At 72.0% G+C, this 57,671-nt stretch carries 44 protein-coding genes (2 of these 44 only partly in view); 14 read left to right on the top strand and 30 right to left on the bottom strand.

Features of this window, described 5'->3' with window-relative positions; genetic code table 11:
* Positions 1 to 1,045, bottom strand: partial view of a glycoside hydrolase family 43 protein gene (locus tag ACQVFL_RS13410; protein WP_431729505.1) — the 5' portion only. 407 nt of this gene lie to the left of the window's left edge; only the first 1,045 of its 1,452 coding nucleotides appear in the window; its start codon is at positions 1,043 to 1,045; its stop codon lies off the left edge, out of view.
* Between the two features lie 449 nt (positions 1,046 to 1,494).
* On the opposite strand from ACQVFL_RS13410, the gene ACQVFL_RS13405 reads away from it, so the two are divergent.
* A complete protein-coding gene (locus tag ACQVFL_RS13405; protein ID WP_431729504.1) occupies positions 1,495 to 2,676 on the top strand; it encodes a hypothetical protein in 1,182 nt (393 codons plus the stop codon).
* Positions 2,677 to 2,763: 87 nt separating this feature from the next.
* On the opposite strand, the gene ACQVFL_RS13400 is transcribed toward ACQVFL_RS13405, so the two are convergent.
* Complete coding sequence (locus tag ACQVFL_RS13400) at positions 2,764 to 3,261, bottom strand: VOC family protein (RefSeq protein WP_431729503.1); 498 nt, start codon at positions 3,259 to 3,261, stop codon at positions 2,764 to 2,766.
* Positions 3,262 to 3,523: 262 nt separating this feature from the next.
* Here ACQVFL_RS13400 and ACQVFL_RS13395 point away from each other — a divergent pair, with 262 nt between their 5' ends.
* The 3 genes from ACQVFL_RS13395 (at position 3,524) to ACQVFL_RS13385 (ending at position 6,854) form a co-directional block, all read left to right on the top strand.
* The gene (locus tag ACQVFL_RS13395) at positions 3,524 to 3,973 is read left to right on the top strand and encodes a helix-turn-helix transcriptional regulator (RefSeq protein ID WP_396693755.1); all 450 of its coding nucleotides are present in this window, start codon (positions 3,524 to 3,526) and stop codon (positions 3,971 to 3,973) included.
* 5 nt (positions 3,974 to 3,978) lie between these two features.
* Entirely contained in the window at positions 3,979 to 4,389 is a 411-nt protein-coding gene (locus ACQVFL_RS13390; RefSeq protein WP_431729502.1) for a VOC family protein, read from the top strand.
* Between the two features lie 74 nt (positions 4,390 to 4,463).
* Positions 4,464 to 6,854: an excinuclease ABC subunit UvrA gene (locus ACQVFL_RS13385; RefSeq protein WP_431729501.1), complete on the top strand. Its 2,391-nt coding sequence runs from the start codon at positions 4,464 to 4,466 to the stop codon at positions 6,852 to 6,854.
* 11 nt (positions 6,855 to 6,865) lie between these two features.
* Here the strand turns inward: ACQVFL_RS13385 and ACQVFL_RS13380 are convergent, their stop codons facing one another.
* The 6 genes from ACQVFL_RS13380 to ACQVFL_RS13355 form a co-directional block, all read right to left on the bottom strand.
* Positions 6,866 to 9,010: an APC family permease gene (locus ACQVFL_RS13380; RefSeq protein ID WP_431729500.1), complete on the bottom strand. Its 2,145-nt coding sequence runs from the start codon at positions 9,008 to 9,010 to the stop codon at positions 6,866 to 6,868.
* A 68-nt stretch (positions 9,011 to 9,078) separates the two neighbouring features.
* Positions 9,079 to 10,077, bottom strand: coding sequence for a VOC family protein (locus ACQVFL_RS13375; protein WP_431729499.1), 999 nt, complete (start codon positions 10,075 to 10,077; stop codon positions 9,079 to 9,081).
* A 29-nt stretch (positions 10,078 to 10,106) separates the two neighbouring features.
* Positions 10,107 to 10,784, bottom strand: coding sequence for a DUF305 domain-containing protein (locus tag ACQVFL_RS13370; RefSeq protein ID WP_396693764.1), 678 nt, complete (start codon positions 10,782 to 10,784; stop codon positions 10,107 to 10,109).
* Between the two features lie 9 nt (positions 10,785 to 10,793).
* The gene (locus tag ACQVFL_RS13365) at positions 10,794 to 11,540 is read right to left on the bottom strand and encodes a DUF3105 domain-containing protein (RefSeq protein WP_431729498.1); all 747 of its coding nucleotides are present in this window, start codon (positions 11,538 to 11,540) and stop codon (positions 10,794 to 10,796) included.
* A 301-nt stretch (positions 11,541 to 11,841) separates the two neighbouring features.
* Positions 11,842 to 12,261, bottom strand: coding sequence for a hypothetical protein (locus ACQVFL_RS13360; protein ID WP_431729497.1), 420 nt, complete (start codon positions 12,259 to 12,261; stop codon positions 11,842 to 11,844).
* Between the two features lie 36 nt (positions 12,262 to 12,297).
* Positions 12,298 to 13,290 carry an EamA family transporter gene (locus tag ACQVFL_RS13355; protein ID WP_396693770.1) on the bottom strand — a complete coding sequence of 331 codons (993 nt, stop codon included), beginning with the start codon at positions 13,288 to 13,290 and terminating at the stop codon, positions 12,298 to 12,300.
* Positions 13,291 to 13,358: 68 nt separating this feature from the next.
* Here ACQVFL_RS13355 and ACQVFL_RS13350 point away from each other — a divergent pair, with 68 nt between their 5' ends.
* Entirely contained in the window at positions 13,359 to 14,240 is an 882-nt protein-coding gene (locus ACQVFL_RS13350) for a LysR family transcriptional regulator (RefSeq protein ID WP_431729496.1), read from the top strand.
* Positions 14,241 to 14,243: 3 nt separating this feature from the next.
* On the opposite strand, the gene ACQVFL_RS13345 is transcribed toward ACQVFL_RS13350, so the two are convergent.
* The 9 genes from ACQVFL_RS13345 to ACQVFL_RS13305 all read right to left on the bottom strand — a co-directional run bounded on the left by ACQVFL_RS13345 (position 14,244) and on the right by ACQVFL_RS13305 (position 26,826).
* Positions 14,244 to 14,774, bottom strand: a complete 531-nt coding sequence (locus ACQVFL_RS13345) for a hypothetical protein (RefSeq protein WP_396693774.1) — start codon at positions 14,772 to 14,774, stop codon at positions 14,244 to 14,246.
* 288 nt (positions 14,775 to 15,062) lie between these two features.
* Complete coding sequence (locus tag ACQVFL_RS13340; RefSeq protein WP_431729495.1) at positions 15,063 to 16,658, bottom strand: diguanylate cyclase; 1,596 nt, start codon at positions 16,656 to 16,658, stop codon at positions 15,063 to 15,065.
* 122 nt (positions 16,659 to 16,780) lie between these two features.
* Positions 16,781 to 17,068: a hypothetical protein gene (locus tag ACQVFL_RS13335; RefSeq protein WP_431729494.1), complete on the bottom strand. Its 288-nt coding sequence runs from the start codon at positions 17,066 to 17,068 to the stop codon at positions 16,781 to 16,783.
* A 565-nt stretch (positions 17,069 to 17,633) separates the two neighbouring features.
* Positions 17,634 to 18,830 (bottom strand): helix-turn-helix domain-containing protein, encoded by a 1,197-nt coding sequence (locus ACQVFL_RS13330; RefSeq protein ID WP_431729493.1) that lies wholly within the window; start codon positions 18,828 to 18,830, stop codon positions 17,634 to 17,636.
* 663 nt (positions 18,831 to 19,493) lie between these two features.
* A complete protein-coding gene (locus ACQVFL_RS13325) occupies positions 19,494 to 20,690 on the bottom strand; it encodes a helix-turn-helix domain-containing protein (protein ID WP_431729492.1) in 1,197 nt (398 codons plus the stop codon).
* Between the two features lie 323 nt (positions 20,691 to 21,013).
* A complete protein-coding gene (locus tag ACQVFL_RS13320) occupies positions 21,014 to 21,805 on the bottom strand; it encodes a hypothetical protein (protein ID WP_431729491.1) in 792 nt (263 codons plus the stop codon).
* Between the two features lie 117 nt (positions 21,806 to 21,922).
* Positions 21,923 to 22,456 carry a DUF1772 domain-containing protein gene (locus ACQVFL_RS13315; RefSeq protein ID WP_431729490.1) on the bottom strand — a complete coding sequence of 178 codons (534 nt, stop codon included), beginning with the start codon at positions 22,454 to 22,456 and terminating at the stop codon, positions 21,923 to 21,925.
* A gap of 235 nt (positions 22,457 to 22,691) precedes the next feature.
* Positions 22,692 to 25,169 carry a M14 family zinc carboxypeptidase gene (locus ACQVFL_RS13310; RefSeq protein WP_396693785.1) on the bottom strand — a complete coding sequence of 826 codons (2,478 nt, stop codon included), beginning with the start codon at positions 25,167 to 25,169 and terminating at the stop codon, positions 22,692 to 22,694.
* Between the two features lie 211 nt (positions 25,170 to 25,380).
* Complete coding sequence (locus ACQVFL_RS13305; RefSeq protein WP_431729489.1) at positions 25,381 to 26,826, bottom strand: helix-turn-helix transcriptional regulator; 1,446 nt, start codon at positions 26,824 to 26,826, stop codon at positions 25,381 to 25,383.
* Positions 26,827 to 26,958: 132 nt separating this feature from the next.
* Between ACQVFL_RS13305 and ACQVFL_RS13300 the strand changes: the two genes are divergently transcribed.
* The 3 genes from ACQVFL_RS13300 to ACQVFL_RS13290 all read left to right on the top strand — a co-directional run bounded on the left by ACQVFL_RS13300 (position 26,959) and on the right by ACQVFL_RS13290 (position 31,468).
* Positions 26,959 to 28,398, top strand: a complete 1,440-nt coding sequence (locus ACQVFL_RS13300) for a thrombospondin type 3 repeat-containing protein (protein WP_431729488.1) — start codon at positions 26,959 to 26,961, stop codon at positions 28,396 to 28,398.
* Between the two features lie 110 nt (positions 28,399 to 28,508).
* The gene (locus tag ACQVFL_RS13295) at positions 28,509 to 29,552 is read left to right on the top strand and encodes a phosphatidylinositol-specific phospholipase C (RefSeq protein WP_431729487.1); all 1,044 of its coding nucleotides are present in this window, start codon (positions 28,509 to 28,511) and stop codon (positions 29,550 to 29,552) included.
* A gap of 182 nt (positions 29,553 to 29,734) precedes the next feature.
* On the top strand, positions 29,735 to 31,468 hold the full coding sequence (locus ACQVFL_RS13290) for a sugar ABC transporter permease (RefSeq protein WP_431729486.1): 1,734 nt from the start codon (positions 29,735 to 29,737) through the stop codon (positions 31,466 to 31,468).
* 61 nt (positions 31,469 to 31,529) lie between these two features.
* Here the strand turns inward: ACQVFL_RS13290 and ACQVFL_RS13285 are convergent, their stop codons facing one another.
* The 9 genes from ACQVFL_RS13285 to ACQVFL_RS13245 form a co-directional block, all read right to left on the bottom strand.
* Positions 31,530 to 35,465 (bottom strand): ThuA domain-containing protein, encoded by a 3,936-nt coding sequence (locus tag ACQVFL_RS13285; RefSeq protein WP_396693794.1) that lies wholly within the window; start codon positions 35,463 to 35,465, stop codon positions 31,530 to 31,532.
* Positions 35,466 to 35,870: 405 nt separating this feature from the next.
* Positions 35,871 to 36,794 (bottom strand): AEC family transporter, encoded by a 924-nt coding sequence (locus ACQVFL_RS13280; RefSeq protein ID WP_396693796.1) that lies wholly within the window; start codon positions 36,792 to 36,794, stop codon positions 35,871 to 35,873.
* A gap of 249 nt (positions 36,795 to 37,043) precedes the next feature.
* A complete protein-coding gene (locus ACQVFL_RS13275; protein ID WP_396693798.1) occupies positions 37,044 to 37,676 on the bottom strand; it encodes an HNH endonuclease family protein in 633 nt (210 codons plus the stop codon).
* A 140-nt stretch (positions 37,677 to 37,816) separates the two neighbouring features.
* Complete coding sequence (locus tag ACQVFL_RS13270; protein ID WP_396693800.1) at positions 37,817 to 38,482, bottom strand: YceI family protein; 666 nt, start codon at positions 38,480 to 38,482, stop codon at positions 37,817 to 37,819.
* Between the two features lie 280 nt (positions 38,483 to 38,762).
* Positions 38,763 to 39,794, bottom strand: coding sequence for a methyltransferase (locus ACQVFL_RS13265; protein WP_431729485.1), 1,032 nt, complete (start codon positions 39,792 to 39,794; stop codon positions 38,763 to 38,765).
* Entirely contained in the window at positions 39,791 to 40,969 is a 1,179-nt protein-coding gene (locus tag ACQVFL_RS13260) for an aminotransferase class V-fold PLP-dependent enzyme (RefSeq protein WP_431729484.1), read from the bottom strand. The genes ACQVFL_RS13265 and ACQVFL_RS13260 overlap by 4 nt, the downstream gene beginning before the upstream one ends.
* Positions 40,966 to 42,219: a tryptophan 2,3-dioxygenase family protein gene (locus ACQVFL_RS13255; RefSeq protein WP_431729483.1), complete on the bottom strand. Its 1,254-nt coding sequence runs from the start codon at positions 42,217 to 42,219 to the stop codon at positions 40,966 to 40,968. The genes ACQVFL_RS13260 and ACQVFL_RS13255 overlap by 4 nt, the downstream gene beginning before the upstream one ends.
* Positions 42,220 to 42,264: 45 nt before the next feature.
* Positions 42,265 to 42,966 carry a tryptophan 2,3-dioxygenase family protein gene (locus ACQVFL_RS13250; RefSeq protein WP_396693806.1) on the bottom strand — a complete coding sequence of 234 codons (702 nt, stop codon included), beginning with the start codon at positions 42,964 to 42,966 and terminating at the stop codon, positions 42,265 to 42,267.
* A 278-nt stretch (positions 42,967 to 43,244) separates the two neighbouring features.
* Positions 43,245 to 45,185, bottom strand: coding sequence for a DUF1996 domain-containing protein (locus ACQVFL_RS13245; protein WP_396693808.1), 1,941 nt, complete (start codon positions 45,183 to 45,185; stop codon positions 43,245 to 43,247).
* A 210-nt stretch (positions 45,186 to 45,395) separates the two neighbouring features.
* Between ACQVFL_RS13245 and ACQVFL_RS13240 the strand changes: the two genes are divergently transcribed.
* The 5 genes from ACQVFL_RS13240 (at position 45,396) to ACQVFL_RS13220 (ending at position 49,569) form a co-directional block, all read left to right on the top strand.
* Positions 45,396 to 46,172 carry a hypothetical protein gene (locus ACQVFL_RS13240; RefSeq protein WP_396693810.1) on the top strand — a complete coding sequence of 259 codons (777 nt, stop codon included), beginning with the start codon at positions 45,396 to 45,398 and terminating at the stop codon, positions 46,170 to 46,172.
* Positions 46,173 to 46,285: 113 nt separating this feature from the next.
* Entirely contained in the window at positions 46,286 to 47,086 is an 801-nt protein-coding gene (locus ACQVFL_RS13235) for a hypothetical protein (protein ID WP_431729482.1), read from the top strand.
* Between the two features lie 8 nt (positions 47,087 to 47,094).
* Positions 47,095 to 48,303, top strand: coding sequence for a sensor histidine kinase (locus ACQVFL_RS13230; protein ID WP_396693814.1), 1,209 nt, complete (start codon positions 47,095 to 47,097; stop codon positions 48,301 to 48,303).
* Positions 48,300 to 48,974: a LuxR C-terminal-related transcriptional regulator gene (locus tag ACQVFL_RS13225; RefSeq protein ID WP_396693816.1), complete on the top strand. Its 675-nt coding sequence runs from the start codon at positions 48,300 to 48,302 to the stop codon at positions 48,972 to 48,974. The genes ACQVFL_RS13230 and ACQVFL_RS13225 overlap by 4 nt, the downstream gene beginning before the upstream one ends.
* Positions 48,975 to 49,095: 121 nt before the next feature.
* A complete protein-coding gene (locus ACQVFL_RS13220; protein WP_396693818.1) occupies positions 49,096 to 49,569 on the top strand; it encodes a response regulator in 474 nt (157 codons plus the stop codon).
* Between the two features lie 55 nt (positions 49,570 to 49,624).
* Here ACQVFL_RS13220 and ACQVFL_RS13215 read toward each other — a convergent pair whose 3' ends face one another.
* From ACQVFL_RS13215 to ACQVFL_RS13200, 4 genes are all read right to left on the bottom strand, one after another.
* Complete coding sequence (locus ACQVFL_RS13215; protein ID WP_431729481.1) at positions 49,625 to 50,605, bottom strand: hypothetical protein; 981 nt, start codon at positions 50,603 to 50,605, stop codon at positions 49,625 to 49,627.
* A 321-nt stretch (positions 50,606 to 50,926) separates the two neighbouring features.
* Positions 50,927 to 53,380 (bottom strand): HAD-IC family P-type ATPase, encoded by a 2,454-nt coding sequence (locus tag ACQVFL_RS13210; RefSeq protein ID WP_431729480.1) that lies wholly within the window; start codon positions 53,378 to 53,380, stop codon positions 50,927 to 50,929.
* A 202-nt stretch (positions 53,381 to 53,582) separates the two neighbouring features.
* Complete coding sequence (locus ACQVFL_RS13205) at positions 53,583 to 54,617, bottom strand: hemolysin family protein (protein WP_396693824.1); 1,035 nt, start codon at positions 54,615 to 54,617, stop codon at positions 53,583 to 53,585.
* Positions 54,614 to 55,951, bottom strand: coding sequence for a hemolysin family protein (locus ACQVFL_RS13200; protein ID WP_396693826.1), 1,338 nt, complete (start codon positions 55,949 to 55,951; stop codon positions 54,614 to 54,616). The genes ACQVFL_RS13205 and ACQVFL_RS13200 overlap by 4 nt, the downstream gene beginning before the upstream one ends.
* 350 nt (positions 55,952 to 56,301) lie before the next feature.
* On the opposite strand from ACQVFL_RS13200, the gene ACQVFL_RS13195 reads away from it, so the two are divergent.
* On the top strand, positions 56,302 to 57,671 hold the 5' portion of the coding sequence (locus tag ACQVFL_RS13195) for a carboxyl transferase domain-containing protein (protein WP_431729479.1). Its footprint extends 4,093 nt past the window's final position; only the first 1,370 of its 5,463 coding nucleotides appear in the window; the start codon lies at positions 56,302 to 56,304; its stop codon lies beyond the right edge, outside the window.

Raw genomic sequence — 57,671 nt, 5'->3', positions numbered from 1 at the left:
CCGGCGTGCTGGTGCCCCAGCGGGCGAGCACCCGGCTCTCCTCGGCCGCGGTCAGGTTCAGGATCGAACCGTGCCGCTTGCGGGTGCCGCCCATGGCGTAGTCGGTGCGGGTCCGGAAGTTGCTGACGGCGCCCAGGTTCGTCGAGGTGATCGGCAGGTAGCCGCGCCCGGTGGCGTACTGGTCGAGCCAGAGCGCCCACTCGTTGCGGCCGTTGAACTGGGCCCACATCGGCCCCTCCACCACGTTGCCGCCGCCGGTGCCGTTGGAGATGCCGAGGTGCGACAGGTTGCCCAGGGTGGTCCACGAGCCGAGGATCGAGTTGCTGGCCTCGATGGTGATGTGCCCGTCGGCGGAGGCCCGGTAGTAGCGGTAGCCGCCGACGCTGTTCGCCACCTCGACGATCTGCGTGTCGATCAGCCCCTGGCTGCCAGGACGCTCGATGTAGAGCTGGGGTGCGGTGAAGCTGCGGAAGTCGGTGGTCCGCACGTACCAGATACGGTGTTTGGTGACGCCGTTGCGCGCGGAGTTGGTGGCCCAGTAGACGACGTAGTCGCCGGTGGCCTGGTTGTAGATCGCCTCGGGTGCCCAGGCGTTGCCGGCGCCGGGGATCGCCCCGGCGACGTTGATCAGCCACGGCGCGGACCAGTTCACCAGGTCGCGCGACTCCCACACGACCAGGTTGGTGCTGCCCCGGTTGGCCGCGTCGCTCCACGAGGTGCCGCTGGCGATGCGCAGGTCGGTGGCGACGATCCAGTAGCGGTCACCGGCGGGCGAGCGGACCAGGGCGGGGTCCCGGACGCCCCTCGTGCCGACGGTGGAGAGCAGGACGGGCGCGCCGTTGTTCAGGTCGCGCCAGGTCAGCCCGTCGCGGCTGTGGGCGAGGTAGAGCTGTTCCCCGTTCGCCGACTCCCCGATGAAGTGCGCCATCAGGTACCCGGTGAACGGGTCGAGTGCGGCGGCGTCGGCGCGCGGCGCGGGCGCGGCGGACACCATCAACAGGAAGGCGGTGAGCAGGGCGCTCACCCGGGCCAGGACTCTCGGCATCGGCGACTCTCCTCAAACACACCGGATCGAACGACTGTTAGCGCTAACAAGCCCCTCGAAACCGATCGGCGAGAATCACTGTTTCGGGCTTGTTTCGAAGTCTCGACGCCCCTCCGCCCAGTGTCAAGACGAGCGTCGATCCGTCGATCCGTGCGAGCCGTCGCGGCGGTGTGAACGTTCGCTACGACGGACCGCCGGAGCGGCTGCCGGTGGATGTAAGGAGGGGTCCCCTGCTATCGCCTGGTGTATAGCAGGGGACCCCTCCTTACATCCAAGCCCGGTGCCGACGAAGCCTTGCGTCAGAGCCCCATGCAGTCGCCGATTCCGTTGCGGTGGCGGGAGATCGGGGTGGACGGTGTCGGGAAGTCGATCGGGTCGCCTTACCGGCTGCGGTGATCCGAGCGGCGCTCATACTCCCTGCGGGAATGCTCCTGCCACGAGAGGACAGCATGCGAGGCAGCACCATCACGCGCCGGTTCCTGGCCGTCGCGACCACGATCGCGTTGGGGGTCGCGTCGGCGGCCACACCGGTGGCTGCGGCACCGGCCGCCGCCGACACGCCGCAGCTCACCGCAGCCGCCGCGAGCACGGCTCCGTCGACCCGGCAGATCGTCGGCGCGGTCGCGGTGGGCGACCGGTATCCGTACGTGTTCGTGATCGGGACCGACGGCAACCTCTGGATCAACTGGCAGGACCAGTCCGAGCAGTGGAACTGGTCGAACATGGGCACACCGCCGGGGGTCGGCCTGCGGATGCCGATCGGCGTGACCATCGTCGACGGCTTCAGCCGCCCGTACGCCTTCCTCCTCGGCACCGACCAGAACGTCTGGAGCCTGTGGCGCTCGGCGACGAGTTGGCAGTGGCGCAACCAGGGCGCTCCGCCGGGAGCCAACTTCGTGAGCTGGCCGAGCTTCGCGGCGGTCGCGGTGAACGACACCAGCCCGTACCTGTTCGTCCGCAGCGACGGCGACGAGACGGTGTGGGTGAACTGGTGGAACGGGGCCGTGTGGAACTGGACGAACATCGGCTCGCCGCTCGACGGCATCGCGTCCACCGGCCCGGTCGGCGTGCTGTTGGAGAACGGCACGCCGCAGGTCTACACCGTCAGCAACGTCGGCCGACTCTGGACCACCCGCTTCGCCGACACGGCCGCGCCCTGGGTCGACCTCGGCCAGCCGCCCGGCGTCTGGCTCACCGACGCGGGTACGCCCTTCGGCGCCCGCGGCGCGGTGCAGGTCGCACCGGACGCCCGCCCGTACCTGCTCGCCACCGGCAGCGACGACAACGCCTGGCTGCGCTGGTGGACCGGTACCCAGTGGGAGTGGCACAACCTGGGCTCACCGCCGGAGCAACTGGTCCCGGGCACGCTCGGCGCCCTCTCGGTGAACGGCACCTCGCCGTTCTCCTTCTTCGCCACCGACGGGGGCGGCCTGTGGATCAACTACTGGGACGGGTCCGACTGGTACTGGAGTGACCAGAGCCCGCCGTTCCGGCCCGCCCTGACCGGCACCGCGGTGCTCGCGCCGCAGAACTCCACCCGGCCGGCGATCTTCCTGCGGGACACCGCCGGCAACCTGTGGAGCCGATGGTGGAACGGCAGCTACTGGAGCTGGACGAACCGCAGCCTCTGAACGGCGGCCACGCCACCGGCCCGTGGGGCCGGTGGCACGGCCGACGGGTCAGCGGGTCGGTGACGCGGTTGGCGGGCCGGTACGGGGTCAGTGGGTCGGTGGCGGGCCGTCCGCGACCGGTGCCGGACCGGAGTCGGTGCCGAAGCCGTCGAGCGCGGCGCGCTCGTCGAGCGTGCGCAGCTCCTGGAAGACGGTGATGTGCAGGTCGGCGGGCGCGTCGAGGCGGGCGTTGACCGACTGCCAGGGCGTACGCGTCGGCGGGGCCACCTCGGCGGCGCCACCGGCGACCAGTTTGTCCGTGGTGGCCTGCGCGTCGTCGACCTCGAACGCGACCCGGATGCGCGGTGCGACCTGCCGGCCCACCTCGACGTCGTCGATCATCCGCTTCTGTGCCGGGTTGGCGATCTCCAAGGTGGCGCGTCCGGCGTCCAGGATCACCACCTCGGCACCGTCGCCGCCGGAGTACGCCGCCTGTTCGGGCAGGCCCAACACGTCACGGTAGAACCGGACGGCGGCCTCGTAGTCGTCAGCCTCGATCACCAGCCGCAACTGGCGTACCGGTGGCACCGCACCCGGACTCGTCACCGTCGTCCCCTTCCGCTTCGGCGCGACGCCCCAGGCCGCGACACCTGCCCGACCATACCGGCGGGGCCCACGGCCCAGATCCGGACCGCCAGCGCGCCGAGGGCCCGGCGCAACAGTGCGACGCAGGGTGGGCAGCACGCCGGGGCCCGGCGCAACAGCCCGGCGCAGGCACGAACCGACAGCGCGGCGCACCGGCCAGGTCGGCCGCCCCCGGGATCGTCGGTGTTGGGCAACGTCGGTGGGACGTGGCAGCATTCGGCGGGTGACCAGCAGCGCCGCCGAAGCGGCCCACCTGCGCGATCTCGCGCGACTGCGCCGCGTCCGGGACCGGATCGACCGTGAGTACGCGCAGCCGCTCGACGTCGAGGCGCTCGCCCGTGGCGTGAACATGTCCGCCGGGCACCTGAGCCGCCAGTTCCGCCTCGCCTACGGCGAATCACCGTACGGTTATCTGATGACCCGGCGCATCGAGCGCGCCATGGCGTTGCTGCGTCGCGGTGACCTCAGCGTCACCGATGTCTGTTTCGCGGTCGGATGTGCCTCGCTGGGCACCTTCAGCACCCGCTTCACCGAGTTGGTCGGTGTGCCGCCGAGCGTCTACCGCCGGGAGGCGGCCCAGGCGACGGCGGGCATCCCGGCGTGCCTGTCGAAGCAGGTGACCAGACCGATCAGGAATCGAGAAGCACAGGTCAGGCAGCCGCAACTAACGTGACCGGCATGGACGTCACCATTCACGCGAGTTTCCTTCCGCAGACCGACCCGGACGCCGCGTTGCGCTTCTATCGGGACACCCTCGGCTTCGAGGTCCGCAACGACGTCGGGTACGGCGGGATGCGCTGGATCACGGTCGGTCCACCCGACCAGCCCAGCACCTCCATCGTCCTGCACCCGCCGAACGCCGACCCGGGCGTCACCGACGACGAACGTCGCACCGTCGCCGAGATGATGGCGAAGGGTACGTACGCCGGCATCGTGCTGGCGACCAGGGACGTCGACGCCACGTTCGAGCAGTTGCAGGCCGGCGAGACCGACATCGTGCAGGAGCCGACCGACCAGCCGTACGGCATCCGCGACTGCGCCGTACGCGACCCCGCCGGCAACCTGATCCGCATCCAGCAGATCGTCTGATCCGCGCGCCGACACGCGACGAGCCGGAGCGGGACGCGTGACGGCCGCCGGCCGGTGAGACAGAGGGAGACACGATGAGCACGGTCCCGAAGAGCCGCTCGGAGGCGGGCGCGGCGCACGTCGCCGACAGCCACGACCTGATCCGGGTGCACGGCGCGCGGGAGAACAACCTGGCCGACGTCAGCATCGAGATCCCCAAGCGCCGACTGACGGTGTTCACCGGAGTCTCCGGGTCGGGCAAGAGCTCGCTGGTGTTCGACACCATCGCCGCCGAGTCGCAGCGGCTGATCAACGAGACCTACAGCACCTTCGTGCAGGGCTTCATGCCGACGCTGGCCCGGCCCGAGGTGGACGTCCTCGACGGGCTGACCACCGCGATCATCATCGACCAGCAGCGGATGGGCGCCGATCCCCGCTCCACGGTCGGCACCGCCACCGACGCCAACGCCATGCTGCGCATCCTGTTCAGCCGGCTCGGGAAGCCGCATATCGGCTCGCCCAACGCGTTCTCCTTCAACGTCGCCTCGGTCAAGGCCAGCGGCATGATCACCGTCGACCGTGGGGCCGGTAAGACGACGCGGCAGACCTTCACGCGTACCGGTGGGATGTGTCCGCGCTGCGAGGGGCGGGGCTCGGTCTCCGACATCGACCTGAGCCAGCTCTACGACGACTCCAAGTCGATCGCCGAGGGGGCGTTCACCATCCCCGGCTGGAAGTCGGACAGTTGGTGGACGGTGCGGACGTACGCCGAGTCCGGTTTCCTCGACCCGCACAAGCCGATCCGGAAGTTCACCAAGAAGGAGATGCAGGACTTCCTCTACCGGGAGCCGACCAAGGTGAAGGTCGAGGGAGTGAACCTCACCTACGAGGGGCTGATCCCCAAGGTGCAGCGCTCCTTCTTGTCCAAGGACCGGGAGTCGCTCCAGCCGCACATCCGGGCCTTCGTGGACCGGGCGGTCACATTCACCACCTGCCCGGACTGCGGTGGCACCCGGCTCAGCGAGGCGGCCCGCTCCTCGACGATCGACGGCGTCTCCATCGCCGACGCCTGCGCGATGCAGATCAGCGACCTGGCGCAGTGGGTCCGGGGCCTGGCCGAGCCCTCGGTGGCGCCGCTGCTGGCCGCCCTGGGGCACACCCTGGACTCGTTCGTGGAGATCGGGCTGGGCTACCTCTCGCTCGACCGGCCGGCCGGCACGCTCTCCGGCGGCGAGGCCCAGCGCACCAAGATGATCCGTCACCTGGGTTCCTCGTTGACCGACGCCACGTACGTCTTCGACGAACCCACCACCGGGCTGCACCCGCACGACATCGCCCGGATGAACGACCTGCTGCTGCGGCTGCGGGACAAGGGCAACACGGTGCTGGTGGTGGAACACGAACCGGACACCATCGCGATCGCCGACCACGTGGTCGACCTCGGCCCCGGCGCGGGCGCGGACGGTGGCACGGTCTGTTTCGAGGGCACCGTCGAGGGGCTGCGGGCCAGCGGCACCGTCACCGGTCGACACCTGGACGACAAGGTCGCCCTGAAGGAGTCGGTCCGCAAGCCCACCGGCACGCTGGAGATCCGGGGCGCGCGCACGCACAACCTGCGGGGCGTCGACGTCGACATCCCGCTCGGCGTGCTGGTCGCGGTGACCGGGGTGGCCGGCTCCGGCAAGAGTTCGCTGGTGCACGGCTCGATCCCGCCCGGCGTGGACGTGGTGTCGGTGGACCAGACCCCGATCCGGGGTTCGCGTCGCAGCAACCCGGCCACCTACACCGGCCTGCTCGACCCGATCCGTAAGGCGTTCGCCAAGGCCAACGGCGTGAAACCCGCCCTGTTCAGCCCGAACTCCGAGGGTGCCTGCCCGGCCTGCAACGGCGCCGGGGTGCTCTACACCGACCTGGGGATCATGGCCGGTGTGGCCACCACCTGCGAGGAGTGCGAGGGCCGCCGGTTCGACGCCTCGGTGTTGGAGTACCGGCTCGGTGGTCGGGACATCAGCGAGGTGCTCGCGATGCCGGTGAGCGAGGCCCGGGAGTTCTTCGGCGCGGGTGCGGCGCGTACCCCGGCCGCGCACACCATCCTCGGGCGGCTGGTGGACGTCGGCCTCGGCTACCTCAGTCTCGGCCAGCCGCTCACCACGCTCTCCGGCGGCGAGCGGCAGCGACTCAAGCTCGCCACCCACATGGGCGACAAGGGCGGCGTCTGGGTCCTCGACGAACCGACCACCGGCCTGCACCTCGCCGACGTCACGCACCTGCTCGGCCTGCTCGACCGGCTCGTGGACGCCGGTCGGTCGGTCATCGTGGTGGAGCACCACCAGGCGGTCATGGCGCACGCCGACTGGATCGTCGACCTCGGCCCGGGCGCGGGCCACGACGGGGGCCGGATCGTGTTCGAGGGCACCCCGGCCGACCTGGTCGCCGCCCGCTCCACCCTCACCGGCGAGCACCTGGCGGCCTACGTGGGCCGCTGACCGGGCGCGGCTCAGCGGCTCAGGTGGGTGGGCATGCTGGTCACCACGATGCCGGGGTGTCGGCGCAGGGCCCGGCGCAGGCGTTGCTCGGTGCGGTAGTGCAGCAGCCGCTGCCAGGGATGCTCCACGATCACGTCGGGCACCACCACGGTGAGGGTCAGGTCGGGACGGCTGCGCCGCAGCGCGCTGACGTACCCGGCCAGCGGCGGGATGACCACGCGGTGCGGCGACAGGATCGTCTCCAGCGGGACGTGGTCGCCCCAGGTGGCCCACTCCGTGCGGAACCGGTCCGCCTCGACCCGCTCCGGGCTCACGTGCAGTGCGAGCGCCGGTTGGCCGAGCGAGCCGACGTAGGCGAGGGTGCGCAGGGTCGCCTGGTTGAGCCGGGCCACCGGGACCAGGAACAGGTGCCGGACCTGCTGCGGGACGATCGACGGCGGCTCGTCCCCGGTCGGCCCCGCGCCGTCGGTCCGGGTCACCGGGTGCAGGCCGAGGGCCTGCTGGACGTGGTCGTAGTGGCGGCGGATCCGGCGGAACAGATGAATCAGCAGCGGTACGGCGAGCACCACCACCCAGGCACCGGCGGTGAACTTCGTGACCGCGGCGGTCACCAGCACCAGCGCCGACAGTGCCGCGCCGATGCCGTTGAGGGTGGCGCGCCGCCGCCAGCCCGGCTCGCGGTGCCGATGCCAGTGGCGGACCATCCCGGTCTGGGAGAGCGTGAAGGCGAGGAAGACACCGACCGCGTAGAGCGGGATCAACGAGTGGGTACGACCGCCGAACGCCACCAGGAGCACCGCGGCGGCGACCGCGAGCACGATCAGCCCGTTGCTCAACGCCAGCCGGTCCCCCAGGTGCAGGAAGCGGCGCGGAACGTAGCCGTCGCGGGCCATGAAGTACAGCAGGCGCGGCAGGTCGTTGAAGGCGGTGTTCGCGGCCAGCAACAGCACCAGGGCGGTGGCGGCCTGCACGAGCGCGTACCAGGGGCCGGTGGGGAAGGTGTGCCGGGCCAGTTGGGACAGCAGCGTCTGGTCGGCGCGGGGCACCAGGCCGTTGAGGTGGAACAGCACCACCAGACCGACGAAGATCACGATCAGGATGCCGACCATCCAGGTCAGCACCGTGCGCGCGTTGCGCCACTCGGTGGGACGGAAGACCGGCACCGCGTTGGAGACCGCCTCGATGCCGGTCATCGACGTCGCGCCGGAGGCGAAGGCGCGCAGCACCAGGAGCAGCCCGAGCCCCTCCACGGCCGGCGTCGGCGGTGGGCTGACGACGGTGAACCCGTCGGCGGCGGCCCGCACCAGCCCGACGACGATCAGCCCGAGCACGGCGACCAGGAAGAAGTACGTCGGCGCGGCGAAGACGTTGCCCGCGACCCGGATGCCGCGCAGGTTGCCGGTCAGCAGCAGGCCGATGACGGCCAGCGCGAACGGCACGCTGTACGGCGCGAGGGCGGGCAGCGCCGAGGTGATCGCGGCGGCCCCGGCGGACACCGACACCGCGACCGTGAGCACGTAGTCGAGGACGAGACCGGCCGCCGCGCCCAGGCCCGCGCGGGGTCCGAGGGTATCGCTGGCCACCAGGTACGACCCGGCGCCGTGCGGGTACGCGTACACGGTCTGCCGGTACGACGTACCGACCGCGAGCATCAGCACCACCAGTCCCGCCGCGATCGGCAACGACAGTCCGAGCGCGCCGCTGCCGGCGAGGACCAGCACGGTCAGCATCGCCTCCGGCCCGTACGCGACCGAGGAGAGCAGGTCGGAGGCAAGCACCGGCAGCGCGAGGAACTTCGGCATCCGCTCGCGCAGGATCGCCCCGCTGGTCAGCGGCGGTCCGAGCAGCAGTCGACGCAGCCGGCCAAGCGCACGCCCCTCGACGGTGTCCTGTCGTTCGGCGGTGGGGGTGGCGGTCAGCCGACCCGTCTCGTCCGGCACGAACAACACACTGTGCCGACCCGTCCCCGTCGCGGTGCGCACCTCGTCCGCCTGCGGGTCCACCGGCAGGGTGCGTACGGTGTCGTCGACCCGCCACCGCGCGCCGACCCGGCGCAGCACGTCGAGGTCGGCCGGGGACAGCGGCGGCAGTTCGGCGGAGGGGCTGAAGGTCGCCGACCCCGCCGCCTGCTCCGGGTCCTGCCCCGACCTGCCCACCGTGCCTCCGCCTCGTGCCCGCTGCCCGCACCACCGACCATTCCAGGAACCCGGTGCGGGGCGGTGACTCAGCCCGGCAGGCTGACGATCACCTGGTTGCCCCACGGATCCCGCAGCGTGACGACGCCGTCGGCGCGTTCGTGGTCGATTCCGGCGTCGGTCAGGCGCCGCTGCAGCGCGTCGAGTTCTCCGGTGTCGGCGACGTGCACGGTCACCGACCCCAGGCCCAGCGACTCCGGCCGGGTGCCGGCCCCCGCCGAGGACCAGGTGTTGATCGCGAGATGGTGGTGGTAGCCGTCGGCGGCGAGGAACACCGCGCCGTCCCCGCGCCGGGTGACGGCGAAGCCGAGGGCGTCGGCATAGAACTCCTCGGCCCGGTCCAGGTCTCCCCCGCGCAGGTGGACGTGGCCCATGGTCACTCCGTCGGCGCCCGGTCCGGGAGCGCCCGCGCCGAGGTGTGCGGCGATGAACGCGTTCGGGTCGAGCGCCTCGCTGCCCATCACCACCCCGTCGTCCTGCCACCGCCACTGCTCGCGCGGCCGGTCGACATACAGCTCGACGCCGTTGCCGTCCGGGTCGGCGAAGTAGAAGGCCTGGCTGACCCGGTGGTCGGAGGCGCCCTGGAAGGAGGCAGGCGCCACGGTGGCGGTACGCACCAGCGCCTGGGCCAGGGCGGTCGCGTCGGGGAAGAGGAACGCCGAGTGGTACAGCCCGGCCTGGCGCGGATCGTCGGCGGGCCGGTCGGCGACCACCAGCCGGAGCAGCGGTACGCCGTCCCGGCCGAGCACCGTCTCCCGCTCGTGCTGACCGACCGTGGTCAACCCGACGCCCTCGGTGTAGAACCGGCGGAGCCCGTCGAGGTCGGCGGTGAGCAGTTCGACCGGCCCCATCCGGGTGCCGGCACCCAGGGCGCTCTGCGGTGGCGTCCCCGGCTCGGCCGCGCCGGGTCGGGCGAGGGTCCAGCCGAGCGTGACGACGATGCCGATGGTGACGACGACGGCGAGGGTCGAGCGCCAGCGGCGCCGCGGGGCGACGCGTCCGGCCGGTCGTCGGCGGGAGGTGGCCATGGCAGGTCCTTTCGTAATGGCGGAGGGGGTCAGCGGTCGGTGCCGACGGCACGGACACCGTCGGCCCGTAACCGTTCGCGCAACAGTCGTAAGGTGTTGATCTCGTTCTGCTGGCCGGCCCGCATCGACGCGGCCAGGTCACGGACCTCGGGTACCGGATCGGCGGCCAGGACCGCGTCGACCATGGCGATCCCGCCGAGATGGTGTCGGATCATCAGCTCGGTGAACCGGATGTCGAGGTCGACCCCGGTCGACTCCCGCAACTGGTCGAGTTCCTCGGGGGTGGCCATGCCGGGCATCGGCGCGCCGGCACGCGGGGTGCCGTGGTGCGCGGCGCCGTGCTCCCCCATCCAGGCCATCGCGGGACGCTCACCCGTGGGCGACAGCCTCCACCCGGACAGCCAGGTGCGCATGATCCCGATCTGCGCCTGCTGGGTGAGGGCGATGTCCATGGCCAGCGGCCCGACCTCCCGGTCGGCGGTCCGGCCGTGCACGATCATGGACATCTCGACCGCCTGGGCGTGGTGCGTGGCCATGTCGCGGGCGAAACCCGCCTCCGGCGAGGCGTCGTTCGGCGCGCGGACCACGGGCACGAGCAGGCCGGCGGCCAACCCCAGGGCGACCAGCAGGAACGCGCCGACCACGACCGGCCCGGGTCGGTGCCGACGGGCGGACACCGACCGGGCGGTCTCGGGGACGTTCGTCACCACTGCGCGCTAGCCGAGAGGTGCGGTGCCGGTGGTGGTCACACCGCCCGAGCAGGTAGCGCCCCGCTCCGGGCCGGCATTGATGCGTGCCGCCCGGACGAACTCGTCGATCCGCCCGTCGTCGGCGGAGGTGACCGTCAGGCGGTAGCCCCACGCCTGCACCGAGATCGGGGCGTCGAGCCCGTCGTACGGGCTGAGCATCAGGTAGTCCACGCCGCGAACCCGGTCGGCCAACCGCGCGACCTGGTCAGCCGGCAGGTCGGGGCGGTGGGTGATCCACACCGCGCCGTGCTCCAGGCTGTGCGTCGCGTGTTCGGCGGCGATCGGGGCGTCGTAGACGACGCCGTTGCAGTTCTGCCACACGCTGTTGTGCGTGCCGCCCACCGACGGGTTGACCTCGTAGCGGAGCGGCCCGCCGCGATGCTCGGTGGTCAACCACGACGGATTCGCCGACACGTAGTCGACGACGCCGGGCACCGCGGCCAGTCGGGACGACCACGGCCGGACGCCGTCCCGGAGGCTGAACGCGCCGTAGCCGACGATCGCCACGGCCAGCATCCCGACCGCGGTGAACGCGGCGACGGAGGCCCAGGACCGGCCCGGCCGCACCACCACGGCCTTGCGGCTCCGGCGGCCCGAGGTGCGGGTGTTCGCGGTGCGGGCGGTCTTCGTAGTGGTCCGGCCCTTGCCGCCGGGCTTGCGGTTCGCGGGGCGGCCGGACGCCTTGGCGCGGCCGGACGAGGAGGAGGAGTTCATGACGGATCTGCTTTCGTGACGAAGGAGGAGCCCGGCCTTCCGGGCAGCAGGCGGCCACCGACGGGGGCGGCACGGCGTCGGATGACGCCGACCGCGCCGCGCCGAACGGCGGCCAGGGGCGTCCCGGCGTGCGGGTCACGGGCACACCGAGGGTGCGGGACCGGCGGTCCCGGGTCAGGAGAGGTGGGAACGGTCCGTCGCACCACGCACCCGAACGGGGTGGCGGCCTACGCGAGGGGCGTTCCACACGTACCGTCGCAGCGCGCCGGAGCTGTCACGACGTGCCGCGAAGCAGGCCGGCCTACGTGCGGAAGACGGCCAGTTGCGTCAAGCGGGGACGAAGATGGTCCAGCAACGGAAGCGAGACCTGCCGGTCCGGCCGGGGTGGGACGGGACGCCACCGGGTCGGCGGGAGCGCCGGCAGGACGCTGATCGTGGTGGGCGCGACAGTCAGCTTCTGGGCGCGGCACGCCTGCTTGCCGGGGCGCAAAGGATCGGCCGGACATGTCCGGTCGTCGTCCTGCACGACGGTGGTGCCGGCCGGCGGCGCGGGGTGCCCGTCCTGCACGGAGGCGGGCAGCGTCGCCGCGCGGTGGCGTCCGGCTGCCGTCCCGGCTGCCGGCTGAGCCGCGATGAGCAAGAGCAGAAGGGCCAGCAGCACACCCAGACGGCGGGCGAGGCGTTGCCCGCCCCACCCGCTGATCGTGCCCGGCCTGGTCATCGCGGCACAGCATATCCGGTCCGGCCCGACTACTGATCATCCCGGCTTCGCGCTGCCCAGGCTGCCGCGCCGCGTCTGCCCGGCCCGTCGCGCGGAGGCATCCGGGCGTGGGTACCGACGCCGGCTGCCCCCGCCGGTGGCGGACCGGACGGCCACCGCGTTGGCCGTCACGACCATGGCGATGCCGAGCCACTCGTGCGGCCGGAGCACCTGACCGAGCAGCACGAGACCGGCGAGCGCCGCCAGCACCGGGTGGACGCTCATGAAGACGCCGAAGAACCGGGCCGGCACGGTGCGCAGCGCGACGAGGTCGGCCGCGTACGGCACCACCGAGGCGAGGACACCGGCGGCGACGGCGAACAGCAGCGCGGTGCCGACCAGCCGTCCCTGGGCCAGCAGCACCGCCGCGACCGGCAGGGCGAGCAGCGCGGAGACCAGGCTCGCCGCGGCCGTGGCCTGCAACCCCGGCAGCCGGGCCCCGACGAGCCGGTTGAGCAGGATGTACGACGCCCAGCACGCCGCCGCGAGCAGACCCAGCGCCACCCCGAACAGGTCGCTGGCCGGGCCCGGCAGGACCAGCACGTAGACGCCGAGGCAGGCGCCGAGGGCGCAGAGCAGGTCACGGCGGGTCCGGGAGCCGGCCAGCGCGACGGCGAGCGGGCCGAGGAACTCCAAGGTGACGGCCAGGCCGAGGCCGATCCGGTCGACCGCGCTGTAGAGGCTGAGGTTCATCGTGGCGAAGACCACCCCGAGCAGCAGCGTCGGCCACCACTGCGCCCAGGTGAACCGGCGCAGGTCGGGTCGTACGGTCGGCAGCAGCACCGCCGCCGCGACGAGTTGCCGCACGGCCACCACCCCGGCGGGCCCGATGGCACCGAAGGCGTGCGCTCCCAGCGCCGCCCCGACCTGGTTGCTCGCCGCGCTGCCGGTCATCGTGACGATCCCGCGCAGCAGCGGTCCCCGGCCGACACCGGCCACCGGGCCGTCGCTCGGGGTGACGTCGTCGCGCCGTACTGTCCCCACCGTCATGAGGGCAGTGTCGAGCGCCCCGACTGATACCGGAAATGCATCAGCCGGTCCACCTATACGCTGAGCGTATGGATGTGCAGCTCCGGCAACTCCGTACGCTGGTCGCGGTGGTCGACGCCGGCACGTTCACCGACGCGGCGAGGGTCCTGGGGGTCTCCCAGGCGGCGGTCTCCCGGTCGATCGGCGCGTTGGAGGCCACGCTCGGCACCCGGCTGCTCCAGCGGACCACCCGACACGTCTCGCTCACCGGCACCGGTACCCGGGTCCTCGCCGCCGCGCGCCGGGTCCTCGACGACGTCGCCCACCTGCACCGGATCGTCGAGGAGTCCCGCGCCGAGCTGCGCTTCGGCTACGCCTGGGCGGCGTTGGGCAAGCACACCCGACGGCTGCAACGCGCCTGGGCCGCCGCCCACCCGCAGGTGCCGTTGATGTTCGTGCACTGCAACACGCCGACCGCCGGGCTCAGCGAGGGCAGCGCCGACGTCGCCGTGGTCCGGCGGCAGCTCACCGACCCCCGTTTCGACAGCGCGCTGCTCGGGACGGAGTCCCGCTACGCCGCCGTGGCCACCGACAACCCGCTGGCCCGGCGACGGTCGGTACGCGTCGCCGACCTGGTCCGGTACCCGTTCGCCATCGACAGTCGCACCGGCACCACCACCCCCGCGTTGTTCCCGCCGGGTGCGGCACCCGACACGATCCGCACCACGCACAGCGTCGACGAGTGGCTCACCCTGATCGCGGCCGGTCAGGCGGTCGGCATCACCTCGGAGGCCACCGCCAACCAGAATCCGCGCCCCGGGGTGGCGTACCGGGCCGTCCGCGACACCCCGCCGATCCCGGTCTGGTTGGCCTGGTGGAAGGACGACCCGCCGGCCCACCTCACCGAGCTGGTCACCCTGGCCTGCGAGGCGTACCGCAGCGGCCGACCCACGCCGGAGCAGGCCGGGTAGCCCTCAGGAGCCGGGCGGCGGGAGCGGCAGCTCGACGGGGGACGCCTCGTCGACCCGCGTGGCGGAGTGCGCCGGCGGACGCATGTCGGTGCGCGGCAGCCGGCTGTGCAGACGCCCGCCGGTCGGGTCCGTCCGCCCGGACACCTCGCAGGTCACCATCAGGATCGGCGGCGGCGGCGCGGTGAACCGGCCGGCACCCCACCGCACCCACAGCGGTACGCGCCCGGCGTCGGCCTCGGCGCGCAGCTTGTCCCAGGTACGCCGCCGGGTGCCGTGGTCGACCTCGACGACGACCGGTGGCCCGTCCGGGCGGGCACACGCCACGTCCAGGACCGACTGCCGGTCCGACATCGGCGGCGGCAACGGCACCACGCTGGGCGCGCGCCGATAGACCCGCCAGCCCCGCTCCCCCGCCCAGCGCACGACCTCGTCGATCAGCCGGGCGGTGACCTGGTCGACGGTCAGGTCGGTGAAGGTGACCGCGTCGAGCCGGACCGCCAACGACGCCGCCACCCGTTCCGCGTCGACAGCCACCGCCGCAGGGTAGCGGTCGCGCCCGACGCGCCGCACCGGCGGCCCGGTGCCCGGACGGACTGTCAGCACATCGGCGGCCCGGTGCCCGGACGGCGAGCGGCCCGGCGTCACCGATCCGACGGACCGCCGCGTCGACCCTGGAGGAAGGCGATGACACACCAGACGACGAATCCGAGCAGCGCCACGGTGATCACCACAGCGGTGAGGTGCCAGGGCTTCACGTGGTCCTCCTCTGTCGCCGACCGTTCGACACACAGTAGTCGTCGCCGTCCACCCAGTACACGCGGATCACTGCTCGACGGCCGCCGGGCGGTAGGTGGCCTGGTTGCCGCCCGCGCGTTTGGCCGCGTACATGGCGCGGTCGGCCTGGGCGAGGGCGTCGCCGACCGCGTACGCGGGTCCGCTGGCCACGCCGACGCTGACCCGGGCACGCCACACCGCCATCCCGGCCACCGCGTCCACGGCCCGCTGGGCGACCTTCGTGCCGTCGGCGGTGTCGGCGTCGGGCAGGATCGCGACGAACTCGTCGCCGCCGAGCCGGGCCACGAAGTCGCCCTTGCGGACGCTGGCGGTGAGCACCTGCGCGACGGCCCGCAGCACCTCGTCGCCGGCCGCGTGGCCGAGCGAGTCGTTGATGTGCTTGAACCGGTCGATGTCGACCGCCAGCACCGCCACCAGCCGGTCGGCGGGGCTGCCGGAGGCGGCCAGGGTCCGCAGGAAGACGTCGAGTCCCCGGCGGTTGGCCACGCCGGTGAGCGGGTCGGTCTGCGCCGCCCGTTCGGCCTGCTCGTGCTGCCACCGCAACACGTCGTACGACTGCATGGTCATCGCGGTGTGCAGCCAGCGGTGCCGTTGCCGCCAGAGCAGTTCGGCCAGCGCGTCACCGTAGGTGAGCCCCGGTACGGCGTCCGACGAGCCGTTGATGGTCAGCAGCACCGCGTGCGTCCGGTGCAGGGCCGCCGAGATCAGCCAGTCGGTCTCGACCGGCAGGGCGGACACCGCCCGCTGGATGACCCGTAGCGCCTCACCCGGTCGCCCCGAGCGGCGCAACGCGACGGCGTGGAACGGCCGACACAGCAACAGTTCCTGCTGTTGGCGTAGGCCGGATTCCTCCAGCAGGGCCGCGTACCGGGGAATGTCGGTCGCCGCACCGGCCGGGTCCTGGCGATCGGCGCGAGCGCAGGCGGCATAGAGCAGCGCCAGCAGCCGCCACACCCGCGCCTGGGGGCCGGACGCCTCGGCCGCCGCGCGGGTGGCGTGCGCCTCGGCGGTGGTGGTGTGCCCCTCCGCCACCGCGACCTGGCCCACCTGGTACAACTCCAGCGCCCACAGCAGGTTGAGTTCGGCGAGGTTGCACAGCCACATGGCCCGGTTCCCGTTGTCCGGGTAGTCCGGGTGTCGCGTCGTCTCGTACGCCGCCTCGAACTGCGGTGCGGCCAACTCGTAGAGCCGCAGTTGCGCGTAGCCGATAGCGATGCCGGTATGCGCGTTGCCCATGATCACCGGGTCGGGTTCGTCGACGAGCAGGGCGGTCTCGGCACTGACCAGGTCCCGCAGGACCGTCTCCACGTCGTACTCGGAGATGTCCTTGTCACCGACGCGCAGCCGCCGGGTGGCGCGCAGCGACAGCGCGCACGACCGCCATCCGGCGCTGCCCTCGCGGTCCGCAGCAGCCAGCATCAGATCGGCGGCGGCGACGGCGGCCCGCAGCTCACCGAGCCGGGTCAGCGCCACGATCCGGGCGAAGTGCAGTGCCGCCGGTCCGTCGGCGATCTCGCCGGTGGCCTCGCGCAGCGACGTCTCGGCGGTCGCCAGCGTCTGGGCGGCGGCGCCGGTCTGGGCCTCCTCGACGAGTCGCAGCGCCCGGAGGGTCACATCGTCCATGCGGTCCTCCGCACCGCCCAGGAAAGAAACAGGACGATGCTACGACATGAATCCGCCGTGACGTTTCGCCGCCGGTCGGTGTGTGATCACAGCAGGCCGGTCGGATCGGGTGTCGTTCGAGGTCATCCGGTCTGGTGGTGTTCGGTTTCGGTTGGCACGGTTGCTGTGCTTCGTTGCTGCGTGTCCGGCGGCTGTCGGGTCCAGCCGACGAAGCGGCGGTGCAGGGTGCCGGATGGTGCCCAGGGCATGTCCTCGGCGGCCTGGACAAGGTAGGCCCCGAGGTAGAGGGCCAGCGACACCGGCGCGTCCGCGTACTCCGCACGCAGCTCGCGCCGCCGCGTCGGACACGGCCACGGCAGGTCGCAGCCCCCGCAACTCCAGATCGGCATGACCGGACCATGGGCGGTCACCGCACACCGCCCAGAAACCAGCCGTCGCGTCCTCGAAGGTGATCCGCCAGGATCGCCAGCTCCGCTCCGCTGGTCACCGCTCACCGACCCCGGGCCAGTGGCCACGCTCGATCGGGATTCGGTGCTGGGCCTGGCAGGGCAAGTCGGCTCCGCACCGGCAAACCCGCCGCCATCGCCGCCAACACCAGACCGGCCGATGCCGGCGGGCGAGGGTCAGAGCCGTGGCCGACAGATACTCGTCGTACGAGATGCGCCGCTTGGACAAGGCATCCCCGCCCGACGCTGGGTGCGGTGGTACGCCTCGCGCGAGATCCAACAACCGTCGTCGGGCGGCCTCCTGCTCCATCGCCTGGATGCGTTCTCCGATGCCGGTAGCCGCCGACGGCGATGACGGGAAGAACCTGCTGACAGCTCGCTTAAGGAGTCCAATGTTCACCGTCACGTGGCCGGTCCTCCGTTCTCAGGACATGGCGGGGCACCTGCTGATGTGCCTCGTCCGCGCCCGGCTTCAGTGAGGTCCAGCGTCACGCCGGACACGCCCACCGAGCCAGAGGGTGAGCGTCCGCTAACCAGGTGTGCTGTCCGCTGGTGGTCGCCGCCCAGGTGCGTACTCGATGCACGCCTCCCGCAACGTCGCCGCCTCTGGCGCTCCCGACTGCTCCACCTTCGCCAGCAACTCCGCAGCCCGCCACCAGTTCGACGGCACCACCCGCCCGGACGCCACCGCCTGTGCCCCCAGAGCCACCGCCTCGTCCGGCTGACCGGCAGCGACCAGGGCAAGACCAAGGTCGAGACGGGCCGACGCGGACCGGCGCGGTCGCGCTCCCCCATCACCGGACGGATCCAGGTCGGCCAGCACCGCCCGCGCTACCTGCTCGGCACCGGGGTCACCCGCCCACGCCAAAGTCGTGGCCGTATACGCGGCGGCCTTGGCCGGGTCGTAGCGATAGTGGTGCTCGGCTCGCTCAGGAACAGGCAGGTTCGCCGTCAGCCGCTCCACCCGGTCCAACACTCGTCGGGTCGCACCGACATCCCCGATCCGAGCCCACGCACGAGCCTCCTGAGCAGTCGCCTGGATGCGGGCAGAACTCCCCTTCGGAGCGATCCGCTGTGCCTGACGGGAAAGATCAAGCGCCGTCCGGTAGTCACCTTGAGTCAGCACGTCCCAGGCGCGGGTTTCGAGACACCATGCCTGGATCTCGCCATGCTCCGCGTGTTCGGCGAGATCACGGGCGGCTCGCAAGTGGGCAGCCGCAGCGGCCCTCTGCCGCAGGTCGATGTGCACGGTCGCCCGCAGCACCGCCAACCAGCCACCGGCAACCAGCAGCCGCCGCTGTTGAGCAAGCGTGACCCGCCCGTCCAACAACCGCCCCACGTAGGCGAGATGCCGCCGCACCAACGGCAGAAGATCCGCCGGAGCCATCGTCGGATAGAGACTGGCAAGATCATCGACGCCCTGCTCGATCCGATCGATCACGTCTCCGCTGACATCACTGGCGGCGATTCTCGCCCGCAACTCGCCAGCCTCAGCCGCGTGGTCGATCGGTGCACCCACCAACCGAGCAAGCACACCCCCCGCGTCGAGAACGCGGTCCAGGTGACGAGCCGTGTCGACGGTCGGAGCCTTGAGCCCCGCCTCCAACTCGTGCAGATGGCTCTTACTCCGATGGGCGAGTTGCCCGAGGGAACGAAGCGACAGACCGTGCCGCTCCCGAAACTCACGCAGGGCTACACCGAAGCGCGGGTCGACGGACGAAGCCATAGCGCCGCTCCAAGCTCAAGAGGCCACGCGACCTCAACGGTCACCACCTCGTCGGACGGTACCCCGACACGTCGCGCGTGGAGGACCCCTCGCGTGCAAGTTCTGGGCGTCCGTCCGGCGGGGTCCGTCAGCGTCCGCGACCTGTAGTCCGCTGCCGTGCTTCCGGCGGCTTTCGGGTCCAGCCGACGAAGCGGCGGTGCAGGGTGCCGGATGGTGCCCAGGGCATGTCCTCGGCGGCCTGGACAAGGTTAGGCGCCGGGTGCCCACGGTTGGCTGGCCGGACAGTGTGTCCACGCGTCGGGTCACCGGATGCCCTCCGGTCGGCGTGTGCTGGCTGATTCGTCATCGCCCTGGCAGCGCCGCAGTTGCCTCGCCTGGTCGAGGAGACGCTGCTGCGCCGCCGCCTGCTCCACGTCCTGATAGCGCTGTCCGGTTCCGGGCGGTGGCGGCGGCTGAGGTCGCCGAAACAGCCACCGGATCAACGCGCGCAGTTCAGACCAGGTCGCCACAGACTCGCCCCCTCGATCGCGCAACAGGGGGCGGACGAGACTCCGTCCGGCCCTATCGGGTCTCAGGCAGGCACACAGGCTCGCCGCCGCCAGTGACGGAAACGCTACGAGGGGTCACCGGCTGAGGGAGGGAGAGTTTGTACCTGAGGGACGGTTACCCGATCATGCCGATGGCGAGGGCCAACTCTCGGGCGTCCTCACCGACCGTGCCCGGCCGGTTCGACAGTTCCAGGGCGACAGTGCGGGCGTACGGGTTGTGGCGCACCGTGTCGACGCTCTCCCGCAGCGCCCGTCCGAGCAGGTGGACCGCCGCGACCTCCCCACGGTCCAACATGTGCGCCCGAGCGGCATCGATCAGCGCGGCAGCCCGGCGGGTCTGCGAAGGCAACGCCCGGTAGTCGGTGGCGTCGGCCCGCCGCACCGCCTCCCCCGTGCGACACAGGTCCGTCTCGATGGTGACCGCGTACGCCGCACACGCCGCCGATCCGAACATCAGCCACGGGTGGACGTACCCACCACCGAGCCGTCTCGCGGCCGAGTCGGCGGCATCCCACGCCCGCCACGCTCGACCGGCTCGGCCAGCCTTGCTGTGTCCCAGCGCGATGCCGAGTTGCACCTGCCCCCACCGCGCCAACTGCTCACCACCCGCCGCCGGATCGACCAGACCCGCCGCCTCGACCAGCACCTGCTCGGCGACATCCACCTGGTTAGCGCCCCGATAGACGTGCGCGTAGTACCAGGCCGCCACCGCCATCGCCGCCGGATCGTCGGCCTCCTGAGCGGCCGACATCGCCCGGTCGGCGGCAAGCCACACCAACTCCGGCAACGGTTGGTGCGCCAGGTACAACTGCACCAGGTGATACACCCGCGCCAACTCCACCAACGCCAGCCGACGGTCCCCACCACCGAGCATTCGGGCACTCCGCCGCGCATCCGTCAGCAACCCCGGAAGCACCGCCGCCACCGCCGAACGCTCGGTCGTCGACCGATGCCACAAGGCCCACGCCTGATCCACGAGATCACGCATCACGACAACCGGCGTCACCGCGCCCACCGGCACCGACGCCCGCTGCATCACCGCCGCCACCTTGCCGACCTCGGAATGCCCCGCCCTGGTCACCGACGCCACCGGCAACGACTGGTCACCGGTCAGATCCGCAAGATCGGAAATGTCGAGCACCTCGGCCAGCCGCAGCAGCATGGGCAGGCGTGGCGGCAGCAGCCGACCATTCTCCAACGCCTTGGCCCACTCCGCGCTACGCCCCACCAACCCGCCGAGAACGGGCCGAGTCTTCCCCGCACGCTCGCGATACATCCGAAGGCGCGCACCGAAGGTCGCGGAATCGCTCATCGTCGTCTCCCAGGTAGCGGTCTGGGCAGCGGACCACCAGCCACTACCCCGGCAGACCACCACAGTCGACGGTACCCCCGCCCACCCCGCCGACGCGGCCTTTACCACGACGTTAGTGCCGCAACCGCCAGGCGAGCGGCCTCGACCTTCGCCACACCACGAACCCCATGGGCCGCGCTCGCTGCGGCCTCACCTCGACCGGTTGCTGTCAGCACTGACCAAGGTCACGCTCGATCCGGGATCGAGTGGCATGCCCGCGCTTCCGCAACCACTCGATCCCTGATCGAGTACGACCTTGAGGCCGGCGGTCCGGCCGCCGTGGTTCAGCGGTTCGGGCTGGTCACCTCGACGGTGCCGAGGTTCGGTGCCAGGGCCCGGGCCACCTCCTCGGCGGCGGCCTGGTCTTCGGGCCGCGTCAGGACGATGCTGACCCGGTCGACCCGCAGGGTTGCCCGGACCATCGGATACCTGCCGACGACCGCCCGGAACGCGGCGATCGCCTCCACCGGGACCGCCCCGTCCGCGCCGGTCTCCACGGAGACGGCCGGGTCGACGCCACGGTCGGTGGAGATCAGCACCGTCGTGACGCCGGTCAGCGTGCCGTGTCGGCCGCCGCCGGTGGTCAGGTCGTCGAAGAGGTCCATCGCGCCGACGACGTTGGGCGCGGTGCCGACGATGCGCCATCGGTCGACGTCGGCCCGGGACGGGCGCGAGATGTGGGCCGACGTCACCCGGGAGTCGGTGCTCATCGACCGCCACAACGACACCACCTCGTCGGTGCGGGCGCTGTCGGGGACGACGGTGAAGGTGATGTCGCCGACGGTGATCTTGCCCGAGACGTCGTCGCGGCCGGCGACGTACTGTCGCAGTTCGCCCGCCAGCTCGCTGACCCGGTCGGCCGAGGTGCCCTCCTGCACGGTCAGGGTGCCGGTCGACGTGCCGAAGAAGGGCAGGGTGTTCTCCTCGGTCGCCTGGACGCTCGCCACGTCGGGCGTACCGGCCCAGTCGGCCTCGAAGTCGGCGGCCAGGGCGCTGCCCTTGTTGACGGCGCAACCGGACAACAGGGTCAGACCGAGCACGAACGCGAAGCCGGTCCGGAGTCTGCGCTCAGCCATGCGTCGTCACCGGGACCGGCGGCACGGCGGAAAGACGATCACGATTCACGCCTCCTTCCTAGCACGTGCCGTCGAGCCCGCCACGGTGCTGACCTGCCGATCCCCACCCGCAGAACGTCAGGAGGCGGCCCGGACCACCCCGTGGTCACTGCTCGCGCGGCCGGTATCGCGGGCGAAACGCAGTAGCGCGGTGAAGGCCAGCGCCGCCGTGACCGCGCCGCCGACGAGGCGTACCCGGTGCCCGGCGACGAACTCGGCGGCGACCTGACGCAGGTACTCCGGCGAGTGCGTGCCGACCGGGTCCACGAACATGATCTCGTTGCGTGGCCAGAAGAAGGCCGCCGAGAAGAGGAACTCGCAGATCACGAAGACCGCCGTCGCGGACGCCACCCACCAGCGCAGCCGCCGGTCGCGCCAGGTGAGCACCGTGGCGGCGAGACTGCCGAGGATCACCGAGGCGCCCAGCGGCGGGAAGTAGTCGCTGGGTCCGCTGACCACCAGGAACTCGCGGGCGCGCAGCAGCGACGCCGGGGCATCGTCGAAGATGTTCGGATAGAGCATGACCGTCTCGGCGGCGACACCGCCGAAGGACATCATCGCCGCCCACACGAGCGCGACGAGCACGATCCAGGTCAGTCGGGTACGGGTCACGACGGGCACCTCCTGGCGCGACGGCGCCCGGACCGGGCGCGCTGACGTCGTCTCCCATGCTGGGTCCGGCGGCCCGCACCGTCTGCCGCCCGCAGGCGCGGTCCGGGTCACCCGTGGGCGTACCCGTGCGGTGTTTTCGACGCGCGTCGGTGACGGTCCGGGTCGACGCGCGCACGACGACGCCCCGTCGGCGCGGAGCGACCCGCACCGACGAGGCGTCGTCACCGGACGCGGCCTACCGGGTGATGGTGACCGTCGCCTTGCGGAAGTTGTTGCGCTTGTCGTTCTTCGTCGGGTCGTAGCCCTTCTCGACGTTGCCCGCCGTGTCCACCGAGAACCAGTGGAACGTGGTCGTCTCGGTCACGCGGAACACCTGACCCGGCTCCCGGAACTCGGTCGCCTGGTAGCGCGGCGAGTCCAGGGTGGGACGGCTGCCGTCGGTCGTGTAGTAGATGGTGGCCGGTTCGCTGGTCTCGAACCGGACGTCCACCGGGCCCGCGTACCGGCCGCCGCCGGGCACGAGCGTCGACGTCGGCTTCTTCTTGTCCTTGCCCCAGTCCGCCGCGATCCGGAACATCTCCATGATCCCGTTGGCGTACTCCATCGTCTCGGCGTGCCCGCTGACCAGCTCGGGGTTACCCACCCACGGTGGCTGGAACGAGCCGCCCTGCCAGTTGCCGGTGGCCGGGTTGTAGATCGAGCCGCCGACCTCCCAGCCGAACGAGTAGATGCCGTACGTGTGGTAGAGGTCCTCGCGGACGTTGCCCGCCGAGGAGTAGAGGACGTCCGAGGAACCGCCGACGTTCTGCGGCGTCACCACGGTCTGCCGGTGCGCCTTGACCTGCGACAGGATCCGCGCCGCCGACTGCCAGTAGAACGCCTCGTCACCGAGCGGCGGCCGGGGCGTGGTGATCCGCCCGTTCGCGATGTACGCGCCGGGCTGCCAGAACAACTGGCCGCCGTTGGAGTGCACGGACATCATGAACTTGATGTTCGAGTACTTCTCGACCAGCCAGATGACGTTCTTCGACTCGGGCTCGGACAGCTTCTCCGGCCCCTGGAACGTGTCGCTGACGCAACTGGTCGAGCCGCCCGCGTACCCGTCGTGGCCCGAACCGACCCGGTAGTTGCGGTTCAGGTCCACGCCCCAGGCGTTGCGGCGGGCCGGGTCGGCGTTGTCGTCCGCGCAGTGGTTGGTCATGTTGCGGCGCTGCGAGGCGAAGTTGTAGAAGCTGTAGTTCGCGCCGTCCGGGTTGTTGGAGAGGATCAGGAAGACGTCGGTGTTGTCGACGATCTTCTTCGTCTCCTTGTCGGTGCGGTAGTTGTGCACCAGCCGTTCGGCCGTCTCCAGCGTGGTCGTCGGCGGCACCCACTCGCGGGCGTGGTCCTGCGCCTGGATCAGCACGCCCGGGTTGCGGCCGTCGCGGTGCTTGCCGATCCGCAGCACCGGGATGGTGGCGGGGCCGCGCGGCACCTCACCCTCCGGCGCGCCGACCCGCTTCTGGTCGAGGAAGTCGGTCAGCGCCACCGGGCCGGTGGTCGCCGCCACGACGCCGGTTCCGGCGTTGCTGCGGTACGGGTGCGACCGGTCGATCAGCCCCTGCGACCGGGTACGCAACGCCTGCGCCACCTCGGCGGCCGTGCTCGCCGCCGCACCGGTGGCGTCGGTGCCCAGCAGGACACGTACCGCCGTGCCGGTCACCTCGACGGTGAGCGGGAGGTTCTCCCCCGACTGGTGCGCGAACTCGACGGTGACGTCGTTGCCGCCCTCGTGCCCCCACGCCGCCGTGCTGACCACCACCGCCGACTGTCCGGTGCCGCCGATCGTGGCCTGCGCCTTGCGCTGGTAGCCGTTGGTGCGGTGCGGCAGGTAGACGATCTCGGCGATCTGCGGGTACTCGCGGGCGATCTCCTCGGCCCGCGCGAAGAGCTGCTGCGGGTGCCGGTAGCCGTCGACGAAGTCCGACCGGTAGCCGGGGTTCGCGGTCAGCGGCGGGGCACCGTCCTCCAGCCAGTTCGAGACCGGACCGGTGACCACGCCACCGGTCGAACTGGTCACCCGGATCTGGTCCGGACGGGTGTCGAGTTTGAACAGGTTCCGGTGGAACATGTACTGCCCGGAGTCGACGAACCGGCTCATCGTCCGGGCGAAGCCGAACTCGGTGCCCCGGCCCGAGTCGTTCTCCACCTGCATTCCGACGATCGGCGTGGTCTGCTGGCCCTGCGTGGTGCGCGCCTCGACGTACAGGAAGCCCTGGCCCTTGGTGGTGAACCAGTCGGCGCGGGCGATCCGGACCGCGTTGTCCTCTCCGGCCGCCGCCAGGGTGCGGGCCGCGACGGCCGACAGGCCCCCGTCGGCCTCGTCGCTCCACTCGAAGCCCTCGTCGTCGGCGAGGATCCGTACGCCCATCGCCTCCAGCGCGGTGCGCTCCCGGGCGGTCACCGCCGCCTCGCCCTCGATGCCGTCCGGCACCCGGGTGAGGCCGTGCTCGATGTCGAACCCTGCGGCGACCACCTTGTCCAACATGTCGGCGCCGGTCAACTGGATGCGGACGTGGTCGACGTGGTCGGGTTCGTCGAGACGGATGTCGGTCGGACCATCCGTGCCGGCGGGCACCGCGCCCACCGGCACGGGTGATGCCGCCGCCATGAGAACTCCGCCCACCAGGGCGGGCAGCGCGAAGAGCGCGAGGCGCAGTCGTGTGCGTCGCATCTCCCCTCCTCCTGCTTGTGGCGTGTCACGCACGTCCATCGGTTGCCGTCAAACTAGCCGCGGCGACGGAGGTCGATAGATCTTGAGCTGCGCGGTTGAGGAAACCTTGAGGATTCCGCACACCGGACGGTGCGTGAGGAGGGGTCCCCTGCTATGCACGAGGCGTTAGCCGGGGACCCCTCCTTTCGGCGATCGGCGGCCCGGCCCCGGCTCAGCGCGACAGGTGCCGGGCGAGTTCGGTGCGGTTGCGGACGCCGAGCTTGCGATAGATGTTGCCGAGGTGGAACTCGACGGTCTTGGCCGACACCGCCAGCAGCCGGGCCGCCTCCTGGTTGCTCAGTCCGTCGGCGACAGCACCGGCCACCCTGGTCTCCATCGCGGTCAGCCGGACCTCCGCCTCGGCACCGGCCGGTCGACCGCGCCCGGTCGACGGCCCCGACGCCGGCGGCCACGGCGGACCCACCGGCCCGGCGGTGACCGCGTCCAGGTCCACGGCGACGCGGGCGAGCAGGCCCGCCGCACCGGTCGCCGCGTACTCGCTGCTGGCCAGTTCGAGCAGCCGGATCGCGTCGACCCGCCGGCCGAGGCGCGCGTGCTGGGCGCCGAGCAGCCAGGCCAGCCGGGCCCGGGAGAGCCGCTCCACCGGCCGGTTGAGTCCGGCGAGCGCCTGTTCCAGCCAGCCCATCGCCGCCGGGTCCGCCGGGTCGGCGATCCAGGCCCGCCAGGCCGGTAGGGCGGGCGCACCCGGCCACTCCAGCGGCGGGTCCGCGATGGCGGCGAGTACGGCCTGCGCGGCGGCGGCGTCCCCGCCCAGCGCGTGGTGGGTGGCGAGTTCCCACCGGTGCTCGAAGACCAGCCCGGAGTTGCTGCCGACCGCCGAGTCGACCAGCCGCCCCACCACGCCGACCCACGCCTCGACGTCGCCCGAGGCCAGGTGCAGCGCGGCGGCGCACTCGGCGATGTGGAACCCGACCCAGGCCGACCCCGAGCGGGCCGCCAGCACCCGCGCCTCGTCCAGACAGCGCCGCGCCTGCGCCAGGTCACCGCAGAGCGCCTCGCACTTGGCCAGCCACGACACGATCTCGGCCTGGAGGTCGAGCCGCCCCGCCTCGACCGCGTACGCCTGGGCGCGGCGCAGCGTCGCCCGGCCGCGCAGCAGGTCACCGGACCAGGCGTCGCCCATCCCGAGCATGGTGGTGAACCGGGCCCGCCGGGCCGGGTCGGCCGCTTCGTCGTCGGACACCCAGCGCTCGACGAGGGCGGCGAATCTCGGGCGCACCTGGTCGGGTCGCAGCGCGCTCAACGTGGCGATCATCGCGCACTCCAGAAGGAGCGGATCGTCGTGCAGCCCGGCGCTGGTGAAGAGGCGCAACGCGTCGTCGGTCTCCCGGGGCGCGATCCGCCGCCCGGTCCGGGCGCCCACCGCGCAGCCGACGGCGTGGTGCAGGAACTCGACCTCGGGACGGGGCGGGTGGGTTCGCAGCCGCGCCAGCCGCCGGACGATCGGCGGCAGGACGGTCGGGTCGGCGGTCCGGGACACCGCGACGAACGCCTCCGCCACCAGCCGGGCGGCGGTCACCGGGTCGGCGGCCCGGTCGGCGGCGGCCAGCAGTCGGTCGGCGTCCTCCGGCCGATGGCCGCACCGGTCGATGTCCACGTCCGTCACCTTCGTCGTACCAGCGCAGCAGCCACACCCTAGCTGGGGATCCTCCCAGGGTGCGGTGGACCCGGCGACTGATTGCCGACTCAGCGGCGGGAGAGCGTCCCGGCGGGTGCGACGGTACCGCTCATGATCCTTCGTAACCGCAAGAGAGTGGCGATGGTCGTCGCTCCGCTGTTCGCCATACCGCTGGCGGTGGCCGCCGGCAGCACCGCCGCCTCCGCCGTCGAGCCGTCCGAGCGCACGCGCCTGTCGTACGCCCGGATCTGCGACCCGACCGGCTGCTACCTGTCCTGGCGGGTGGTCGACAGCGACAAGGACGGCTTCAGCGACGCCGACGAGGTGGCGGCGGGCACCGACCCGTGGGACCCGGCGAGCCGGCCCAGCCTGGAGGTCGCCGCGGAACTGGCCTCGGTGAACAAACTGCCGTCCTTCGGGTACGGGCGGGGCAGCTTCATCGCGTTCCCGGCGGAGCTGATCAAACTCCGGGAGACCACCACCAACCTGCCCGCCCTGGGGGTCTTCGCGCTTCCGGTGCGGCAGGAGGCCTACACCCGGCTGGGCGTCGACCTGAAGCAGTTCGACGCGCTCAGACTCTCGGTGCAGCGCGACGGCGTGGCGATCGGCCGGGGCACCCGGTCGCAGGCCGTCGGCGAGCCGGGCAGCCCGCTGATCACGCCGTTCGAGTCGATGTTCGTCGAGTTCGAGCCGGGCGAGACGACGCACAGCCCGGCCGCGTACGGCGGGGTCGTGAAGACCGAGAAGCCGTGGTTCGGCGACTTCGACTACCGGCTGTTCTACGCCGACGGGTCGCGCGACGACGTCGAACTGGTGCCGGGCGGATCGGTGCGGAAACACGTCAACGCCGACGGGTCCGCAGGCAACACCATCTTCACCCAGTACGAGGAGCGCGGCCAGCCCGGCGACCTCTACACCGAACAGACCGTCACGGTCTTCGACTCGCACGGTCGCCTGGTCAGTGAGACCACCACCAAGAGCCACACCAAGAACGGCCAGTCGGACACCCACTCGGAGACGACCCTGCACCTCTACGACCAGAACGGGAAGAAGACGGGCACCGTCCATGTGGAGAGCGTCACCTACAACAGCTCGACCCACAGCTCCGGCAACCAGACCGTCACCACCTGCGACAACAGCGGCAACTGCGGCGACGGCATCCACACCCACTACGACTCCGACGACGACTCCGGCGGCGACCACGGCGACGACGACAGCGGCCACGGTGGCCAGGAGGGCGACCACGGGTACGTCAACCCCGACTACTCCGGCGACGTGGTCTCCGTGCTGACCGGCGCCGACGGCATCACCCGCTTCCTCGGCGCGAACATCACGCCGGTCCGCAACTGGACGCCGCCGTACGCCAACGGCACCATCCCGGAGAACAAGCTGAGCGGGATCATCTACGTCGACGACACCGCCAACGCGTACAACACGGTCTTCTCCGAGCCCCGGATCAGCGGGGCGCAGCCGGAGCACGTACCCGGCCTCTCCCAGCCCTGGATCGGCGCGCCGCCGCGGAACCCGGACGGCTGCAACGGTCTCTGCTGAGCACCTGACCGGGCGTCGTCGACTCGACGGCGCCCGGACAGTGCGGGCGCGGTCACTCGCCGTAGAGTGTCCTAGGAGGATAGCTGGATAGCATCGATATCCTTCACCGCATGGTCGCCGCCACGCTCCGCCGCCGCACCGCCGCCGGACTCCTCGCCAGCACGCTCGCTCTCACCGGGACGCTGCTGGCACCGGCCACCCCCGCGCTCGCCGCCGATCCCGCCTACCGCTCGCTGCGCACCGCCGCCAACCCGGACTGGATGCGCCGCCTGCCCGACTCCGCCGGTCTCGCCGCGCTCTCCCTGCCCGGCACCCACGACACCCTCTCCATCCACGGTGGAGCCTGGACCCAGACCCAGGAGAACCACGGCGACAGCGCCGCCACCCTCGCCGCCCAGCTCGACGCCGGGATCCGGGCGATCGACGTCCGGCTCCGGATCAACGGCGGCAACACCTTCACGGTGCACCACGGTGCCACCTACCAGCAGGCCAACTTCGACGACGTGCTGCGGGTGCTCGGCACCTTCCTGACCGCCCGCCCCAGCGAGACGGTGGTGATGCGGCTCAAGCACGAGTGCACCGGCGAGGTCGGCTCGTGCACCGACGCCACCGGTCAGCTCGGCTTCGCCGACATCTTCGACCGCTACCGGGCCGCCCGGCCGGGCCTGTTCTGGACGCCGTCGGTCGACCGGACCACGGGCGCCGCCGTACCCACCCTCGGTGCGGTGCGCGGCCGGGTCGTCCTCGCGGTGCTGCACGGCCCGCGTGGCGGCCGGTACGGCCAGTACGGGCTGGCGCAGTTCGCCGACTGGGGCCACGGCTCCTCCACCTACGTGCAGGACGACTACGACGTGCCGAACGTCGGGGCGATCGCCACCAAACGCGACCGGGTCCGCCGGCATCTCGACGCCACCAGTGCCGGCGACCCGACCCGGATGTACGTCAACTTCGCCAGCGGGTCCAGCGTCTTCGCCACCCCGGCCGCGGTGGCCGGTGGCGCGCTCGGCGTGCAGGGCGTCAACCCGTTCCTGCTGACGTACCTCAACGAGGGCCCGCAGGTGCACCCGCCGGTACGCCGTACCGGTCTGCTCATGCTCGACTTCCCCGGCGGCGGCCTGGTCGACCGGATCATCGCGGTCAACGCGTTCGGCTGAGTCGACGCTCCGGGGGCGGACCGCCCGCCCCTCCCCCCGGCACCTCCGGATCGGCCGGTGTGCCCGCCGCACCGGCACCGGCGGTGGGCCGTGCGGACGAAAGATCTTCGCTCCGGTGGCCCGGCTTGATCGTTGCGCCTATCGTCGGGCCCGGCCCGGGATCCGACGAGGCGAGGAGCACCATGACCAGCCCGGTACTCTCCGTGACGAAGCCCTCCGACCGACTGGGCACCGGTGCCCGCGTCGGCATCGGGCTCGTGCTGCTGCTTCCCGCCTTCCTCGCCCTGCTCTGGTCCTATCTGCTACCCACCGGGCTGGCGATCGCGCGGTCGACGACCCGGGACAACCTGCTCGGTCCAGCGACCGACGTCGGCGCCGAGCACTATCGACAGCGCTTCGAGCAGGGCGTCGTCGGCGAGTACCGGATGGCGCTGCTGTTGACGCTCGTGCCGCTCGTGCTGGCCCTGCTGGTCGCCCCGCTGCTGGCCCTGCTCGCCGACCGGGCCGGTCGCGGGCCCCGGCTCGCGGCCCGCGCCCTGCTGGCCGTGCCGGTCGCCGGGTACGCCCCGGTGGCGCTGCTGCTCGGCTGGCGTCTCGACCGCGTCGAGCCCCGAGCGGCCGTGGAAAGCCCGTACGCGACGCTCGTGGAACTGACCGCCGTCGGCAGCGCCGGGCTGGTCGTCGCCGTCGCCACCACCGCCTTCCTCGCCACGCTGCGCGGCCGTCGCCGCCCGGCCGACGCGCTGCCCGCGGCGGCGACCGTGGCCGGTCTGCTGGTGCTCGGCATCGTCGCGGCCACGTTGCAGAGCTTCGTGGCACCGTTGCTGGCCGCCAGCAACCGGGCCCAGTTCCCGCTGACGACCATCGTGGTGCAGTCCCTGGCCCGGATGGACGTGGGCCGTGGTTCTGCCGACGCGGTGCTGCTGCTCGCCGTCCTGGCCGTGCTGGGCCTGGCCGCGACGACCCTGCTGCTGGTCACCCGCGCCCGGATCGAGCTCGCCGACGCGGACGCCGGCAGCCGCACCCCGTCCACGCCGGCAGCAACCGTCGGGGCGGCTTGGCCCGCGTCCGACGCCACCGCCACACCGACCTGGCCGGCGTCCACCCCGCCGGACTCCGCAACGAGCGGGGGCAGCGATCCGACGAGCGGCGGCAGCGGCCCGGCCCGGATCGGGTTGGCCGTGGCGGGGGTGGTCGCCGTCGGCCTGATGCTGTGGGTGGCGTGGCCGTGGCTGCGTCGCAGCCTCCGGTTCACCAACGACCTCGGACCGGTGCCGGGCGCCGCTCTGTCCGACATGCTCATCTGGACCTGGCTGCCGACGCTGGTCGCGACGCTGGTCACGATCACCGTCGCGGTGGCCGGCGGCTTCGCCATCGGCGGGCTGCGCCCGCTGGGCCGGTTCAGTGAGCTGCTCCTACTGCCGTTCGCGCCGTGGCTCTTCGTCGGCACCGGGCCGCTCGCCGTCGAGTCCTACCTGCGTACCCGTGACTTCGACCAGGTCAACACCTTCCTGGGGGTGATCCCGCCCGGCTGGGTCAGCATCCCCGCGCTGTTCCTGTTCACGCTGCTGTTCCGTGGGTTGGAGCCACAGTGGCGGGCGGGTGGCGGGTTCGGCCGCACCATGCTCGCCCCGGCCGTACCGATGGTGCTGCTAGCCGGTCTGGTGACCTGGCTGGTCAGCTCCGGGCAACTGCTGTGGCCGTGGATCGTGGCACAGACCCCGAGCACCCGGACCGCACCGGTCGAGGCGCTGGCGCAGGGCACCACCGGCCGGGTCCCCACCGACGAGCTGGCCCTTGGCGCGCTGCTCCCGCTGCCGATGCTGCTGCTGTTCCTGGCCGCGCTGGTCGTGCTCCAGGTGCGCTACCTCGACCGGCTGGCGATCCGGGTCGGTCGGGCACCGGAGCGATCCTGACCGGCCCCGGCGGCGGGCGGGTGTGGCCGGCACGGGCGTCCGTGCCGGCCACGTCGACGGTTCAGCTCGCGTACGCCTCCACCTCGTAGAGCGAGTGGCCCCAGCCGGTGCCCCGGGCGGTGGCGTGGATCCGCAGGTAACGGCCGTTGGCGCCGAGTCCGGAGTGTTCGTCCACCCCGCCGTCGCCGCCGGTCACCGTCCGCACCGTGGTCCAGGTGGTGCCGTCGTTCGAGGTCTGGATGGTGTACGCGCTGCTGTACGCCGCCTCCCAGGTCAGCTTGACCCGGCCGATCGCGGTCGGGGTGCCCAGGTCGACCCGGATCCACTGCGGATCCGAGAACGCCGACGACCAGCGGGTGGTCAGGTCTCCGTCGACCGCCTGGGCGCCGGTCATGCCGGCCCCCTCGTCGCTGGAGGTCGTCGTCGGCCTGTTCCGCAGCAGGTTGCCGCCGGGCGGACCGCCGCTGCTGCTGCCGTACACCTCGAACTCGAACAGCGAGTAGCCCCAGCCGGTGCCGCGCGCGGTGCCGACGACCCGGACGAACCGGCCGGTGCCGGTCAGGCCGGTCAGGTCGTCCACCCCGCCGTCGCCGCCGGTGACCGTGCGGACGGTGGTGAAGGTGACGCCGTCCGGTGAGGTCTGGATCTGGTAGCCGCTGCCGTACGCCGCCTCCCAGGTCAGCTTCACCCGGTCGAGCGTGTACGTCGCGCCCAGGTCCACGTCGATCCACTGCGGATCGCTGAACGCGCTGCTCCACCGGGTACCGGGATCGCCGTCGACCGCGTTGGCCGCGACGTAGGCACCTTCGGCACTCGATGCCCGGGCCGGTTTGCCGCGCGCCAGGTTGGTGCCCGGATCGGGGTCCGGGCCGGGACCGGGACCGCCGCCGGTGCTGGTGGAGAGCGTGAACTCGTCCAGGTCGTACATGCCGCCGCCACCGGAGAAGACCAGGAACAGGGTGCGGGTGCCGGTCGGGGCGGTGACCGCACCGGTGACCGTGGCGAAGGTGCCGTACCCGCCGGTGGGTGTCACGGTGGTCGAGCCGACCAGCGGCCCGGTCGGCGAGTCGACCCGCAACTGGAGCGTGCCGCCGGCACCGGCCGGCGCGCCCACCCGGGCACTGAACGACCGGATGCCGGTCAGGTCGTACGGGCGGAACGAGATCCAGTCGTTGTTGTCGATGTAGCCGACCGCTGCGCCGCCGTGCGCGCTGCCCGGCCGGGTGATCTGGATGCCGGAGGAGTCCCCGAAGTGCTCGGCCTGCCGGGTACGGGGTTGCAGCACCGCCTGCGTGTGCGTGGTCAACGGCGGCTGGCCGCCTCCGCCGAGGTCGGTGTACTCGGCGTCGATGATGCCGAAGATGTTCGCCGCGGTGTCGTGCTCGCCGTCCACCGAGGTCTGGATGACGCCGGTGCAGCCCCGCACGCTGCCGAGCTGGTGGCCGTGCGAGTCGTGGCCGAGGACGTAGTTCACGGTGACCCGGGCGCAGTCGATCGGGCCGTCCTGCGCGTCGGTGACGGTGACCGAGAACGGCACCGCGTCACCGAAGGCGAAGGTCTGCCCGTTGGACGGCGTGTTGACGGTGACCACCGGGGCGCTGTTGCCGACCGTGACGACGGTGCTGGCGGTGCCGGTCTTGCCGGTGCTGTCCCGAACGGTCAGCGTCGGGGTGCGCACCCCGTTGGTGGTGTAGGTGTGGCTGGGGTTGGGGGCGGTGGAGTCGGTGGTGCCGTTGTTGTCGAAGTCCCAGGCGTAGCTGAACGGGTCGCCGTCCGGATCGAGTGATCCGGCCGAGGAGAACTGCACGGTCAGCGGGGCGACACCGCTGGTCGGGGTGGCCGAGACGACGGCTTTCGGTGCGCGGCCGTCGCGGGCGTACTCGATGCGGTACAGCGCCGAGTTGGCGTCGCCGTTGAACCAGCCGGTGCCGTAGTCGAGCACGTAGAGTGCGCCGTCCGGGCCGAACTCCATGTCCATGACCTGGGTGCCGGTCCACGGGAATGGATTGATCTTGAAGGGTTGGCCGGCGGAGTCGAGCGTGATGTTCTTGATCCAGCGTCGCCCGAACTCACCGGCGAAGTAGGTCCCGTCGTAGTACTCCGGGAACGCCACGTCGGAGGTGCTGGCCGGGTCGTACCGGTAGACCGGGCCACCCATCGGGGACAGTCCGCCGCCGGTGAGTTCCGGCGGCGAGCCGGACCCGCCGTACGGCAGCCAGGCCGGCACGGCCGGTGGGAGCTGGGTGATGCCGGTGTTGTTCGGCGAGTTGTTCACCGGCCCGCCCGCGCAGTCGAACTTCGGGCCGGACGGCCCGGACGGGAAGGTGTAGTCGTTGTAGGCGTCGTTGCGGGCCGTGCAGTACGGCCAGCCGTAGAAACCGGGCCGGTCGATCCGGGCGAACTCGACGTTGCCCGCCGGTCCCCGGTTCGGGTCGGCGGTGCCCGCGTCCGGCCCGTAGTCGCCGAGGTAGACGACGCCGGTGGCCTTGTCCACGCTCATCCGGAACGGGTTGCGGAAGCCCATCGCGTAGATCTCCGGGCGGGTACGCGCGGTGCCCGGGGCGAACATGTTCCCGGCCGGGACGGTGTAGCCGCCGGTGGCGCTGGGCCTGATCCGCAGCACCTTGCCGCGCAGGTCGTTGCTGTTGGCCGAGGTGCGCTGGGCGTCGAAGGCCGGGTTACGGCCGGGTCGCTCGTCGATCGGGGTGAAACCGGCCGAGTCGAACGGGTTGGTGTCGTCCCCGGTGGACAGGTACAGGTTGCCGGCCGCGTCGAAGGCCATGTCCCCGCCGACGTGGCAGCACATGCCCCGGTCGGTGGGTACGTCCAGGACCAGCGTCTCGCTGGCCAGGTTGACGGTGTGGTCGGCGTTCACGGTGAACCGGGACAGCCGGTTGACCCCGGCCCAGCGGGCGAAGTCGGCGGCGGTGCCGGTGGCCGGCGCGCCGCCGCCGGGGGTGTCCAGGGGTGGCGCGTAGAAGACGTACACCCAGCGGTTGGTGGTGAAGTTGGGGTCCACCGTGATGCCCTGTAGGCCCTCCTCGTCACCGGTGTAGACCGGCAGCGTGGCGGCGACCTTGGTGTTGCCGGCCGCGTCGGTGTAGCGGATGACGCCGTTGCGGGAGGTGTGCAGGACCCCCCGGTTCGGCAGCACGGTCAGGCTCATCGGCTCACCGGTCTCGGCCGCGCCCTTGGCCAGCTCGACCTGTTGGAAGTTCGAGTCGACGGTGGCGCCGCACTCGGCCTCGGTCGCGCCGGCCGCGCCGAGGATGCCGCCGAGCAGGTGTCGGCGGAAGTCCGGCTCGGCGTACGACGCGTCGGTGTGCCCCATCCCCGTGTACCAGGCACGACCGCCGGAATAGGTGTGACACCAGGAGATCGGGTGGTCGGCGCCCATGCTCCCGCCGGTGTAGGTGCTCTCGTCCAGCGTCGCCAGCACGTGCACGTCGCCCCGGGGGTTGGTGCGGTAGTTGTACCACTCGTCGAGCCGGGTCCACCGCTGCGGCAGGTTCGCCGTGGACGGGTGCACCCGGTCGGCGACCTTCACGGTGGCGGTCTGGTCGGCCGGGTGCGAGGCGAAGTACGCGCCGACCAGGCCGCCGTACCAGGGCCACTCGTACTCGGTGTCGGCGGCGGCGTGCACGCCCACGTACCCGCCGCCGGCGGTGATGTAGCGCTCGAACGCGGCCTGCTGGGCGGCGTTGAGCACGTCGCCGGTGGTGGAGAGCCAGATCACCGCGGCGAACCGGCTCAGGTTGGCGTCGGTGAACTGGGCCGAGTCCTCGGTGGTCTCGACGGTGAACCCGTTGGCGGCGCCGAGCTGCTGGACGGCGGTGATGCCCGGCCCGATGGAGCCGTGCCGGAAACCGGCGGTCTTGCTGAACACCAGCACGCTGAACGGCGCGGCGACGGCGGGCGGCGCCGCCGCGACGAGGCCGCCCAGCACGAGGACCGCGCTCAACGCGGCACCGAGCCAGGCTCTCAGGGATCTGCGCACGATACGTCCTTTCGAGGAGGCGTGCGCCGATCACGCCTGGTGAGGTGATGGAGGTGGTGTCGTGCCCCTCGCGGTGCGTCCGAACGTCGCCGGTGCCACGAGATGCGGGACAGGACATTCATCGTGATGGCTGGGCAGGTAGCCCGTCAAGGGCTCCGACGCGATCCGTGAGAGCGTTATCTCCGCAGGTCACGGGCGACCGATGAAGCGGAGATCGAATAACGCTTTCTGCTCGGTCATTCGTCGGCGGCACCGTCGGAGCCGGAGCCGGACACGGCGGGCAGGCGCACCAGGCGCCCGCCGCGCCGGTCACCGACCGTTCATCCCGCCGCGTTCTCCGCCCCGCCGCCCGAGGCGGCACGGGAGTGCCTTCGAGGGCGGATCGCGGGTGTTGCTCGCCGCCGGTCAGCCGGCGAGCAGCGCCACGGCGATCAGCACCGGGACGGCGGTGACGGTGGAGAGCAGGATCGCGTCCCGGGCCAGCACGACCCCCCGGCCGTAGCGCACCGCATAGACGAAGACGTTCTGCGCCGTGGGCAGCGCCGCGGTGACCGTACAGGCCAGCACCAGCGGTGCGGACAGGCCGAGGCCGTAGCGGGCCACCAGGTAGGCGACCGCCGGCTGGACCAGCGTCTTGAGCACCACCGCGAGCCGGACGTCCCATGCCGTGTCACCGGAGCCGGGCGGCGGGGCACCGCGCAGGGACAGGCCGTAGGCGAGCAGCGCGGCGGGTACGGCCATCGCGGCGACGAGTTCCACCGGTCGCATCACCGGCTCCGGCGGCGACCAACCGGCGACGCTCACGACCACTCCCAAGCCGCAGGCGACCGTGATCGGGTTCAACAGCGGCCGGACCGCCGCCCGGAGCACCGACCGCCGCTCCCCCGCCGCCGACGACTCCAGCACCGCGAACGCGAGCGGCGCCATCACGACCACCTGGAACATCAGCACCGGCGCGACGAGCGCGGCGTCACCGAGCACGTAGACCGCGATCGGGATGCCGATGTTGCCCGCGTTGACGTACGAGGCGGAGAGGGCGCCGATCGTCGCCTCGGGTGCCGATCGTCGCCACCACAGCATCGCGACGGCCACGAAGACTGCCGCGACCACGGTGGTGCTGATCAGCGTGACCAGGAGCGCGGACGAGAAGACCGTGGACACGTCGGCGCGGGAGACGGTCTCGAAGAGCAGCGCGGGCGTCGCGACGAAGAACGAGACCCGGGAGAGCACGGTGGGCCCCTCCGGCCCCAGCAGCCCGATGCGTCCCACCAGGTAGCCGATCGCGATCACGGTGGCGATGACGGCGAAACCGGTGAGTACGCCCTGCACGTGTGGTCCCCTCCGTGCCGATCCTCCCCCGGGCGCGCCCCGGATGGGCGGATGCCGGCGCGGCGGTCCGATGGGTGGGGACCACCGCGCCGACCCGATCCGCCCTCCGGAGACACCCCCTGCCTCCGCGGATCAGCAGTAATGGTAACGGTATTCAGTTTCTAGCCGCGAAGCGCCCGGCCTCGGGTGCAAGGAAGGGACCCTTCCTATACACGAGGCGTTAGTAGGGGTCCCTTCCTTGCACCCAGGTCAGCAGGTGGCGAGCATGCCGGTCAAGGCCGACTTCTCGGCGCTGTCGACGGAGAGGCCGTAGTACCACTTCACCTGGATCCAGGCCCGTGCGTAGGTGCAGTGGAAGGCCGCTCGCGGCGGCTTCCACCCTGCCGGATCCCGGTCACCCTTGGACGAGTTGACACTGCCGGTGACCGCCCACAACTCCGGGCCGCCCAGGTCGTTGGCGTAGGTCTGCCGGCGCGCGGTGGTCCAGGACCAGGCCCCGGACCGCCACGCCTCGGCCAGCGGCACGACGTGGTCGATGGAGATGTCGGCCGGGTTCGTCCGGGTCACCCCGTCGTACGGGCTGTACCAGGACCCGGAGGTCGGATAGCAGTTGGCGTCGACGACCACGTTGCTGCCGTCGCGCTTGAGGACCTGCTCCCGGGTGTTGCAGGTGCCGGTGACGGTGATCCAGTGCGGGAAGAGGTCCCGGCTGTAGCTGGACTGGTGCGACTCGGCGGCCACGGTGAGCGCGCCGAGCCGGCTCACCGCCGTGCTGTGCGACGGGATGTTGGGCGGGGTGGCTCCCGCCGGAGACGGGGCCACGACGAGGGACAGGGCGACGGCGGCCACCGTGGTGAGGGCGGCCGTACGGATGCGAGCCACTGGGCGACTCCTGACTGTCGCCTGCCACGGCGGGCGGGGGTCCCGCCTGACGGGATGGCAGGCACAGACGAGATTGTCGCAGACATCGCGATCAATGGATGAGAATCGGCTGCCAACCTGCGGTGAACGCGCCGTGAAGGCTACGCCTGCCGGATCGCCTCACCGGCGATCTCGATCCGGACGCTCTTGCCGACCAGCACCCCGCCGCTCTCCAGCACCACGTTCCAGACCAGGCCGTAGTCCTCGCGGTCGATCTCCGCCGTCGCGCTGAACCCGAAGATGTCCTGCCCGTACGGGTCGCGCCGGGCACCGCCGAACTCGACCTGGAGGTCCACCGGGCGGGTGATCCCCTTGACGGTCAACTCGCCGGCGAGCACGAACCGGGCGGTCGCCGGGCTCCCCGGTCGGGTCGACTCCTCCGGGGCGGGCCGCCGGCCGAGGCGGTGGTTCCGCAGCTTCGCCCAGTAGAAGATCGGATCGGTCTTCTCCAGTCGCGCAATTCCGGTACTGCGGTACTCGAGGGTGGGAAACGTCTCCACATCGAGGAAGTCGCCACTTCGCAGATGCGTGTCCCGATCCGTGCTCGCCGTATCGATACTGCCCGCTTGAATGGTCGCCTCGATCGTCGATCGAAGCGGATCCTCGGCGACGAGAATCTGCGCGGTGGCGTCCCGGAACTCACCCCGGACCGGGCTGACCATCATGTGTCGGGCGAGGAAGCCGATCCGCTTGTGTGCCGGATCGAGCCGGTAGGTGCCGGGGGCGGGAATGGACAGCCCGTCCCAGATCCGTGTGGAGCCGGTCATTGCTCGCTACTTCCTCCCCGCCTCGCGCAAGGCACCCGCCACCTGCCCGGACCCGGCCGCGCGGGGCGGTCGGGAACGGGCGATCACTCGCCAGCATAGGGAGATGGAAGGCACTTCCCCACGCTCGCGGGGTGCCGGTCGTGAGCACAATCACGGCCGCCCTCGACGGGCCCGACCGGCGGTGGGGGACGATTCCGTGAATCGGTCGGCAAATGGTGTACCAAGCCGGTCACGGTACGAGAGGGAACGCATCGCCCACCGCGACGCCGACGGCTGCCGGTCAGCCCGACACGGCCGGTTTCCGGGCGGTCACCAACTCCCAGGTGCCGGGCAGCACGGTCACCTCGGCGAAGCCGGTCTCGGCGAGCAATGCGGTGTAGTGCTCGGCCGCACGGAGTCGGCTCACACAGGTGTCGACGCCGATCAGGAAGTAGCTCCAGAAGAACTGCATGGCCAGCCGGTCGGGGGTGCGGAACTCCTCGCAGATCAGCAGCAGACCGCCCGGTTCCAGGGCCGCGTACGCCTGGGCCACCAGGTGCCGGGCCACCTCGTCGGGCCAGTCGTGCAGGACCCGGACGAAGGACATCGCGTCGTAGCCGGAGGGCAGTTCCTCGGTGAGGAAGTCACCGCCGACGAAGCCGAGCCGCTCCGGGTGGCCCCGGGCGACGCGGGTGCGATCCACCAGCGGCGCCACCGCGGGCAGGTTGTAGACGTCGGCGTGCAGCGTCGGCGCGGTGTCCAGGACGTGCGCGGCCAGGGTGCCGTCACCGCCGCCCACGTCCAGCAGCCGACGCCGGTCCGGCCACAGCCGGTCGGCGTGCCGCCGGACCGCCTCGACGACCGGTCCCAGCCCGACGGCCATGCTGCGTTCGAAGTCGGCGGTCTGCTCGTCGGTCTTCGGCGGCCAGGCGAAGTCGTCCTCACCGATGCTCACCTCGCCACGCAGGCTGTCGGCGAGCCGGCCGTGCAGCAGCCGCCACGGGTAACGGTCCCGGTCCCGTTCGAGCGCGTCCGGGCCGACCACCGCCTCGACCGCCGCTCGCAGTCCGGGCACCGCCCGGTAGCGGGTGGCGTCGATGTCGTCGCCCGAGTCCTCCCGGACGAGGAAACCGAGACTCTCCAGGCAGTCGAGGAACTTGTACAGCCGCAGCGGGCGTACCTTCAGGCTCTCGGCCAGGGCGTCGAGGCGGACCGGACCGGGCTCCAGCTCGTCGAGCAGCCCGAGCGTGAGCGCCGTCTCCAGCACGTCCATGGCCTTGGGCCCGTTGGCGAGCAGGCTCATCAGCGCGCGCGGCGAGAGCGTGACGGTCATCGGCCCAACTCCTTGCCCAACGCGTCCATGAATTCGTCGATCTCGTCGAGGGTGTTGTAGGCGTGCGGACCGACCCGCAGGTAGCCGCGCCAACTACAGATCAGGTGCTGCGCGGCCAGCCGGCGCTTGACCGCCTCGCCGTCCGGCACGTCCAGGCACACGACGCCCCCGCGCCGATCCGCCTCGGTCGGGCTGACCACCGCGATGCCGGCCTGCGCGGCGCGGTCCAGGACCCGCTGGGTGAGGGCGAGCGAGTGCCGGCGGATCGCCGGTACGCCGACACCGGCCAGCAGGTCCAGACCGACCTGGGAGACCAACGAGGTCAGCGGGTACGGCGTGCCACCGGCGAACCGGCGCGCACCGGGTGCCCAGCCGGTGGAGGGACGGAACGTCAGCGCCAGGTCGCCGGCCTGCCAACCGGTCGCCGCCGGTTCCAGGTGCGGCACCAGGTCGGGCCGGACGTAGAGGAAGGCGGTGCCGACCCCGCAGAGCCACTTGTGCGCGCCCCCGAGCACGGCGTCCACGCCCAGCGCGGTGACGTCCAGCGGCACCACCCCGACGGTCTGGAAGGCGTCCACCACCACCAGTGCGCCGACCCGGTGGGCCGCCGCCACCAGCCGGGGCAGGTCCACGGTGGCGCCGGAGGTGAAGGCGGCGTGCGGGACGCACACCAGCAGGGTCCGCTCGTCCAGGCGGGCGTGCAGGGCCTCCTGGTCGAGGTCCGGCCCGCCGGTGCCGACCACGTCGAGCCGCGCGCCGTAGCGCCCGAAGGCCCGGAAGACGAACGGGACCGTCGGAAACTCCAGGTCGGTGACGACCACCCGGTCGCGGGGCGGACGGTAGTCGAAGCAGGAGGCCAGGCGGGCCAGCAGCGTACTCAGGTTGGCGTCGGTGACGACACTGTTCGGTGGCGCGCCGAGCAGGGCCGCCACCGAGTCGGCGTACCGGTCGAGGCCGACGTGCCACTCCTGCCAGGCGTCGTCACGCCAGGTGCGCAGCGTCTCCCAGTAGTCGTGCAGCACCCGCTCGGCACCGGCCGGCACCGCCCCGGTGGAGTTGTTGTTCAGGTAGACGCCGGTGCGCAGCAGCGGGAACTCGGCGCGTAACGCCGCGTGCACGGAGGGGTCGAGGCAACCCGGCGTCTCGGGTCCGGGCGGGGGGTCGATGGGGTTCACGCGGGACGACCTCCGGTCGGACGGGACGGGTACGGTTCGACGGCGTCGAAGACCGGCAGGTCGCGTACGGCCGCCAGGTAGGGCGTGCCCTCGGTGTAGCCGGTGCCGGGACGACGGCCCAGCATCCGCACCGCCACCCCGTAGTGGGTGCGCCGCCACTGGGCCAGGGCCTCGGCGAACCTGCCCATGCCCGTCTCCACCAGGCGGCGCGTCGGATCGTCGAGCCGTCCCTCGTGGACCGCGCGACGGTACGCCTCGTCGACGGTCGGTTGGCCGTCGCGGACCCGGGCGCGGACCTCCGGCACGGACCGGTAGGCCACCGAGTCCAGCCGCTCCGGCGCGGGGGTACGGCAGAGCGACTCCACGAGCTTGTACGACCGGGACTGGATGGCGCTGGCGCCCTCGGTGTACTGCCGGAACGTCTGGAACGCCGCGGGCTGCATGGTGGCCAGCAGCGAGAACAGCGAACCGGCGGTGCCGAGCAGGTCGCGGGCGTACCCGAGGCGCTCGACCGCCGGGGCGGGTGGTCCGGCGCCCAGGGCGGCGACCACGCCCCGGAGTTCGTCGGCGACCCCGGCGAAGACGCACTCGTACGCCTGGAGCACCCGGATGAACAGGTATTCGTCGTGGGTGACGTGGACCGGCAGCATGCTCAGCCGCAGCGACGGGTCGCCGGTGGTGTCCAGACCTGCGACGACGGCGGACAGCGTGGTGGCGGTGGTGGCGGGCGTCGTGTCGTCGATCTTCGGGTCCAGGCCGAGGCGGGTCAGGGCGGGCAGCGCGGCGCGGACGCCGAGTCGGCAGCGCTTGGCCACCACGGCCCGCCCCGGGCGCTGCTCGGGCAGCAGTCCGGTGACCCGGGCGGCGGCCGACAGTTCGAAGGAGACCGCGTCGGCGACCAGCCGGACGACGAGCCGGTCCCGGGCCCTGCGGGCTTCGGCGTCGGGCGGCGGACCGTCGGTGCCGTCGGGCAGTCGGAGCAGGCGCAGGGCGAGGTAGCTGCGGTAGTCGTAGCGCCCGTCCCACTTGTCCAGCGCGACGTCGAGGAAGTCACGCAGCAGCCGCGCCGGCTCGTCGTGCCCGGTCACCCTCGCGCGCGTCTCGTCCAGTCGGGCGAGCAGTTCCTTGTCGACGAAATGTTTGCCGACCCGGTGAAATGCGTCGACCACCTGGTCGTAGGGGAATTCGTCGGGATCGGCCGCACCCGCCGACCAGCTCGTCAATTCGCGCACGAAACCGCACCTCGACATTCCGAAGAGGATTGCAATCGGGGTCGGCCGAGGGCCGAGGAAAGGTCAGTGCAGGCTGGCGGATTCCGCATCGGCGGTGTGCAGGCGCGCCTGCCACAATTCCGGGAAGAATCGGTGTCCGACGAGCTTGGCGAGCATGTTCGCCGGGCTGCCCGGAGTGCCGGCCGGTGGGTGTCCCCCGATCCGCAGCGCCACCTGGTAGTGCCGCACCCGCCAGGAGGACACCCGCTCGTCCCACTCCACCATGGCCTCGGCCAGCCGGTGCGTCGGGTCCGTCGGGTCCAGCTCGGGCAGCGCCGCCGGGGTGATACCCCGGGTGTCGAGATGGTCGTGGAAGGCCCGACCGAGTCGGCGACTGAGTGTCTGGACCTGCCGCCAGCCCGGCGACTCGGCACCGGAACCGTTGCCCAGGGCAGGCTGCATGGTCTGGAAATCCGCAGGTGAGAGGAACCGCAGCATCTCCATCTGGTCGGTCACCAGCCGCACCCCGAGGGTCGCCCGGGCGAGCAGCACCTCGGCCGCCACCAACTTCCCGGCGTCCACGCGGGCCGCCGACTCGACCAGCTCCGCCGCCGCCAGCTTCAGCCACAGCTCGGTGGACTGGTGCACCACCTGGAACAGCAGTTCGTCGCGGTGGATCATCTCCGCCGGGGACCGCTGCAACCCGAGCAACGCCTCGGTACGCATATAACGTGCGTAGTCCGTCGCGCCCTCGCCAGGCAGCACAGGTGATTGGTCACGCTTCACAGAATTGTCCCTCCACCGACGACACGGCCCGAATCGGCAATGCCGGGCGACTGACGCCCGGATATTATCCAACGCGGATCTCACTTGCGCCAGACGTCGCCGGAAAATCACCGAGAGTCAACGTCCGGAGGATCGACGGAGAACTGCGATCCGAATATGCCGTCAATTATCATATTGACGAAAACCAGTCAACCCGCACGGTGGGGATCGTCGCGCCGGACAGCACGAGGTGGCGTGGCCCTGGTCGGGCCACGCCACCTCGTCGGGCGGGTGAGAGGTCAGCCGGAGAAGACGGTGAACTCCGCCACCGACCACCAGTTGCCGGCCGAGCCCGTCTGTACGACCCGCACGTAGCGGGCGTCCCGGGCCTCGAAGTCGACCAGGGTCTGGTTGGTGAAGCCCTTGCCGCTGGCGACCGGACCGGTCCAGTTCCTGCCGTCGGTGGACAGGAGCACCTGGTAGCCCCGGGCGTGGTCGGCGCCGGTCGAGAGCAGCGAGATCCCGCTGACCGTACGCACCGACCGCATGTCGACGGTGATCGACTGCCCGTTGGCCATCGGCGCACCGGAGGTCCACCGGGTGCCGCTGTCACCGTCGAGCATCCGCGCCGCGGTGTCCGCGCCGCCGGAGGCGGTGGCGGTCCAGCCCGACCGGTTCAGGACGGTACGCCGGCCCGGCACCTGGTACTGCTCGTCGAGGGCCGCGCCGGCACCGGGCTCGAACTGGTCGAAGCCCCGGCTGTCGCACTGGCGGCCGGCGTTGATGCAGTGCTTCACCAGCGCGGCCAGGGTGGGCGTGTCCCACACGTTGTAGAAGTCGTAGTGGAACGAGTAGCCCCGTCCGCTGGACAGCCGCACCTGCGACATGTCGCCGCTGACCGGCCAGGCCATCTTGAACTCCAGCATCGGCACGGCGACCGGGTGGCTGGTCGGGCAGACGCCGTTGACCGGGTACACGATGTGGCTGACGTGGTCGGGGGTGTCCAGGTGCCGCCCGTCCCAGCAACTCGGTGCCTGCATCCGGACGTTGAGTTGGCTACCTGCGGGGCAGTTCGCCGGGAAGTCCACGTTGTCGTAGCTGTTCCCGCACTCCCAGCCCTTCTGGAAGGCCGGCGACGACTCGAACTGCGCGGCCGTGGTCATCGGGCTGCCGACGAGGTACCGCAGGCCGGGCGGGAACGGACGGACGCTGGTGTAGTCGCGTACGCCGCTCTTGTAGTAGATGACCTGAGGCCCCTGCGGCACGATCGGCGTATCGCCGTTGAGCAGCGTCGGCATCCAGTACCCCGACTTGTCGCCCGGCACCCGGCAGGTGGTCGCGCCCCTCGGCAGCGACTGCATGGTGCTCGCCGCGTTGGTCGTGGTGTTGCCCATGAAGGTGTGGTCGTGCGATGCCCCGGCCCGGTTGAAGTAGACGATCGGGTCGTCCGGCAGCCGGTGGCTGACCGCGCAGTTGGCCTGGAACTCGCGGTGGGCGCGGCGCGGCGGGTTCGCGGTCGAGGGCGTCACCCCGGTGACCGGCCGCTCGGCGAGCACGTAGTCGCCGGGGGTCGGCGCGCCGCTCGCGCCGTTGCCGTGCCCGGCCGGGTGGGACTGGCTCGGGCTGCTCGATCCCGGGGTGCCCGACGCGCTGGGCGTGCCGGAGGCGGCTCCCGAGGTCTGCGGCGCGGCGGGGGTGGCGCTCCCGCCGGTCAGCGCCCCGAACACCTGGAACTCCCACAGCGAGTAGCCGTACCCGGTGGCCCGCTTCGTGCCGTACATCCGCACGTACTGGCCCTCGCCGGACACGTCGAGACGCTGGGTGCCGCCGGTGCCGCTGCTGGTGCGGTAGATCGAGGTCCAGGCCAGCCCGTCCGGGGACACCTGGATCTCGAACTCGGTGGCGTACGCGGACTCCCAGTTGAGGACCACGGTGTCGATCCGGGCCGGTGCGCCCAGGTTCACCCCCAACCACTGCGGGTCGGCGAACGTACTGGACCAGCGGGACTTGGCGTCACCGTCGACCGCGCGCTCGGCGGACCACCGATCGCCCTCACTCGACGAGGCCGTGGCGGGCTTGCCCTGCGACAGCGGAGTCTCCTCGCCGGCGGTCAGACGCAGCGGCCCCATCGCGGTCCAGGAGGTCAGCGCGGCGGTGGTGGCGAGCGTCACCGCCACCATCCAGTACCGCCAGCGCGGCCGACGGCGCGGCCCGGACGCGGGCAGGTCGCGGGTTGACATGGAACCTCCGAGGTCTCGATCCGTTCGTCGGCGACGAATGTCGCGGTACGCTAACCACGCCCGGCCGCCGGGCAGATGAGGCTTAGGACCCAGGTGTGGGCCGTCCAGGGCCCAACGGTGCGGCTCGCGCACCAGCCCCGACCGCCTCTGGGTCCGACTGGGTCTTTCGGCTCAGGAACGGGCACCGCCCCGGCGTCTACCGTCGTGGCCATGTCTGCGGCAAGCGATGATCAACCCGGTCCGACCCGTCCCGGGCTGTGGCGGTTGGTCGGCGCTGCCGCCCTGGCCTGTCTCGGCGTGATCGTGCTGTGGTCCACGTTCCGGCAGCCGGAGCCGCCGGACGGGAGCAGCCGGGCGCTGGACCAGTTCCCGTCGCAGGCACCGGTGGATCCGCCGATCGAGCCACCGACCCTGTCGCCGCTGGGCGCGGAGGACGAGCCCGTGCCGAGCGGCACCCCGGAGGGCACGCCGTCGGTCGCCGTCAGCGGCCCGGCCGCGCCGTCGCCCGGGCGCACCAGCGCCCGACCCGTCCCGTCGACCACGACGCCGGGGACGTCGATCCTGCCGACGTCCGCCGCGGTCACGCCGAGCCGGACGCCGAGCCGGAGTCCCGCCGCGCAGTTCCGGCCGGTCACCGTCCAGGCCGAGGCGTCCGGCAACCTCCGCAGCGGCGGTGCGGCGGTCGCCTACTGCGATCCCTGCGACGGTGGCGCCCGGATCCGCTACCTCGGACAGCTCACCGTCTACCTCGACGTGGCCGTCGCCGGATCGCGCACCGTGACGGTGGGATACACGGTGGACGGCACTCGGGAGCTGAAGGTGGTCGTCAACGGCGGTGCGCCGCAGACCTTCACCGTCACCGGCAGTAGTTGGGAGACGCCCCGCAGCTTCCGGTTCACTGCGTCGATACCCGCCGGACGCACCGCGGTGACGTTCTACAACGACAGCGGACCACCGCCTGATATTGACAAAGTCACGGTCAGCTAACAGCGGCCCTTGCCGAGGCAAGTACACATAGGTGTTGTGTACATTCGCTGCCGTGTGTACGGAGAAGCGGGCCCCTCGTCCGATTTCTGACTCCCGACCCAGGGGGATCCACGGTGCCGACTGACCCGCCCCCGGACAGTAGTGGTCCTGACCAGCGGTTCCTCGGCACCTCGACAGAATCGACATCACTGCGGGTACCCCTCTGGGCGGGGATCGGCAGCCTGGCCGGCGCGATGGTGCTGGCTGCGGTGCTGATTCCGCCGCTGATCCTCGCCAACGACGACGACGGCCGCTCGGATTCGACGCAGACCCAGGTCGACCCGTCGAGCGCGCCACCCAGCGTGGTCGGTCAGCAACCCGAAGGGCCGGTCGTCCCGACCGAGTCGGGGCGCGCGCCGGGTCAGGGCCCGAGCGGGACACCACGCCCGGGCGGCGGCGGCACGGGCGAACCGGCACCGGAGGCCGAACCGACACGGACCCCGGGGACCGGTACGACCAGCCGTACTCCCGGCCCGACCACGAGCCCGAGCGCGACCACCGGGACCGAGCGGTTCCGGCCGATCACCGTGCAGGCCGAGGATCCGGGCAACACCCTCGGCGGCGGCGCCAAGGTCGCCACCTGCTCCGCCTGCGACGGCGGCGCGCGGGTGCGCTACCTGGGTGAACTCACCGTCTATTTCGACGTCCCCGCCGCCGGCCGCCGGACCGTCACCGTGCACTACACCGTGGACGGACCCCGGGAATTGCGGGTCTCCATCAACGACGCGAGTCAGCACACCTTCTCCGTCACCGGCACGAGCTGGGATTCGCCACGCAGCGTCCAGTTCGACGCCTCGGTCCCGGCCGGACGGGTCGCGGTGCGGCTCTGGAGCGGCAGGTCGGCACCCGACATCGACAAAGTCACCATCAGCTGACGGCAACGATGAGCCGGTTCGTCGCATACGCCGCTCTCTGTCGGGCAGTCCTGCTCGGCCGGCTCGTCGTGACCATCGCCGCGGTCGGAGTGGGACTGCGGCTGGTGGACGACGCCTGGGCGGCGGTCCAGACGCTCGGGCTGATCGCCGTCACCACGGCGGTGCAGGTCAGCGTGCTGAGCAGGTGGCCGACGGCGATCCGGTGGCGGATGAGCTTCCTCGCGTTGGACGCCGCCCTGATGATCACCGTGCTGGTGGTCAGCGGCGGCGGGCTCGGGTTCTTCTGCTACGCCGCCGGCCACGCCGCACTCACCGGCGCACTGCTGGGTGCACACGGGCTGCCGCTCTGGACCGTCAACGCGGTCCTCGGCTTCGCCGTCGCGACCCAACTGCTGCGGGCCGACGGCGGCGTGGCCGGCACCTCGGTCGCCGCGCCGTTCATGCTCGCCTTCCCGATGATCAACATCGTCTGCGGGTTCGGGGCGGCGGTGGCCACCGCCGCCCTCGCCCGCTACATCGAGGCGACGGTGACGACGGTGACCGCCGCCCAACGGTCCGCCGCCGCCTCGGAACGGGCCCGGCTCGCCCGGGAACTGCACGACTCGGTGGCCAAGACGCTGCGCGGCGTCTCCTTCGCCGCGGTGGCGCTTCCCGGTCTGCTCCGTCGGCAACCGGATCTCGCCGAGCAACTCGCCGGCACCGTCTCCGAAGGCGCCGACGCGGCCGTGCGGGAGGCCCGTGACCTGCTCGCCGGCCTGCGCCGCGACCTGCCGGACCGGCCCTTCCCGGATAACGTGAGGAGCATCTGCGCGGAGTGGTCGACGCGCAGCGACGTCCCGGTCCAGGTGATCGCGCACGCGGTCGAACCTCCCGTGGCGGCCCGCTACGAACTCGCCCAGATCCTCAGCGAGGCGTTGCAGAACGTGACCCGGCACGCAGAGGCGACGCTGGTCCAGGTAGTACTCCACCGCTCGGAGGCACATGTGGAACTCACCATCACCGACGACGGCAGGGGTTTCCCGATGCCCGGGGATCTGACCGCCCTCTCCGGCGCGGGCAGCTTCGGCATCGTCGGCATGGCCGAGCGCGCCCACGCCGTCGGCGGCACCCTGCGGGTCGAGTCCCGCGTCGGGCTGGGCACCCGGGTGGTGGCACGGGTTCCGCTGTCCGACCCGGTGCCCGAGTCCGGCCGTACCCGCCAGGTGGCCTCCCGATGATCGACGTACTGATCGTCGACGACAACCCGATCGTCCGGACCGCCATCCGCGGCTACCTCGCCAGCGCCGAGGACGTCCGGGTGGTCGGTGAGGCCCCGGACGGGCGGACCGCGGTGACCGTGGCGACCCGCCTGCGGCCGACGGTGACCCTGCTCGACCACCGCATGCCGATCGCCGACGGGCTGAGCGTGGTGCACCAGCTCGCCGAGCAGACGTCGGTGCTGGTGTTGACGAGCGACTCCGACGACGAGCTGATCGCCGGGATGCTGCGCGGCGGCGCCAGCGGTTACCTCGTGCACGGCGAGTTCGACCCGGCGGAGCTGCTGCGCGCCGTGCACGCGGTGGCCGCCGGTCAGGGCTGGCTCTCCCCCCGGGGCGCCTCGGTGACCATCGCGGTGCTGCGTGAACAGGCCAACCGGGAGCGCGACACGGTGGGCCGGGCCGAGCAGATCCGCCGGATGCGGCAGGAGTTCGGCCTGACCCGGCGGGAACAGGAGGTGGTCGAACTGCTCTGCGCCGGACACTCGAACGCCGCGATCGCCCGACGCCTGCTGCTCACCGAGAAGACCGTGAAGAACCACCTGAACCACATCTTCGCCAAGCTGCGCGTGACCAACCGTACGGAGGCGGTGGTGCGCTGGTCGGGTCCGGACGGTACGCCGAATCTGTGACGGACTGAACGCGGCGCGCCCCGGCGCCGTTGTGTGGGCGGTGGTGACGTCGCACCGCCCGACACCGACGGGAGCGGGGATCGGATGGCAGCCGTATCAGCCCAGGCGCGACTTCGGCGTGATGGCTAGTCGGCAGGTACGCGCGGCCGGTCGGACCGCGCCGACGATCAGGGTGTTGGTCGCGCATCCGCACCCGGGCGAGCGGTCGGTGATCCGCACCGTGCTCGACACCGGGGAACGGATCCGGGTGGTCGCCCTCACCGGCGACGCCGGTGAGGCGGTGGCACTCGCCGACCGGATGCGGCCCACCGTGACCCTGCTCGACGATCGGATAACCGCCCCCGAGGGCACCGACCTGGTGCGGGCCCTGGCCCGGCGGTCGCCGGTGATCGCGTTGACCGCCGCCACCGAGCACCGCACGATCAGCACGATGCTCCGCGCGCCGTTCAAGGGCTGCCTGGTGTACGGGCACCACGAGCCGGCCGACCTGCTCGGTGCCGTCCGGGCCGTCGCGGCCGGGCTGGGCTGGCTGTCACCGGTGGCGGTGGCGGCGGTCGCCTGGGCGCTTCGCGAGTCGGCCCGACCGCAGCCGTAGTACGGCACCCGCCCCGGACCCGGCGTCACGCTCCCGGTCCGGGCGGTCTCCCCCGCTATCCGGTCGCGCTGACCCGGATCGACCAGCGCGTCGGCACCGCGTCACCCAGCAGCACCGGCACCGGACCGCCGCAGACGCTCAACTGCCGGGCCACCTGGACGGCCCGCCGGTCCAGCCCGGCGGCGAGCACGATGCCCGAGGTCTGCGGTAGCCGGGGGTCGAAGACGTCCGCGACGCGGTGGCACCCGGCCGGCAGACCGTCGTCGTCGAGATCGCCCACCACGGTGACCCGACCACCGGCGTCGACGACCTGTCGGACCAGACGCCACGCGTACCACCGCTGCTGCGGCGGCGGCCCGCCGACGGTCAACGCGTCCGGGCAGCGGGCCAGGTCGACCTGGAGGCAGCGGCCGGACGCGTCGCCGAGCAGGAGCGGAAGGGCCGCCGAGGTGAACCCCCGAGTCCCGGCACACCAGGTGTGCGGTGGGCCGGGCCGATCGGTGCGGGCACCGTCGAGCGACACCGTGACGGTCCGGCCGTCGAGCCGGACCTCGGCGGTCAGGGCGTACGGGTCGACCAGGGCCGTCCGACCCGGCGCGGTCCGCTCGACGGGCGGCCGACCGGCCGGGCGGAGACGCGTGCCCGACCTCGGCGCGGCGGCGGGGCCCGGCGGGCGGGACAGGACGGCGGTGCGGGTCGGCGGCAGCCCGGTGTGCAGTGGCGAGAAGCGGTCGGCCAGCGTCGGCAGGGCAGCGGTCGGCGTCGGCAGGGCGACCGACGGGAACGGTCCGACCGGCACCGACACATCGGGGTCGGGTACGGGGTCGGGAGCGGCGGGCGGGCGGGGAGGACCGCGCAGCACCGCCACCGCGAGGGCGAACAGGATGACCGCGCCGAACACTCCGGCGGCCTGGGTGAGCGGCGCACCCGGTGGGAACGGCGTCGTCGCGGCAGCCTGGGCCGGACCGGCCGGCAGGAGCACGGTCAGCACGAACGTGCCGAGACCCGAGACGGCGACCCGCCGCAGTCGTCGCACCCCTGGTTCCCCTCCGGCCGAGCCGTCCCGACCGGCAGCGGTTGCCGGTCGGCCGTGGCGCGGGGACGGGGACCCCGACCCGCCCCGTCGCACGGTGCCCAGAGCCTCCCAGCCGGATCGGGACATCGGTAGTCCCCGATCACCTCGGCGGCACCGCCCCGACCCGGGCCGCCGCCCGCCCTCCGGACGGGGTCGTCCCCGGCGTCCCCGTCGGAGGACGCCACGCCGCCCCCGTTCCGGTCCGAGGCGTCCCGGATGCCACCGACGGGGAGGTCCACCGGGTGCCGCGCCGTCGGGAGCCCGGCGACCGGTCGGGGCCGGTCAGTCGGTGGGGGCGGGCGGTGCGGTCGCCGTCCGGCGACGGGTGACGGCCCAGACGGCCTCCATCAGCAGGCCCGCGCCGACGGCGACGGCGGCCCCGGTCAACGGCGCGGCGGCACCGACCAGCCGGAGCTGGAAGAACTCCTGGAGGGCCGGCACCACCAGCACCGTCGTGAACGCCAGGCCCATGCCCAGCACCAGCAGGACCCGCCACCAGGTGTACGGGCGGGCGATGATGGACAACGCCCACAGCGCCACCACGAACAGCGTCAACGTGGCGACCGAGGTCTCCGCGGCGAGGTCCCCGCCGTAGTGCGCGCGGGCGTACGCGTACGCGCATATGGTGGCGGCGGCGGCGAGGACACCGCCCGGGACCGCGAAGCGCAGCACCCGGCTGACGAAGTCGGGCCGGGCGCGTTCCACGTTCGGCGCCAGTGCCAGCACGAACGCCGGGATGCCGATGGTGAGCGACCCGATCAGGGTCAGGTGCCGGGGCAGGAACGGGTACGGTACGGAGGCCAGCACCACGATGATGGCGAGCAGCACCGAGTAGACCGTCTTGGTCAGGAAGAGGTTGGCGACCCGCTCGATGTTGCCGATCACCCGTCGGCCCTCGGCGACCACCGAGGGCAGTGCGGAGAAGTTGTTGTCAAGCAGCACGATCTGGGAGACGCCCCGGGCCGCCGCGCTGCCGGAGCCCATCGAGATGCCGATGTCGGCGTCCTTGAGGGCGAGGACGTCGTTGACGCCGTCACCGGTCATGGCCACCGTGTGCCCCCGGGCCTGGAGGGCACCCACCATGGCCCGCTTCTGCTGCGGACCGACCCGGCCGAAGACCGAGTGGGTCTCCACGGTGCTCGCCAGCACCGTCGGGTCGCTGGAGAGGGTCCGCGCGTCCACCGGCTCGGCGGCTCCGGGCACGTCCACGCTGCGGGCCACCGCGCCGACCGAGACCGCGTTGTCACCGGAGATCACCTTCGCGGCGACGCCCTGGTCGGCGAAGTACCGCAGGGTCTCCGGCGCCTCCGGACGGACCCGCTGACGGAGCACGACGAGCGCGATCGGCACGGTGGCCTGCGGCACCGCCGCCGGGTCCGCGAGCGCCTCGGTGAGCGGGCGGGAGTATGCGGCGAGCAGCAGCACCCGCAGACCCTGCCGACCGAAGGTGTCCGCCTCGGTCAACGCCGGATGCTCGGTGAGCAGCATCTCCGGCGCGCCGAGCAGCCAGGTGCCGGTGCGACCGGACGGCTCGACGAGCGTCGCGCCGCTCCACTTGCGGGCCGAGGAGAACGGTGCGGTGTCGCGTACGCGCCAGCCCGTCGGGGCGGGACACCGCGCGACGATCGCGTGCATGCTGGCGTTGGGCCGTTCGTCGCCGAGGCCGAGCGCGCCGAGCACCGCCTCCACCGGTACGTCGGACGTCAGCGGCCGGATCTCCGCCACGTCCATCGTCGCCTCGGTGAGCGTGCCGGTCTTGTCCAGGCACACCACGTCGACCCGGGCCAGTCCCTCGATCGCCGGCAGCTCCTGCACCAGGCACTGCCGTTTGCCGAGCCGGATCACGCCGACGGCGAAGGCGACCGAGGTGAGCAGCACCAGGCCCTCGGGGACCATCGGCACCAGCCCGGCCACCATCCGGCGTACCGCCTCGGGCAGGTCGTCCCGGTTGACCAGCAACTGGCTGATGATCAGCGCGATGCCGGCGGGGACGATCGCCCAGGTGACGAAGCGCAGGATCCGGTCGATGCCGCTGCGCAGCTCGGAGTCGACGAGCGTGAAGCGCCTGGCCTCCTCGGCGATCTGCGCCGCGTACGCGTCGCGCCCGACCCGGGTGGCGGTGAAGACGCCGGTGCCGGCCACCACGAAGCTGCCGGAGAGCACGTTGTCGCCGGGCGCCTTGACCACCGGGTCGGCCTCGCCGGTGAGCAGCGACTCGTCGATCTCCAGGCCGTCCACGACGGCCAGCCGCCCGTCCACCACGATCTTGTCGCCGGGACCCAGCTCGATCACGTCGTCGAGGACCAGCTCGGCGGCGGTCAGGTCGACGGTCCGGCCACCACGGCGTACCCGGGGGCGGGCCTCGCCGACGATCGCCAGCCGGTCCAGCGTGCGCTTGGCGCGGACCTCCTGGATGATGCCGATCAGGGTGTTCGCGATGATCACGCCGCCGAAGAGGGCGTCCTGGATCGGGCCGACCACCACGATGATGGCGAACAGCACGCCGATGATGGCGTTGATCCTGGTGAACAGGTTGGCCCGGACGATCTGCCAAAGGCTGCGGCTGGTGCTCGACGGCAGGTCGTTGACGCCTCCGGCGGCGACCCGCTCGGCCACCTCGGCGACCGACAGTCCGCGCCGGACCCGCTCCGCGGTGACCGGGTCGGGACCCTGCGTGACGACCGGATCCATCTCGTCCGTGGCCTGCCCTCGACCGGCGGCACCGACGGATTCCACGTGGTTGCTCCCCCCGGATGACGCGCGTGCACGTGCTCGTGGCGAGCACCCCGCTGACGCTACCCGGCGGTGGTGAGCAGCCACCACGCATCCGCGACCACCGGCGACCCTGAGTTTTCCCGGGGTCGCCGGTGGTGAGAGCGCGGTGACCGCCGGTCTCCCGGCGCGCAGGCGGACACCCCGCGTCGGGAGACCGGTGCGGTCAGCGGACGGTCACGTCCTGGACCTCGCCGATCAGCTCCTCGACGATGTCCTCCAGGAAGATGACCCCGGTGGAGCCGCCGTCGGAGTCGAGGACCCGGGCCACGTGCGCCCCGGTGCGGCGGATCGCGGCCAGGGCGTCCTCCAACTCGCTGTCGCGCCGCACCGACGCGAGCCGGCGGACCCGCTTGGCCGGGACCGGGCTGGTCCAGGCGTCGCCGGTCAGGTCCATGACGTCCTTGATGTGCAGGTACCCGCTGGGCTCCCCGTCGCTGGTCAACAGGTAGCGGGAGTAGCCGTGCGCGGCCACCGCCTGCTGGATCTCGGCGGGCGTCACCGTCGACGACAGCACCACCAGGTCCGCCAACGGCACCTCCACGTCTCCGACGGTCTTGCCGGTGAACTCGACGGCCGCGGTGAGGGCGCCGTTGCCGTCGACGAGCACCCCCTCACGGGTCGACTGCGCCACGATGGTGGCCACCTCGTCGAGCGTGTACGTGCTGTTGGCCTCGTCCTTCGGCGTGACCCGGAACAGTCGCAGGACACCGTTGGCGATCCCGTTCAGGGTCCAGATGATCGGGTTGAAGACCCGGGCGACCAGCACCAGCGGCGGGGCCAGGATCAGCGCGGCCCGGGTCGGCACCGAGAACGAGATGTTCTTCGGCACCATCTCGCCGAACACCACGTGCAGGAAGGTGACCAGCACCAGCGCCACGACGAACGCGAGCACCGAGACCATGCCGGGCGACAACGGGGTGTTCGCCAGCGGGATCTCCAGCAGGTGGTGGATCGCCGGCTCGGAGACGTTCAGGATGAGCAGCGAACACACGGTGATACCGAGCTGACTGGTGGCCAGCATCAGGGTGGCGTGCTCCATGGCCCAGAGCGTGGTCTGCGCCGCCCGACTGCCGGCCTGTGCCTTCGGCTCGATCTGGGACCGGCGGGCGGAGATCACCGCGAACTCGGCGCCGACGAAGAACGCGTTGACCACCAGCAGGACGAACAACCAGATGATGCCGGGCAGGTACGCGCTCATCGGATCGCCCCTTCCCGGCGGTCCGCGCCGGAGCCGCCGGTGGTCTCGGTGGGTACGAAGCGCAGCCGGTCGGCCTGCACACCGTTGAGGTGTTCGACCCGGAGCACACCGCCCTCGATGGCGACCTCGTCACCGACCTTGGGGAACCGGCCGAGGTGGGCGGTGACGAACCCGGCGACGGTGTCGTACTCCTCGTCCTCGGGGACCACGATGCGGGCCCGCTCGAAGATCTCGTCCGGCCGCAGCGAGGCGTCGAAGTAGACCGACCGGCCCCGGCGCCGCATGACGACGCGGGCGCGGTCGTGCTCGTCCTCCAGGTCTCCGATGATCTCCTCGACCAGGTCCTCCAGGGTGACGATCCCGGCGGTGCCGCCGTGCTCGTCGTAGACGACCGCGAACTGCAGGCCGCCGCCGCGCAGGGTCGGCAGCAACACGTCGAGGTGCATGGTCTCGGGTATCCGCGCGGGCTCGACCACGAGGTCCTGCGCCCGCACCCCGGCACGCTCGGCCGGTGGGATCGCGAAGGCGTGCTTGACGTGCAGCACCCCGACGATGTCGTCGACGTCGCGGCCGATCACCGGGAACCGGGACAACCCGGTGGCGGTGGCCCGCTCGATGATCTCGTCGGCGGTGGCGGCGGCGCCGACCGCCGTCATGCGGACCCGCGGGGTCATCACGTCGGACGCGTCGTGTCCGGAGAAGCGCAGCGTACGGTCCAGCAGTGTGGCGTGGTCCGGGTCGAGCACGCCGGCCCGGGCCGAGTGACGCAGCAGCGAGCTGAGTTCCTCGGCGCTGCGGGCACCGGACAGTTCCTCCTTCGGCTCGATGCCGAAGGCCCGGATCACCGCGTTGGCGGTGTTGTTGAACAGCAGGATCACCGGCTTGAGCACGGTGGTGAACAGCGCCTGGAACGGCACCACGAGCTTCGCCGTCTGCAACGGCACGGCCAGCGCGAAGTTCTTCGGCACCAGCTCACCGATGACCATCGAGAAGAGCGTCGCCAGCAGGATGCCGACGAGCGCGCCGACGGCGGTCACCGCCCCGTCCGGTACGCCGACCGCGCCGAGCGGTTCGGCCAGCAGCGAGCTGACGGCGGGCTCGAAGGTGTAACCGGTGAGCAGGGTGGTCAGCGAGATGCCGAGTTGCGCGCTGGACAGGTGCGTCGAGGTGATCTTGAGGGCGGCGATCGTCGGACCGAGCCGCTTCTCACCCCGGGACTGACGCGCCTCGAGCTCACCCCGGTCCAGATTGACCAGGGCGAATTCGGACGCCACGAACATGCCGGTGCCCACGGTGAGCAACAGGCCTATTCCGAGCAGGATCCATTCAGACACGAGTCAGCCCCTGTCGCGGGTCGACGGCCGTACGGGCGACCGGCACGACGAGGGGCCTCGGACTATGATGCGGAAGATCATCCATGAGCAGCAGAGGGTAGTCGGTCGCGCTGAGAGCATGCTGAAAAGGGCCACCTGCACGACGCGGGACCGACCCGCCGCGCTCGCCCCGCATCCGCCGCCCACGTGGGCGACCGCCAAAAGGTTTTGTGGGGTTCCCACAACTCGGGTCGCCCAGGGTTCGGCGGTTACGACATGGCGCTGGCTGCCCGAAGGAAGAAGGGTGATCTGTGCGGGGGCCACCGTGCCCTGACGCGTGTCGCCGTAGGTCTACCGGAGGGGTCCGTCGGGTGTTCAGCCGTATCGCCATCGTCAACCGTGGTGAGGCCGCCATGCGGCTCATCCACGCGGTCCGGGAGCTGGCGGCGGAGACCGGCGCCCGCATCGAGACCGTGGCCCTGTTCACCGACGTCGACCGCACCGCCACGTTCGTCCGCGAGGCGGACGTCGCCTACGACCTCGGGCCCGCCGCCGCGCGTCCGTACCTGAACCTGGCGACGCTGGAACGCGCGCTGGTGGAGACCGGCGCGGACGCCGCGTGGGTCGGTTGGGGCTTCGTCGCCGAGGACCCGGCCTTCGCGGAGCTGTGCGAGAAGATCGGCGTCACCTTCGTCGGCCCCAGCCCGGACGCGATGCGTCAGCTCGGCGACAAGATCGGCGCGAAGCTGATCGCCGAGCAGGTCGGTGTGCCGGTCGCGCCGTGGAGCCGGGGGGCGGTCGAGACGCTGGACGCCGCCCGCGCGGCGGCCACCGAGATCGGCTACCCGCTGATGCTCAAGGCGACCGCGGGCGGCGGCGGGCGCGGCATCCGCGTGATCACCGACGAGGCGGAGCTGGCCGACGCGTACGAGCGCACCAGCCAGGAGGCCGCGCGGGCCTTCGGTAGCGGCGTGGTGTTCCTGGAGCGCCTGGTCACCGGCGCTCGGCACGTCGAGGTCCAGGTGATCGCCGACGGTCAGGGCACCGCCTGGGCGCTCGGCGTCCGGGACTGCTCGGTGCAGCGCCGCAACCAGAAGGTCATCGAGGAGTCGGCGTCGCCGGTGCTCGGCCCCGAGCAGACCGCCGAGCTGAAGACGTCGGCGGAGCGGCTGGCCGTGGCGGTCGGCTACCGGGGCGCGGCCACCGTCGAGTTCCTCTATCACCCGGGCGAGGAGATGTTCGCCTTCCTGGAGGTCAACACCCGGCTCCAGGTGGAGCACCCGATCACCGAGGCGACCACCGGATTCGACCTGGTGAAGGCCCAGCTTCACGTGGCCTCGGGCGGGCGGCTCACCGGTCGGCCGCCGGTCGAGCGCGGACACGCCATCGAGGCCCGGCTCAACGCCGAGGACCCGGACCGCGACTTCGCGCCCTCCCCCGGCCGGATCGCCCGGCTGGACCTGCCGGCCGGCCCGGGCATCCGGGTGGACACCGGCGTCAGCGAGGGCGACACCATCCCCGCCGACTTCGACTCGATGATCGCGAAGATCATCGCCTACGGCCGGGACCGGGACGAGGCCCTGGGCCGGCTGCGCCGCGCGATGGCGGACACCACGGTGATCATCGAGGGCGGCGCGACGAACAAGAGTTTCGTGCTCGACCTGCTCGACCAGCCCGAGGTCATCGACGCCAGCGCGGACACCGGCTGGATCGACCGGGTCCGGGGCTCCGGGCGGCTGGT

Source organism: Verrucosispora sp. TAA-831 (genome assembly GCF_050780145.1).
Classification (GTDB): Bacteria; Actinomycetota; Actinomycetes; order Mycobacteriales; family Micromonosporaceae; genus Micromonospora.
This window is presented reverse-complemented; position numbering and strand designations above follow the sequence as displayed.

What these genes read in the sequence shown, in the direction of transcription:
- ACQVFL_RS13405 (WP_431729504.1), top strand. Translation starts at nt 1,495, where the DNA reads ATGCGAGGCAGCACCATCACGCGCCGGTTCCTGGCCGTCGCGACCACG.
- ACQVFL_RS13350 (WP_431729496.1), top strand. Translation starts at nt 13,359, where the DNA reads ATGGATGTGCAGCTCCGGCAACTCCGTACGCTGGTCGCGGTGGTCGAC.
- ACQVFL_RS13245 (WP_396693808.1), bottom strand. Translation starts at nt 45,185, where the DNA reads ATGTCAACCCGCGACCTGCCCGCGTCCGGGCCGCGCCGTCGGCCGCGC.
- ACQVFL_RS13365 (WP_431729498.1), bottom strand. Translation starts at nt 11,540, where the DNA reads ATGAACTCCTCCTCCTCGTCCGGCCGCGCCAAGGCGTCCGGCCGCCCC.
- ACQVFL_RS13320 (WP_431729491.1), bottom strand. Translation starts at nt 21,805, where the DNA reads ATGGCTGAGCGCAGACTCCGGACCGGCTTCGCGTTCGTGCTCGGTCTG.
- ACQVFL_RS13300 (WP_431729488.1), top strand. Translation starts at nt 26,959, where the DNA reads ATGATCCTTCGTAACCGCAAGAGAGTGGCGATGGTCGTCGCTCCGCTG.
- ACQVFL_RS13240 (WP_396693810.1), top strand. Translation starts at nt 45,396, where the DNA reads ATGTCTGCGGCAAGCGATGATCAACCCGGTCCGACCCGTCCCGGGCTG.
- ACQVFL_RS13375 (WP_431729499.1), bottom strand. Translation starts at nt 10,077, where the DNA reads ATGGCCACCTCCCGCCGACGACCGGCCGGACGCGTCGCCCCGCGGCGC.
- ACQVFL_RS13355 (WP_396693770.1), bottom strand. Translation starts at nt 13,290, where the DNA reads ATGACGGTGGGGACAGTACGGCGCGACGACGTCACCCCGAGCGACGGC.
- ACQVFL_RS13330 (WP_431729493.1), bottom strand. Translation starts at nt 18,830, where the DNA reads ATGGCTTCGTCCGTCGACCCGCGCTTCGGTGTAGCCCTGCGTGAGTTT.
- ACQVFL_RS13310 (WP_396693785.1), bottom strand. Translation starts at nt 25,169, where the DNA reads ATGCGACGCACACGACTGCGCCTCGCGCTCTTCGCGCTGCCCGCCCTG.
- ACQVFL_RS13360 (WP_431729497.1), bottom strand. Translation starts at nt 12,261, where the DNA reads ATGACCAGGCCGGGCACGATCAGCGGGTGGGGCGGGCAACGCCTCGCC.
- ACQVFL_RS13295 (WP_431729487.1), top strand. Translation starts at nt 28,509, where the DNA reads ATGGTCGCCGCCACGCTCCGCCGCCGCACCGCCGCCGGACTCCTCGCC.
- ACQVFL_RS13325 (WP_431729492.1), bottom strand. Translation starts at nt 20,690, where the DNA reads ATGAGCGATTCCGCGACCTTCGGTGCGCGCCTTCGGATGTATCGCGAG.
- ACQVFL_RS13225 (WP_396693816.1), top strand. Translation starts at nt 48,300, where the DNA reads ATGATCGACGTACTGATCGTCGACGACAACCCGATCGTCCGGACCGCC.
- ACQVFL_RS13220 (WP_396693818.1), top strand. Translation starts at nt 49,096, where the DNA reads ATGGCTAGTCGGCAGGTACGCGCGGCCGGTCGGACCGCGCCGACGATC.
- ACQVFL_RS13255 (WP_431729483.1), bottom strand. Translation starts at nt 42,219, where the DNA reads ATGTCGAGGTGCGGTTTCGTGCGCGAATTGACGAGCTGGTCGGCGGGT.
- ACQVFL_RS13230 (WP_396693814.1), top strand. Translation starts at nt 47,095, where the DNA reads ATGAGCCGGTTCGTCGCATACGCCGCTCTCTGTCGGGCAGTCCTGCTC.
- ACQVFL_RS13205 (WP_396693824.1), bottom strand. Translation starts at nt 54,617, where the DNA reads ATGAGCGCGTACCTGCCCGGCATCATCTGGTTGTTCGTCCTGCTGGTG.
- ACQVFL_RS13270 (WP_396693800.1), bottom strand. Translation starts at nt 38,482, where the DNA reads ATGACCGGCTCCACACGGATCTGGGACGGGCTGTCCATTCCCGCCCCC.
- ACQVFL_RS13385 (WP_431729501.1), top strand. Translation starts at nt 4,464, where the DNA reads ATGAGCACGGTCCCGAAGAGCCGCTCGGAGGCGGGCGCGGCGCACGTC.
- ACQVFL_RS13265 (WP_431729485.1), bottom strand. Translation starts at nt 39,794, where the DNA reads ATGACCGTCACGCTCTCGCCGCGCGCGCTGATGAGCCTGCTCGCCAAC.
- ACQVFL_RS13290 (WP_431729486.1), top strand. Translation starts at nt 29,735, where the DNA reads ATGACCAGCCCGGTACTCTCCGTGACGAAGCCCTCCGACCGACTGGGC.
- ACQVFL_RS13390 (WP_431729502.1), top strand. Translation starts at nt 3,979, where the DNA reads ATGGACGTCACCATTCACGCGAGTTTCCTTCCGCAGACCGACCCGGAC.
- ACQVFL_RS13340 (WP_431729495.1), bottom strand. Translation starts at nt 16,658, where the DNA reads ATGGACGATGTGACCCTCCGGGCGCTGCGACTCGTCGAGGAGGCCCAG.